Annotated in this window: 47 protein-coding genes and 1 pseudogene (1 of these 48 running past the window's edge); 10 read left to right on the plus strand and 38 right to left on the minus strand. The window is 60.2% G+C overall.

All coding sequences use genetic code 11. The features are described from left to right. From AC6FTP_RS00005 to AC6FTP_RS00030, 6 genes are all read right to left on the minus strand, one after another. Nucleotides 1-4,378, minus strand: a 4,378-nt coding sequence (locus tag AC6FTP_RS00005) for a LamG-like jellyroll fold domain-containing protein (RefSeq protein ID WP_497204842.1), incomplete at its 3' end; no start/stop codon positions are given. 6 nt (nt 4,379-4,384) lie between these two features. Next, nucleotides 4,385-6,358 carry a hypothetical protein gene (locus AC6FTP_RS00010; RefSeq protein WP_497204843.1) on the minus strand — a complete coding sequence of 658 codons (1,974 nt, stop codon included), beginning with the start codon at nt 6,356-6,358 and terminating at the stop codon, nt 4,385-4,387. Between the two features lie 169 nt (nt 6,359-6,527). Continuing rightward, entirely contained in the window at nt 6,528-7,340 is an 813-nt protein-coding gene (locus AC6FTP_RS00015; protein WP_497204844.1) for an ABC transporter ATP-binding protein, read from the minus strand. A 4-nt stretch (nt 7,341-7,344) separates the two neighbouring features. Beyond that, nucleotides 7,345-8,283 (minus strand): ABC transporter permease, encoded by a 939-nt coding sequence (locus AC6FTP_RS00020; RefSeq protein ID WP_497204845.1) that lies wholly within the window; start codon nt 8,281-8,283, stop codon nt 7,345-7,347. A 9-nt stretch (nt 8,284-8,292) separates the two neighbouring features. Then, nucleotides 8,293-9,564 carry an STAS domain-containing protein gene (locus AC6FTP_RS00025; protein WP_497204846.1) on the minus strand — a complete coding sequence of 424 codons (1,272 nt, stop codon included), beginning with the start codon at nt 9,562-9,564 and terminating at the stop codon, nt 8,293-8,295. 10 nt (nt 9,565-9,574) lie between these two features. After that, nucleotides 9,575-12,529, minus strand: a complete 2,955-nt coding sequence (locus AC6FTP_RS00030) for an ABC transporter substrate-binding protein (protein ID WP_497204847.1) — start codon at nt 12,527-12,529, stop codon at nt 9,575-9,577. 488 nt (nt 12,530-13,017) lie between these two features. Between AC6FTP_RS00030 and AC6FTP_RS00035 the strand changes: the two genes are divergently transcribed. Then, on the plus strand, nt 13,018-13,296 hold the full coding sequence (locus AC6FTP_RS00035) for a hypothetical protein (protein WP_497204848.1): 279 nt from the start codon (nt 13,018-13,020) through the stop codon (nt 13,294-13,296). 330 nt (nt 13,297-13,626) lie between these two features. On the opposite strand, the gene AC6FTP_RS00040 is transcribed toward AC6FTP_RS00035, so the two are convergent. After that, nucleotides 13,627-13,908 (minus strand): DUF1501 domain-containing protein, encoded by a 282-nt coding sequence (locus AC6FTP_RS00040; protein ID WP_497204960.1) that lies wholly within the window; start codon nt 13,906-13,908, stop codon nt 13,627-13,629. After that, nucleotides 13,905-14,527: pseudogene (locus AC6FTP_RS00045) on the minus strand (DUF1501 domain-containing protein). The gene AC6FTP_RS00040 and the pseudogene AC6FTP_RS00045 overlap by 4 nt, the downstream one beginning before the upstream one ends. A gap of 269 nt (nt 14,528-14,796) precedes the next feature. Here AC6FTP_RS00045 and AC6FTP_RS00050 point away from each other — a divergent pair. From AC6FTP_RS00050 to AC6FTP_RS00060, 3 genes are all read left to right on the plus strand, one after another. Next, on the plus strand, nt 14,797-15,120 hold the full coding sequence (locus AC6FTP_RS00050) for a hypothetical protein (RefSeq protein WP_497204849.1): 324 nt from the start codon (nt 14,797-14,799) through the stop codon (nt 15,118-15,120). Between the two features lie 324 nt (nt 15,121-15,444). After that, the gene (locus AC6FTP_RS00055) at nt 15,445-16,710 is read left to right on the plus strand and encodes a hypothetical protein (protein ID WP_497204850.1); all 1,266 of its coding nucleotides are present in this window, start codon (nt 15,445-15,447) and stop codon (nt 16,708-16,710) included. 31 nt (nt 16,711-16,741) lie between these two features. Next, nucleotides 16,742-18,361, plus strand: a complete 1,620-nt coding sequence (locus AC6FTP_RS00060) for an esterase/lipase family protein (RefSeq protein WP_497204851.1) — start codon at nt 16,742-16,744, stop codon at nt 18,359-18,361. Nucleotides 18,362-18,873: 512 nt separating this feature from the next. Here AC6FTP_RS00060 and AC6FTP_RS00065 read toward each other — a convergent pair. The 6 genes from AC6FTP_RS00065 to AC6FTP_RS00090 all read right to left on the minus strand — a co-directional run bounded on the left by AC6FTP_RS00065 (nt 18,874) and on the right by AC6FTP_RS00090 (nt 26,110). After that, entirely contained in the window at nt 18,874-20,316 is a 1,443-nt protein-coding gene (locus AC6FTP_RS00065; protein ID WP_497204852.1) for an efflux transporter outer membrane subunit, read from the minus strand. A gap of 20 nt (nt 20,317-20,336) precedes the next feature. Then, nucleotides 20,337-23,462, minus strand: coding sequence for an efflux RND transporter permease subunit (locus tag AC6FTP_RS00070; protein WP_497204853.1), 3,126 nt, complete (start codon nt 23,460-23,462; stop codon nt 20,337-20,339). Nucleotides 23,463-23,488: 26 nt separating this feature from the next. Further along, a complete protein-coding gene (locus AC6FTP_RS00075) occupies nt 23,489-24,649 on the minus strand; it encodes an efflux RND transporter periplasmic adaptor subunit (RefSeq protein WP_497204854.1) in 1,161 nt (386 codons plus the stop codon). A gap of 327 nt (nt 24,650-24,976) precedes the next feature. Next, the gene (locus AC6FTP_RS00080; protein ID WP_497204855.1) at nt 24,977-25,225 is read right to left on the minus strand and encodes a hypothetical protein; all 249 of its coding nucleotides are present in this window, start codon (nt 25,223-25,225) and stop codon (nt 24,977-24,979) included. 15 nt (nt 25,226-25,240) lie between these two features. After that, nucleotides 25,241-25,681: an ATP-binding protein gene (locus AC6FTP_RS00085; RefSeq protein ID WP_497204961.1), complete on the minus strand. Its 441-nt coding sequence runs from the start codon at nt 25,679-25,681 to the stop codon at nt 25,241-25,243. Nucleotides 25,682-25,819: 138 nt separating this feature from the next. Next, a complete protein-coding gene (locus AC6FTP_RS00090) occupies nt 25,820-26,110 on the minus strand; it encodes a SpoIIE family protein phosphatase (protein WP_497204962.1) in 291 nt (96 codons plus the stop codon). 625 nt (nt 26,111-26,735) lie between these two features. Between AC6FTP_RS00090 and AC6FTP_RS00095 the strand changes: the two genes are divergently transcribed. Beyond that, a complete protein-coding gene (locus AC6FTP_RS00095) occupies nt 26,736-28,670 on the plus strand; it encodes an AMP-binding protein (protein WP_497204856.1) in 1,935 nt (644 codons plus the stop codon). A gap of 63 nt (nt 28,671-28,733) precedes the next feature. Here the strand turns inward: AC6FTP_RS00095 and AC6FTP_RS00100 are convergent, their stop codons facing one another. The 16 genes from AC6FTP_RS00100 to AC6FTP_RS00175 form a co-directional block, all read right to left on the minus strand. Beyond that, nucleotides 28,734-29,975, minus strand: a complete 1,242-nt coding sequence (locus tag AC6FTP_RS00100; protein ID WP_497204857.1) for a PP2C family protein-serine/threonine phosphatase — start codon at nt 29,973-29,975, stop codon at nt 28,734-28,736. 37 nt (nt 29,976-30,012) lie between these two features. Beyond that, complete coding sequence (locus tag AC6FTP_RS00105; RefSeq protein WP_497204858.1) at nt 30,013-31,113, minus strand: adenylate/guanylate cyclase domain-containing protein; 1,101 nt, start codon at nt 31,111-31,113, stop codon at nt 30,013-30,015. A gap of 26 nt (nt 31,114-31,139) precedes the next feature. Next, nucleotides 31,140-31,577, minus strand: a complete 438-nt coding sequence (locus AC6FTP_RS00110; RefSeq protein ID WP_497204859.1) for a response regulator — start codon at nt 31,575-31,577, stop codon at nt 31,140-31,142. Further along, on the minus strand, nt 31,574-32,050 hold the full coding sequence (locus tag AC6FTP_RS00115; protein WP_497204860.1) for a chemotaxis protein CheX: 477 nt from the start codon (nt 32,048-32,050) through the stop codon (nt 31,574-31,576). The genes AC6FTP_RS00110 and AC6FTP_RS00115 overlap by 4 nt, the downstream gene beginning before the upstream one ends. Nucleotides 32,051-32,055: 5 nt before the next feature. Next, nucleotides 32,056-33,123, minus strand: coding sequence for a protein-glutamate methylesterase/protein-glutamine glutaminase (locus tag AC6FTP_RS00120; RefSeq protein WP_497204861.1), 1,068 nt, complete (start codon nt 33,121-33,123; stop codon nt 32,056-32,058). Continuing rightward, nucleotides 33,120-33,962, minus strand: coding sequence for a CheR family methyltransferase (locus tag AC6FTP_RS00125; RefSeq protein ID WP_497204862.1), 843 nt, complete (start codon nt 33,960-33,962; stop codon nt 33,120-33,122). The genes AC6FTP_RS00120 and AC6FTP_RS00125 overlap by 4 nt, the downstream gene beginning before the upstream one ends. A 26-nt stretch (nt 33,963-33,988) precedes the next feature. Beyond that, nucleotides 33,989-35,728 carry a methyl-accepting chemotaxis protein gene (locus tag AC6FTP_RS00130; protein WP_497204863.1) on the minus strand — a complete coding sequence of 580 codons (1,740 nt, stop codon included), beginning with the start codon at nt 35,726-35,728 and terminating at the stop codon, nt 33,989-33,991. Nucleotides 35,729-35,766: 38 nt separating this feature from the next. Next, a complete protein-coding gene (locus AC6FTP_RS00135; protein ID WP_497204864.1) occupies nt 35,767-37,377 on the minus strand; it encodes a methyl-accepting chemotaxis protein in 1,611 nt (536 codons plus the stop codon). Continuing rightward, nucleotides 37,374-37,904 carry a chemotaxis protein CheW gene (locus AC6FTP_RS00140; RefSeq protein WP_497204865.1) on the minus strand — a complete coding sequence of 177 codons (531 nt, stop codon included), beginning with the start codon at nt 37,902-37,904 and terminating at the stop codon, nt 37,374-37,376. Before AC6FTP_RS00140 ends, AC6FTP_RS00135 begins: the two co-directional genes overlap by 4 nt. Beyond that, a complete protein-coding gene (locus AC6FTP_RS00145; RefSeq protein WP_497204866.1) occupies nt 37,901-40,126 on the minus strand; it encodes a chemotaxis protein CheA in 2,226 nt (741 codons plus the stop codon). Before AC6FTP_RS00145 ends, AC6FTP_RS00140 begins: the two co-directional genes overlap by 4 nt. A gap of 229 nt (nt 40,127-40,355) precedes the next feature. Next, complete coding sequence (locus AC6FTP_RS00150) at nt 40,356-40,577, minus strand: integrase core domain-containing protein (protein WP_497204867.1); 222 nt, start codon at nt 40,575-40,577, stop codon at nt 40,356-40,358. Nucleotides 40,578-40,694: 117 nt separating this feature from the next. After that, nucleotides 40,695-41,435 carry an IS5 family transposase gene (locus AC6FTP_RS00155; RefSeq protein WP_497204868.1) on the minus strand — a complete coding sequence of 247 codons (741 nt, stop codon included), beginning with the start codon at nt 41,433-41,435 and terminating at the stop codon, nt 40,695-40,697. 80 nt (nt 41,436-41,515) lie between these two features. After that, the gene (locus AC6FTP_RS00160; protein WP_497204869.1) at nt 41,516-41,959 is read right to left on the minus strand and encodes a protein kinase domain-containing protein; all 444 of its coding nucleotides are present in this window, start codon (nt 41,957-41,959) and stop codon (nt 41,516-41,518) included. A gap of 72 nt (nt 41,960-42,031) precedes the next feature. Then, nucleotides 42,032-42,157 (minus strand): hypothetical protein, encoded by a 126-nt coding sequence (locus AC6FTP_RS00165; RefSeq protein WP_497204870.1) that lies wholly within the window; start codon nt 42,155-42,157, stop codon nt 42,032-42,034. 894 nt (nt 42,158-43,051) lie between these two features. Continuing rightward, nucleotides 43,052-43,405, minus strand: coding sequence for a hypothetical protein (locus tag AC6FTP_RS00170; RefSeq protein ID WP_497204871.1), 354 nt, complete (start codon nt 43,403-43,405; stop codon nt 43,052-43,054). A 44-nt stretch (nt 43,406-43,449) separates the two neighbouring features. After that, the gene (locus AC6FTP_RS00175; protein ID WP_497204872.1) at nt 43,450-43,848 is read right to left on the minus strand and encodes a DUF559 domain-containing protein; all 399 of its coding nucleotides are present in this window, start codon (nt 43,846-43,848) and stop codon (nt 43,450-43,452) included. A 239-nt stretch (nt 43,849-44,087) separates the two neighbouring features. Here AC6FTP_RS00175 and AC6FTP_RS00180 point away from each other — a divergent pair, with 239 nt between their 5' ends. Both AC6FTP_RS00180 and AC6FTP_RS00185 read left to right on the plus strand, forming a co-directional pair. Continuing rightward, entirely contained in the window at nt 44,088-46,424 is a 2,337-nt protein-coding gene (locus tag AC6FTP_RS00180) for a S8 family serine peptidase (RefSeq protein WP_497204873.1), read from the plus strand. A 33-nt stretch (nt 46,425-46,457) separates the two neighbouring features. Next, the gene (locus tag AC6FTP_RS00185; protein ID WP_497204874.1) at nt 46,458-47,198 is read left to right on the plus strand and encodes a HEAT repeat domain-containing protein; all 741 of its coding nucleotides are present in this window, start codon (nt 46,458-46,460) and stop codon (nt 47,196-47,198) included. A gap of 247 nt (nt 47,199-47,445) precedes the next feature. Here AC6FTP_RS00185 and AC6FTP_RS00190 read toward each other — a convergent pair whose 3' ends face one another. The 5 genes from AC6FTP_RS00190 to AC6FTP_RS00210 form a co-directional block, all read right to left on the minus strand. Continuing rightward, nucleotides 47,446-47,685 carry a hypothetical protein gene (locus AC6FTP_RS00190; RefSeq protein WP_497204875.1) on the minus strand — a complete coding sequence of 80 codons (240 nt, stop codon included), beginning with the start codon at nt 47,683-47,685 and terminating at the stop codon, nt 47,446-47,448. 17 nt (nt 47,686-47,702) lie between these two features. Continuing rightward, nucleotides 47,703-48,386 (minus strand): hypothetical protein, encoded by a 684-nt coding sequence (locus AC6FTP_RS00195; RefSeq protein WP_497204876.1) that lies wholly within the window; start codon nt 48,384-48,386, stop codon nt 47,703-47,705. After that, complete coding sequence (locus AC6FTP_RS00200) at nt 48,383-49,012, minus strand: HMG-box domain-containing protein (RefSeq protein WP_497204877.1); 630 nt, start codon at nt 49,010-49,012, stop codon at nt 48,383-48,385. Before AC6FTP_RS00200 ends, AC6FTP_RS00195 begins: the two co-directional genes overlap by 4 nt. Continuing rightward, nucleotides 49,009-53,472: a DNA polymerase gene (locus AC6FTP_RS00205; RefSeq protein ID WP_497204878.1), complete on the minus strand. Its 4,464-nt coding sequence runs from the start codon at nt 53,470-53,472 to the stop codon at nt 49,009-49,011. Before AC6FTP_RS00205 ends, AC6FTP_RS00200 begins: the two co-directional genes overlap by 4 nt. A 419-nt stretch (nt 53,473-53,891) precedes the next feature. Next, nucleotides 53,892-54,134: a helix-turn-helix domain-containing protein gene (locus AC6FTP_RS00210; RefSeq protein ID WP_497204879.1), complete on the minus strand. Its 243-nt coding sequence runs from the start codon at nt 54,132-54,134 to the stop codon at nt 53,892-53,894. A 98-nt stretch (nt 54,135-54,232) separates the two neighbouring features. Here AC6FTP_RS00210 and AC6FTP_RS00215 point away from each other — a divergent pair, with 98 nt between their 5' ends. From AC6FTP_RS00215 to AC6FTP_RS00225, 3 genes are read left to right on the plus strand one after another with little or no spacing between them, the layout of a single operon-like run. Beyond that, nucleotides 54,233-54,478, plus strand: a complete 246-nt coding sequence (locus AC6FTP_RS00215; protein ID WP_497204880.1) for a helix-turn-helix domain-containing protein — start codon at nt 54,233-54,235, stop codon at nt 54,476-54,478. After that, nucleotides 54,475-55,071, plus strand: coding sequence for a hypothetical protein (locus tag AC6FTP_RS00220; RefSeq protein ID WP_497204881.1), 597 nt, complete (start codon nt 54,475-54,477; stop codon nt 55,069-55,071). Before AC6FTP_RS00215 ends, AC6FTP_RS00220 begins: the two co-directional genes overlap by 4 nt. Beyond that, nucleotides 55,068-55,712 carry a hypothetical protein gene (locus tag AC6FTP_RS00225; RefSeq protein ID WP_497204882.1) on the plus strand — a complete coding sequence of 215 codons (645 nt, stop codon included), beginning with the start codon at nt 55,068-55,070 and terminating at the stop codon, nt 55,710-55,712. Before AC6FTP_RS00220 ends, AC6FTP_RS00225 begins: the two co-directional genes overlap by 4 nt. Nucleotides 55,713-55,722: 10 nt before the next feature. On the opposite strand, the gene AC6FTP_RS00230 is transcribed toward AC6FTP_RS00225, so the two are convergent. The 3 genes from AC6FTP_RS00230 to AC6FTP_RS00240 form a co-directional block, all read right to left on the minus strand. Beyond that, the gene (locus tag AC6FTP_RS00230; RefSeq protein WP_497204883.1) at nt 55,723-55,986 is read right to left on the minus strand and encodes a hypothetical protein; all 264 of its coding nucleotides are present in this window, start codon (nt 55,984-55,986) and stop codon (nt 55,723-55,725) included. Between the two features lie 77 nt (nt 55,987-56,063). Continuing rightward, nucleotides 56,064-56,744, minus strand: a complete 681-nt coding sequence (locus AC6FTP_RS00235; protein ID WP_497204884.1) for a hypothetical protein — start codon at nt 56,742-56,744, stop codon at nt 56,064-56,066. A gap of 672 nt (nt 56,745-57,416) precedes the next feature. Beyond that, nucleotides 57,417-57,671, minus strand: the 3' portion of a protein-coding gene (locus AC6FTP_RS00240) for a hypothetical protein (RefSeq protein ID WP_497204885.1). It continues 33 nt past the right edge of the window; 255 of the gene's 288 nt are visible here — the last part of the coding sequence; its start codon lies off the right edge, out of view — the gene reads right to left on this strand; the stop codon is at nt 57,417-57,419.

Here is a 57,671-nt window from a genome sequence, read left to right on the forward strand (position 1 = left end):
TCCAGCGGTCAGTGGCCGAGGGGTCGAGGTCGACCGGGAAGGGCGAATCCGTTCTGGGCGAGACGAGGTAACGGTAGTGGGCGCCGGGGGTGGCGGGGAACGCGGCGTTGGTGGCGTCGAAGGTGACGTTCGTCTTATAGCCGGGAGCGGTCCCGAGGTAGTTGCCGTCGTCGTCCTCACGGTAGGCAAGGGTCTCGGTGTCCGCGGGGAAGGCGGCTGTCACCTCCATGTGGTAGGTCTCGCCGGTGTTCCGGTCCGTCCATGCCAGGGTGTAGGTTCCCGGCTTTAGCGGATACCATTTTTCCCCGACGATGTCCCACTGCCAGGGATCGCCCTGTCCGCCGGTCCAGCCCGGTTCATCATTGACCACCTCGGGTGCGGTCACGGCGGGCTGGCTGTTGGCGGTGACGGAGACGAGTACGGCGTCGTCGGGAAGGTCGGGGGTCAACTGGGTGTCGATGGCATCTCGGCTGGAGAAATCCAGCCCCTCGCCGATGGCCAACTCGGTGCGGTAGGTGGTCCTGTCGACCTCCACGGTCATGCTGCCGGGGGCCGAGACCGCCGGGATGAGGTAGGACTTCGCCACCCTGCCGCCATAGGTCGTGTTGGCGAGGGATTCCCGGGTAATCGGGCTGAAGTTGTTGATGGCGTTCGAGATCTTCTTGAGCGTGTAGCGCCGGTCCGGGGTGCGGTAGATTGTGCCGACCTCGAGCAGCTCGCCCTCGGTGAGCCACAGTTCGAGCACCCGGCGGATCCCCGCGGCGATCTGGGTCTGCTTGACGCTGCCGTCGAGCACGCCATTGACCATCTTGAAAAACGGGTAGTTTTGGAAGGCGGTGAGGGCGGCCTCAGGCAGGCCGACGGCCATGACGTCGACGGTGAAGCGGAATTTCTTGTCCCACATCCAGAAGACACGGCGGTAATCGGCCATCACGCCTTTTTCACCCGGATCGATGTTGTGGGTGGTGCCCGTCGTGCTTTCGAGCGGGTTGAAATGGAAGCCAGGCAACACAGCCGCCGCGACCTGCGCACCGGTCGCGGTCTCGGGAAACACCGAGCCAAACCCGGCGGTGGCGAAGGAGACGTTGCCCCCCTCGGCGGAGGTGGTGGTGAAGGCCCCGAAAGCGAGTTGTTCGCGGGCGAGTGCATACAGCTTCGAGGGTGGGAGCGACTGCTGGGTGGTGCCCGACGGGGCATAGCTGAGGGCGGGACGCCGCCCGTCCACTTCGTAGGCATTGAGCTCGACGATGTGGTCTCCGGCGTCGAGGTGGAGAGACTGCTCGAAGTCGCTGGAGTCGTCCTGTTTTGCGTTAGGGTTCCAGATCCGGTTGCCGTCGATGAAGAGTTGTGCACCATCGCCACCGGTCACTCGGAAGGTATAGGTACCGGCGGTGTCGGTGCGGAGCCGGGAACGCAGGGTCCATCCGTAGTAACCCCCCGGACCGGCCGCAGGCACCGTCGCCAGGTCGGGAAGTGCGAAACCGGACTGGATCGAACTGGCCTGCACCGGGAAGGATTCCGTGTCGACGACGCTGGTGGGCAGGGTCGTTCCCTCGCGGCGCTCGATGTAAACGCCGGCCATGTCGGCGGTGGGCAGGGTGTCAAAGGGGAGTTCGAGGCCAAGGGAGGCGTTCCCTGGGCCCACGAGGAGGGTGGAGCGGCCGTTCCGGACTTGGTCGATGCCGAGGGCGGTTTTCCAGACGCGCAGGTTGTTGAGGCCGCCCGGGAAGAAGCCGTCCGCGGTGGCGGCACCGGTGGCGCGGGCTCCGATGGTGACCGTCTGGGTGCTGCCGGAGAAGTTCAGCGCCTGGTTGCCGGACGCCACCACCTTACCATCGCGATAGAGGGTGACGGTGTTGGCGGTCTTGTCGTTAACGGCCGCCCAGTGGTGCCAACTGTCGTCGGTCAGCGCGGCGGGGGCCGCGACGGTGCCGCCGTTGTTCGTCAGGAAGAAAGCGTTCCCGGAGGTGAAACCGGCGCGGAGCTGTGCGCCCGAGGCAGTGGAAGATCCGAGCGAGACCACATTCTGATCCGCGGTCATCGTGACGGGATCGCGCCGGGCCCAGAACTCGATGGTGAAGGATCCGTCGCCGCCGATCAGCCCGGTGCCCGCGGAACTGGCGCGCAGGTGGTCGCCGCCGCCGGAAAGTTGCAGGAAGCGCTCCGGGGAATTGGGGGCGTTTTCGATGACATAACCCCTCGGCTGGAATTGGATGTCCAGCCCGGTGCCGGTGCCCATGATCTGCGAATAGACCACCGAGTCGAAGTTGTAGTTCAGCGGGCGGAAGTTGCGGCCGAGCGTGGGTTGATTGGTCGAATCCGTCACGGAGGAGGCGGAGAGACCCTGGATGGTCTCGGTGCCGGTGTTGACCTCCGCGAGATACTCGAGTTCCCACTGCCAGTTCACCACAGTGGACTCGGTCAGCTTGATGGTGGACCCGCCCAACAGGGGCTGGCCACCGATGGAGCCGCCCATGAGCTTCGCCCGGTAGGCCGCCCGCAGCCGCATGTCATCCTCGGTGCCGCTGAGCGTTTTCCGGTAGCGGTCGAGATAGACGAATGGCGGGACGGTGAAAGTGACGGACTCGCCGGTGTGGTAGCTGAGGCGGCCAGCGGGAGGAGAAACCAGGCTGGAGCCGAACTGGCTGATGACGTCGAGCGTCACATACGTGTCCGCCGCGATGGAGAGGTCTCTGACCCGATGGGACTGGTGCAGGGAGCCGGTCTGGGCTCCGAATCCGATGCGCCAACCCTCCGACTGTGACACCAGATACGGCACGGCGATGTCCTTGAGGATCCGCAGCCCGTTCCAAGTGACGCTGACGAAGCCACCGCCCTTTTCCAGATCGCCAACGAGATCCACCTGCACCGGGACCCAGTTGTCCCCGGTTGTGAGCGACTGGGAATTGCCGGCGGCGTCCTCCACAACGGGGTAAGTGGGCACGCGTCCAACTTGGCGCGCGCCGTAGAAGGAAATGCCGCCCTTCACCACCGCATCGTAAACCACTTCCACGGCCGGCGCGGAGTCGGGATTCCCCCCGTCATAGGTGTCGAAGGTCACGGAGAGTCCGCTCGCGATTCCATCCACCCCGATGGGTTGGTTGGCAGCCAGGTCGGGGCCGAAGTTGAAGCTGAAACCGTCCGCAGGCGGGGTCGTGCCTCCGGTGGTTTGCACTTGGAACTTGACCACCATCCGGCTCACTTTCTGCCGCGCGGGGATGGACTTGACGACCATGGTGCCGGACTGGCCATTGGTCGCCGGAGTGAGCTCCACGTAGGAAGCGCCCGCGGGCACCGTCGCACTGCCTCCCAAGTCCACATCGCCCCCGGTGACATCGTTGGGGAACTGCAGGTCCTTGCTGAAATAGGCGTCCGGAAGGCTGAGCGGAGCGGAGGTGTCCGGCTGGAAGCTGTAGCGCTGCAGCGTGATGGACACGGCGCCGTTTCCGCTCTGCGCCCCGGTATTGCGGGCGAGCACCGAGGCCGCTGGCCGGTTGGCAGTGCTAGCGAACACAAAGGAGCCGCCACCACCGCCGCCGTCGCCTTCGTTTGGCCCACTACCGCCACCGCTGTAGCCGCCGCCACCGCCGCCGCTGCCGTCCTTGTTATTTTCGGCCCGGCCACCCTGGCCGCCGCCGCCCCAACCTCCGGCTCCGCCTTGGCCGGTGAAAGTGCTGATGAAACTACCGCCGCTGTTTCCTAAGAGATAGGCAATGCCACCAACAGAGATGGCTCCAGAGCCACTGGTACGATATCCCGCGCCGCCCGCACCGCGTTCATAAAAGTTAGTGTTGGGGGCTCCCGCGCCATTGCCGTTCTTGCCACCCCAGGCAAAATCGCCGTTCTGGCTGGTGGCGTTGCCCGGGCTGCCGTCGTTGTCCGCGGCCGCACCACCACCGCCGCCGACGAATAGCAGAGGGTCATCGTTTGACGAGGGGAGCGGGTCCGCCGTGTTTTTCACCCGGACGATGGAAGAACTGCCGCCGCCGCCGCCGCCGCTGGGGTTATTGCCGTCACTTCTCCCTTTTCCCCCTTGTCCGCCGACGGCGATGCGCAGCACTTCCCCTTTCGTCAACCGGACCGAGGCCTGTATCTGGGCACCCTTGCCGCCATGGTAGCGGTCGTTGCTGGCATCACCGCCCTGTCCGCCACTGACATCGAGCAGATACCAACCGGTGTCCGGCACCGTCCAGGTCTGGAAGGTGTTGTCTTGGAAAGGGAAGCCGACCGTTTGCTGGGCAAGCGCGCTTGCCGTCGCGAGGAGGCCCATCAGGAAGGCGATCAGCGGACGGTTCATCCGGCGGGCAACGCCGAAGCCGGGGGCGACTCGTTCGGCCGGGGTGATGGCAAATGATAGGTGCATGGCTGGGAAAAACATGGGAGCTTACTGGAGGGTGTCGGCGGTGGTGATGCGGCGCAGGGAGATGCTCCCCTTGGAGGCAATATCCTGCCGGGCGAGACCGCGGGTGGTTTCCTGGTAGGTGCCGGTGAGGATGGTGGGATCGGGCGCGGCATCGAAGGTGATGGAAAAACTGCGAGAGACCGTGTAGCCCGCCCCGTGCTGGGCATGGAAGGCATGCCGGAAGGGGTTGCTGCGGTGAAAGGCATCCAGAGTGAGGGGAGAGGAGCCGCCGGTTCCTAAAGTGCGGCCAACGCCAAGCTGCCCGTCAAGCGGCCAGGTCAGACAATAGGTCTCCGGCAGGTCTGGCGGGCGCGAACTGCGCGTGCCGAGAGAAAAATAGGCGCTCACATCAGCATCGGTCACGGAGGCGGAATTGGCGATGTTCCGGGAACCCGCCACCGTGTTGCGCAGGGAAGTCGAGAGGCTGGCCGCCCTGAGATCCCGGGGCAGGTCGAAGGAGATGGTTTCAAATCGAATCCCCACCCGTTTCCCGTCCGCCCGCTGCTGGATGCCTACGTAATAGGGGATGCGGGTCTCGTCCACGACCAGCACAGGGACGGGGGCGATGTCCGGCGAGGCGGTTTTCGTCTGCATCAGGATGGAGCGGGGCACCAGACTCGCCTGCCCAGTCGAGTTGACATGGATGTATATCTGCATCGGAAGTTGGCTCGCCGTGGCCTGCATAGGCGCGCCCGCAGCTGCGAGGCTGGTGACCGAGTCCAAAACGATCTGCCCAAACCAGAGGCCGGCGAATGGATTGCCTTGGGGAGCGCTGGAATCCGCTGGCAAGTTCGCCTGGGTAGCCGTCACCGGCAGGTAGCGATACACGGAGCCCCCGCTCAGGGAGGTTCTGATCCGGTATAGATGCTCGCGGAGGTTCGAGCCGGTGGACCAGTTTCGTGTGGCACCCACCATCACTGAAATGCTCACGCCGGGAGTGAGGGAGGCCGCTTGCCAGCCAGCGAATAAATCGACAGCTTGCCTCTGCCACTTAAAATTCAGCGGAACCGGTTCGAGCGCGAAAAACTGCAAGTCGTTGGCGCTGGCAGCCGAAGCCGCCGGAGCAAGCCGAGTAAGAGTGATTTGATTCTGAGCGGTGCCCGTTGTTTGAAGATTGGAAAAGGTCAATTCCATGCCGGACATCAGCAATGGGGCCGCGTCTGGATTCGCAGGATTGACCACCTCGAGAGAGCCCGGGCCTGCCCCGAAACCCAAGGAACCAGAAACCGCGCCGGAAAAATCCGTTTCCACCGGCCCCGTCCAACCTTGCCCAACCAGGGTGTAGGGAACATTGATCCAGTAGGCTTTTCCGCTTTCGACGGAATCCGTTCCCTTGACCGGTTCCCAAGCGCCGGTCTCTGGATTCAGCCTCTGCACGTTTGCCGCTGCGCCAAGCGGGCCATCGATCGCGATACCGGAACCTGCCACCAAGGAGGCAAAAGTGGGCGTTCCTTCGATTCCGAAGCCGACGAGGTTGAATTCGCCTTTCTTCCAGACAGGCCGGTAGAAAACCACTTCACCCTGAATATTCAAAACTCCGGCCGGTTCGCCGTCCTGAGCGGTGCCGGACTTGGGTGACACATGGACGAGATAAGCGTGGTTCGCCCGTATGGCGATCTTGGCCGTCTCCCCCGATTCTGGATTCGCCGCCCAAACATCCCATCCCCCTTGGTTGAAAAGGCTCTCTGGATCCGATGTAAACTCAGCGGTGCCGATCTCCCCGACAGGACTGGCCACCCGGTCCACCCAAAAGTCATTCGATTGAAACACCTGATCGCAAGTCAAAGCCTGCCCTTCGGCATCCACCGGGCCGACCTCCAGCCAGACCGCATTCCAGCCATACCGCAGTGGCAGGCTCTGGGTGGTTTCGACCGCGAGAAGGGAGGGAGCCAATACCGCGGTAATAACGACTGTAAGAAGGAGGCGCTTCGGCAGGAGCAGACGGGAGATTGTCATTGGAGCAGCGATTTGGGCTTGGAACATGTTGCAAACGACGCCGATTAAGAGTCAGCGCGTTCAGGAAAAATTGACCGGATAGAGCGGCCTGTTTGCACTGATTTTTTCATGAAAGTAACATTTTAAGGTAGCAATGTGGATTAGGAATAAATGGCCAGCGCCAAACCTATCAGATGTAGGTTTTACGCAGCATATCCGCGACCCCGGCGTCCAGTTGCTCGCGGCGGCGCACCGCTTCGAAGCGGTTCAACAAATCCTCCGGCCGCACGCGCGCCCGTTCCGCCCCGCGCAGGTCATGCAGGACCTGCCCACGGTGCATCATGATGATGCGGTCGCCGAGATGGACCGCCTGCTGCATCGAATGGGTGACCATCAGAGTGGTCAGTTTGTCGCGCTGGATGATTTCATGGGTGAGCCGAATGACTTGGTCAGCGCTCTTGGGATCAAGCGCTGCGGTATGCTCGTCCAGCAACAAGAGGTCGGGCTTGAGCCAGGAAGCCATGAGCAGCGTGAGCGCTTGGCGCTGGCCGCCGGAGAGGCTGCCGATGGCGTTGTCGATGCGGTCCTCCAGGCCCATGTTGAGGGATCGGATGCGATCGCGAATCTGCTGGCGCAGATTCGGATTGAGTGCCCAGCCTAGACCGCGGGGCTGGCCGCGTCGGGCGGCCATGGCAAGATTCTCCGCGATCGTCATTGCGGGAGCCGTACCGCTGAAGGGGTTCTGGAAAACGCGACCAATGAGGCGCGCCCGCCGATGTTCTGGGAGTCGAGTGATGTTCTGGTCCGCCAGCGTGATTCGACCGGAATCGACCAGGAAGGAGCCGGCCACGGCATTGAGCAGGGTCGATTTTCCGCTGCCATTGGTACCGATGATGATCAGGAAGGATCCACGTTCCAGCGTCAGCGTCACCCCGCGCAGAGCCCGCACCTCATTCGGAGTGCCCGGATTGAACGTCTTGATGAGATTTTGGAGTTCAAGCATGGCGTCAGATGGCGGAAGATTTGGCTGCGGGACGGAGTTTTCGCAGCAGGGCAGGCGTGACGAGGGCAGCGAAAACGAACAGCGCGGTGATCAGCTTGAGGTCGTTGGGATTGAGTCCCCAGCGGAGCGCGATGGCCACAAGCAAGCGGAAGAGAACCGATCCCATGACCGCGCCCGTGATGAGCAGGCCGATTTTCTTGCTTCCGACCAGCGCTTCACCGATGATCACGCTGGCGAGCCCCCAAACGACCATGCCGATGCCCATCTGCACGTCGGCGAAGCCCTGATACTGGGCCAGCAAAGCACCGGAGAGGGCGATGAGTCCGTTGGAGAGCGCAAGCCCGAGAATGATGATGAAGTCCACGCTGACCCCGAGCGCACAGATCATCTGGGGATTATCACCCGTAGCGCGCATCGCCGTGCCCAGGTTGGTGCGGAAAAAGAGGTAAAGGGCGAGACCGACGGCAATGACAATGAGAGAAACACCGCCCAGCATGGCAGCATCGCGGACCCCCACGGTCCATCCGGCCAGCAGGAATTCGGACTGGTTTCCGCCGAGAAAGCTCGAGACGAGGGATTCGGCCTGGTCTGCAAGGGTGGCTTCGTTCAGCAACGGGATATTGCTTTTGCCCATCACGTGCAGGTTCACGGAGTATAGAGCGGTCATGACGAGAATGCCGCTCAAGAGGCCGTTGATCTTGAACTTAGTATGCAAAACTCCGGTGAGTGCGCCCGCGACCACGCCCGCCAGAAAGCCTGCAAATGTGGCCGCCAGCGGCGACCATTCGTGGACAAGGAGAATGGACGCCACAGCCGCTCCGAGAGTGACGGAGCCATCGGCGGTGATGTCTGGAAAATTGAAAATGCGGAAACTGAGATAGACCCCAAGCGCCAGTAAGGCGAGGATCATTCCGATGGTGGCGGCCCCGATAAGAAGTGTCATGTCAGAAAGTCAGGATGGAGTTGCATTTGGAAGGGGGCGCAGCGGGCTGAACCAGCAGGCTCCGCGCATGAAATCGGTTTCGCCCAGCCCTTCGAACTCCCGCTCATCGGCGAGCAGGTGCATCACCGTCTCCGCCGCGGCACTGTTCAACAGAGGTGCTAGCATCTCCGCGAGATCCACCCGGCCCTTCGGCAGCGGGCGGTAGGGAAAAACGGCTGCGTGAAAATGCCCGAGCGCCGAAGTCCCTGGCCCGATCCGGCGTATAAAGGGAAGGCTCTCCAGTGTGGGAGATTTTTCGGCGAATCCGACGATCAGGACGACCTGCCGCTCGTTCGCGCGCTCGGTGGTGAAGGTCATCCAATCCCTCACTTCAGGAAATGCGAGGGGGGATTGACCTGCGGTCTGGTCGGGAGAGCGTAGCAAGGTGCCGCCCACTATGCCGGCGACCTCAGCCACCATGACAAAGGCAGCCGCCGAGACTGGAACGCTCTCAAAGATCGATCCGACAAGGGTGGAGAGCCCGACCACGCCACGCGGGCTGCGAGCGGCCTCGAACCGGAGCAAGTGCGAAAAAGCGCCCCGGGCGGAAATCCCGTAGAGCAACTGAACCTCGGGAACATGTTTTCCCTCGGTGACCTGATAATCCGGCAAACTGCTGCCATCGGTGGGCATGGAAACGGCCGCGCCTGCGACCACCAGCGTCTCTCCGTAGCGGCCCGAGGCCTCTTCCGCCGTCCGGCCGAACGAGCCCAAACCCACCGACACAAGGTCCGGTTCGCAGCGCAGGTGATGACTGCTTGAGTCCGCCATTTTACCTTCGGCAAACGCTTCTGGGTGACCGTGCAGGCGAACGGAGAGTTCGGCCGCCGATGCCAGCGTGTGCAGTTCGAACTCCAATCCGTCCTGCTCCCATTGGCGCGGCGGGAGGGTTGCGGGTGGGGTGGCGACAGTGGACACCCCAGGGGCCCAACCCGGTTCCGACGTGCCGACCAGCATTCCAGCGATCCCGGACAATTGGAGCACTTCGAGGACGCCAGCGGTGGGCCGGAGCACCCGCAGTGCCCCACCGACAGTCTTGAGCTGCTTGTGATACTTTAGCAGAACCCGGATGCCTGCGGAGCTGACGTAATCGACACGGGTAAACTCCATGTCCACCCGATGATAACCCGATTGAATCGCCATTTCGATCGCTTGACCGACCCGGTCGGCCCAGTTCGCATCGAGACGTCCATGGAGTTGCAGTTCCTGTCGGCCTTCGTCGTTGAGTGAGGTGATTTCCATGGTGCGGTTTTTAGTGGACGGATTCCTCGAGCTGCAAGAGGTCCTTTGGAATCGTGATGCCGAGGCTGCGGGCGCTGGCCTGATTGAATTCGTAATTGATTTTAGCGACCAACTGAAAGGGGATGACCGCCGGTGACTCCCCTCGCAGGATGCGCGCAGCCATGGCCGCTGACGCCAGACCACCGTCATAAAAGTCCCTCGAAACGGTCAGGAATGCGCCGGACTCGGCCTGGCCTGAGGCAAACCCCATCAGGGGCAGTCGAGCGCGGTTTGCCGCCTGGACGATGCTCGCGAAGCTGGCCCCGGTGAGGTTGTCAGAGATTTGGCAAACCGCATCGATGTTGCGGCTGCAAAGCGCCAGAGCGGCGTCGGCGATTTCGCCACTGGTGCTCACGCCCACCAATTCCACCTCAATGCCTAAAGCACTGGCGGCCTTGAGCAACTCGTCCTTGTAGTAAACCGAATTCACCTCGGACGGCACGAACAGTGTTCCCACTCGCTTGAGGTTGGGCAGGCAGCGTCGCAACGCCGTCAGCCCCTCCGAATGCGGCGAATTCACATAAGCGCCCGTGACGTTAGGCAGGTGGTCCTGATCGGTGCGCCCTGCCCCAGCCTCCATCGGGTTGCCAACGAGCGAGAAGATCACGGGTCGTTTCGCGGCACGTTGCAGTGCGACTTGCAGGGCTGGCGTGGTGGCGGTGATGAGCAATTCGGACCCGTCGGAGGCGGCCGCGTCCATGATGGTGTTGAGAGCCGCCATGTCGCCCTGAGCATTGCGGAGAACCAATTCGTAGTCGCGCCCCTCCACCAACCCGGCTTTGGCCAGTCCATCCTGGATGCCCTTGCGATTGATCTCCACATTGGGAGTCTCGAGGAACTCGATCAGGTTTAGCTTAGCAAGGCGCCCCAGCGGCGCGGGAGCGGCGGCATTTGGCGGAACAGCCGCCGAATCGGTTTTGCGGGTGGTTGACTGACGTGCGGCTTCAGCCTTGAGTTCAGGCGGGAAGGTCAGGCCGAACTGACGTGCGAGAGCTTCATCTAGAAAAACCTGCTTCTCGATAACGTTCTCGATCGGAATCGTGGCCGGGCTTTCGCCCAGCAAGACCCGGGCGACGGGCTTGGCGACGGCGTAACCGGGCTGGTAATACCCCAAGCCCACGCAGGCAATCGGGCCGCGCCCGGCCGTCGTGCCATCGCCCGCGAACAACGGTAGCTTGCTGTCGCGCGCCACGCGGATCACCGCGTCCATCGCCTGCGCTACGGTGTTGTCATCAAGGATGCACAAGGCCTTGATCCCGCGCGCCGAGAGGGCCTGTGCTGCCGGCAGGACATCAGCGGGGGAGGATACCGTGACCTCCTCCAGCGTAATCCCGGCTTTCGCGAACAGTTCCCGCTCCACGCTCACCACCTTCACCGAGTTGGCCTCAGAATTGTTGTAGATGGTGCCGACGGATTTGATCCCGGGCATTGTCTGCTGGATGGCATCCAGGATTGCCTGCACCGGCGGGAACGAACCGATGCCGGTCACATTGGGCAAATGATCGGTGAACGACACACCCGCACCAGCGGCGATGGGGTCGCTGCAATACGTGAACACGATCGGCTTGTGTTTCACGAAACCGACCGCCGCACTGATCACCGGCGTGCTCATGGGCAGCACCAGGTCCACTTCGGAGGAATCGAAGTTCTGCAGCATTCCCGGAATGTTGGCGATCTCCGCCTGCGCATGCGCCATGCGGATCTCCAGGTTCTTGCCTTCCAAGAAACCAAGCTCCTTGAGGCCATCGACAATTCCCTGACGGCACTCATCGCCGGCGGATTCGGGCGCAAAATAGGCCAGACCGATCTTGTAAACACGACCAGGCTGCGGACTAAGCGGGAGGGCGACCGCCTTTTTCTCCAGCATCGGCAGTTTGATCTCGGTGGCGGTGATGAAACCATCAGCTTTTTCCTTGAGATCGGCGGGGATCGTCCAGCGATCCTTGAGACCGGTCAGAGCAGTTTCATTGTAGAGGAAAACCACCGGAACGTAGTTATCGACGGGCATCTCTGCGGGATTTTTGCCATCCAGCACATCGGCAGCGATCTCCCCGGTGTGCTTACCGATATCGAAGTAATTGGCACCCAGGTCGAACAGCGCGCCGCTCTTGACCGCAGGCGGCAGCACCGTGAAGACAGGAATACGGGCCCGCCGACAGGCATTGATGACCTGGTCGGTAGCCGTGGAGACCGCGACATCACCGCTGATCCACAGGCACTCGGCGCCCCGGGCGATGACCGAGTTCACCGATTCGACGACAGCAGTGCTGTTCTCGGCGTTGCCCTCGATCAACTGGATGCCCAGTTCGGCACAGATTTCGCGGGCCAACTTGGTTTGAACCATCGAATTGACCTCGGCCGCGTTCCAGACGAGGCCGACCGACTTCAGCCCGGGATTCATGCGCTTGGCGATCCGGAACGTCTGCTCCACCGGTTGGATCGAGCCTGCGCCCGTCATGTAGGGGGGATGATTCAGGTGGTTCGAGGGATCAATGCCCACGCCCGCCGCGTAGGGGTCCGTGACAATGCCAAAGACGTGACGAGTGCGTGCGCCGTTCCGGTTGGCATTAGCGACCGTTTGCAGTGAAACGGTGCTGGCGGTCAGGATAAGATCAAAATCACCCGTAGTCACCTCGCGTGCTATGGTGTTCGCGGTTCCGATATCGCCCTCGGAGTTGTAGCGCCGGATTTTAATGTTTTTACCCTCTTCATATCCGCGCGCCGCCAACGCCGTGAGCATCCCGTCAACGCCCTCATCGAGGACAACCAGCGAGGCGTGCTGCACGAGCGCGACACTGATCTGTGACTTGGCAGCACCCTCTGCTTTTGCAGAGAGGCGTGATCCTTTGTCGCTGTGAAGCAACACACCCGCGGCCATTGCCAGAAGGCAGGTTCCCAGCGAAAGTCTCTTCAGGATTTCAAACATGAGCATCGATTTTTGGGGCTACTGAGAGTAACAATCAGATTACTGGCCAAACAAAAAATTGGGATTTAGCAGCCACACCCAATAATTTTCCGTTCATGCCTTATCTAAAGCTTGCAAAAAAGGGGTTAAATGAGTTACCTCTAAATTAATTTTATTATCGAAGCGAATTCCGCAGGGCACCGACGGGATTCAATTCCGAGCCGTGGACACCTTGTGAGGAGTTCGGATGCTTTGAGGACTTCACTCACGCTGCACTGGCCGAGCGAGACTGCTCTTGGCTTCTAGGGGGATTCGTTGCTGTGTTGGGCATACCATCCTGGGTCACTGCCCTCGGCTAAAACTACAATCTCATCGGCGGGGATTCATTGTTTGATGTCCCACCATAAGGGCTCGATTGGCTCGAAGGTCTTTTTCTTTTCGAGAACTATGACTCCGATCTGCTTCGTCGCATACAGCACCACATCAAATTCAGGCTTCCCGATGCCTCCATGCGCCAGGAGCTGTTCGCCCTTCATCTACCAAACCCTGATCGGGTGGATGCTGATTACGCGGTTCTCGCGGAGTTATCGAAGGGTCTCAGTGATGAGGACATCCTGAATGTGTGCGTGAATGCGATCTATGCTGGAAGCACGGATATTGATACGGCGAAGTGGAGGGTGATGCAGGCGATGCTACAGCGTGAGATTGCAAAGGCGAAGAAGGCCAAGGTTGAACACGCGGGGAAGGAAGCTGGGCCGAAGCGGAGGATTGGGTTTTGTGTGGGGTGATAGGCGGCGAGACACTTGCGGATGGGTTCGGCGTGCTCGTGGGCGTCGTGGTTGTCCGGCGCGGTGGGCATAGTTTATCCCCAGAGTTCTTTGAACATGAGTTGCTTCTCGATGGCGCTCAGTGATGAGCGAGCAACGGCGGTCTGGGCTGTGTTGATGCCCTACCTTAGCCAGCTTTAGGCAATGGGGATCGCGAGTGTGCGCCGTGCTTTATGGTAAGTAAAACATGACAGACTACTGAAAGAGATTTCGGGGTGGCGAGCTAGCTGAAGACGAATATGCTCGATATAGTCGTAGAACCATGGCTGTCCGGCGCGGGGGCATTGAGGTTCATGCAATGATGTTTCTCAGCACATGCCCATGCACATTAGTGAGGCGGCGATCGACGCCATTCGTGCGGGCGGTCAGCTTTTCGTGGTCGATGCCGAGGAGAAACACGATGGTGGCGTGCAGTTCGAGCAGATACACTTTGCCGGAGACAGGGCGGAAACCAAACTTGTCAGTCTCGCCGTGCATGAAGCTGCCGCGCACCCCGCCGCCAGCCATCCAGACGCAAAAGCTTTCGGGGTGGTGCTCGTGGCCGTGTTTTTCGATGGGCGCGGTGCGGCTTATGTCCTGGCTCTAGGGGGGCGGCCAAATTCGCCGCTCCAAACGACGAGCGTGTCCTCAAGGAGGCCGCGTGACTTCAGATCGCGGATCAAACCGGCACAGGGCAGGTCGCTCGCGGCGCGGCTCTTCGGCGGGGCGCCGCGGATGTCGCCGTGATGATCCCAACCATCCATGGTGACCTGCACAAAGCGCACGCCGGCCTCGCTCAGACTACGGGCCAGCAGGCAGGCGCGAACGTTTTGTCGGCCGTCTTTTCGCCGATGCTGTAGAGCTTATTCGTGGCCTCGGTTTTCTTCGAGATATCGACCATATCCGGCGTGGCCGTCTGCATGCGAAAGGCGGTTTCCATGCTGTGGATTATGCCTTCCATGCCCACATCCGTTTCATTCAGGACGAGCAGTCGGCGATTCATTCGCTGGATGAAGTCAAAGCGCCGCCACTGGGAGGCGGGATCGGTGAGAAAGGCGATGGCGGGATCGCTCACCTTGGCCGGGAGCGTTACCGGTGAGCATGGGCAGAAAGTCGCTAGATACGCCGCGGCGAGGGCCATCATTGGCGGACTGGCAAGCCCCGAGTGCGAGGGCGTGGTGAACTCCGGCCTGCTCAAGATGAGTGAGGGCATCGAATGCTTTGTCTTCTTGTCTTCATCACCGAGGATCACGGCAACGGTAAGCTCACCATAATTTTATCCCTGAAGCTCCGAACCCAGGCGCCGGCACGGTGCAGATCGTTTCCAATGCACTCGTCCGCCCACTCTACGTGCGTATCACGAACGTCGCCCACGCACTCGAAGCTTGGTGTGTGGGATCGTCCAAACTGTTCGTCAGGCATGACAACTACTGGGATGGCCGGGCAGAGGCCTGTAAAGCTCCAGTCCATGACACTTGATATATGCGTTCGTTCCCTCCGCTTCAAATACTGACGGCTTTCGCCTGTCTCGCAATAAGCTCGATGGCGCGTGCTGAGGCTAAAGTCATCGCGCATGATAAACGCAACGAAGACGGTATCTCGGCTGCCGTTGCCATCCGAGACAATCAGCATTTGCTGCATTCAAAAGAGCAAAGACAGGCACGTCGGACGAAGTGGATGGATGCCATGGGGCTCGATGTGGTCCTGACCTATGACTCCCTCGCGCTGGGCGCTCTTTTCTCCGATGATGACCGGGGTGCTACTTCCGGTGATGCCACGATGAACCTGCGCCGGCAGATCAACTGAAACACCAGCAAGGCGACGCTTTCGCTCAACCTTCGCGCTCAGCATCGCCCGTGATCTCCGCAAAACGGATCGCCTCGGCGTGTCCGTGGCAGGCGGGAAGTCAAGCAAGTAGAAGGATGCGTGGGAAGGCGTGGTCGAGCTGTTCAAACGCCGCCAGATCGGCAAATCAAGCTCATCGCACCGGCTGTTCAATTCTTCACTGGCAGTGATGCAGGAGCTCTCGTGATCGCGGGTGTTCACGTTGGAATGAGGTTTTAAACTCACCGCCTGTTGCACCAAGGGCCAATAGCGCGGACAGCTGCACCTCTACAATCTTGCACTGTCATGCAAAACTCCCGCGTCTTGATTTTTCTCACCTGCTTCCCTGGTCTGGCCATCTCCTTTGCCACAGCACAAACACTCCCGGTAGCCTACGATGCACCACCGGAGCTGAAGGCATCCGAGATCCTGCAAAGCTCCTATCTATCGAATCCAAGCTACCGGGTGCGTGAGGAGGTGAAGACCTATCTCGGCCTGAACCATTATGTGATCGACTCGCCATTCGGCACCTTCGTGGCTCACGGAAACCAGATGCTGCAGGAGCGCGTGCGCGAAATCCATGCGCTTGCGCAACTCCGTGAAATGACGAACTCCCGCGAGTATGCCGACGGCGTGAAGGCGGCTGCCAAAGTTCCCCTCGCAGTCGCAGACAATCTGCTTCACTCGCCGGTTGAAACCATCACTGGCGTGCCCAAAGGCGTCGGCAAGTTCCTCGGGCGTCTCGGTCGTGGGGCCAAGGAGGTCAGTTCCGGCCGCCAGCGCAATGAAGGTGAGGATGGAGTGGTCAAAAGTGCCGCCGGCCTCTCCAGCACGAAGCGCAAACTTTGCGCTGATCTTGGCGTGAACCCCTACAGCACCAACGAAGTCCTCCAGAGCGAGCTGGATCGCGTGGCCTGGGTGGTCTTTGCCGGGAAAATCACCGTGACACTGGCGACCATGCCCATCGGCGGTGCAGCAGGTGCCGCACTGACCGCAGTCTCGGTCACAGATCAGGCCAACAAACTGGTCTATGAGCAAAGCCCCCTCGATCTCCGCAAATCGAACCTGTCCCGGCTCACGGCGATGGGCATCTCCCCACAAGATGCCGAAGCATTCCTCGCGGCCAGCGCGTTCACGCCCTGGAATCAAAGTCAGATCGTCGGATCACTGGATCGAATGTCTGGAGTCAAAGGTCGTGATGTCCTGCTGCGCGATGCCACCAGCATGACCGACAGCGAGACGGATGCTGTGTTTTACGAGCAGACCGCGAAGCTCATCGCCCATGCGCACACCAACGGCATCACCATTGATCGCATTGTGCTTTTGAGCGGACTCCCCGTCTGCATCGGGGCGGATAGCTCGGTCATCGTGGCCCTGCACTGGGACTACGCCATGTGGTCGCCACGCTCGGAGAACTTCGCCATCGCGCTTGAGTCCCTTCAGGTCGATGGGGCCAAGCCTGCATCGCTCATCGTGATCCTTTCCGGTGCCATGTCGCCACGGCTTCGGCAGGAGCTGGAAACGCGTGGCTACCGTGTGCAGGACAAGCTGATCCAAGGGCCGCTGAAATAAGGCTTTCCATTCTCACCCCATCTGAACTGTCATGAAACCTAACGTGAAGCTGCTTTGCATCCCCCTCATAGCCTTGGTTCTGGGGGCGTGTTCCTCCATGCCGAAGAGCGTCACCTCACGCTCCACCGGAAGCGGCTACTCGCTTCGTGGTGCAACTTCGGAGGAGCTTGAGCAGGCTCTTGCCGACGTGGATCGTGTCAGCACGGCAGGACTCCAGACAAAAGAGGATCGCTTGGCCTATGCCACAGCCACGGAAAGAGCCGTCGCGCTCTGGCTTTCACTCAGCGATGAGAAATCCCGCAGCCAGCCCCTGGCGGCAGGAGACCTCTACCGCCTCGAATCATCATGGCCGAAGCACCTCAAGTTTGATGAACTTATTCCCGCCAACAGCATCAAGGGCAAGCACCTCAAGCGCCGCATCACACGCGAGGGCGTCGGGGTTCCCTTCGTGGCCCATTGGGACTTCACACCTGATCGAAAAGCCGCCGAGCCTTTCATGTCGGATGGCGGATATTTGACCTCCGTCACGGCCACCATCGACTTCCGCCGTGTTGGGAAAGGACCCCGCATCGCATCACTCAGGCTGCACGACTCACGAGTTATGGAAAAAGTTCGTCTGAATGGGCGCGAGCTGCCACTGGCAGCTGATCTCACTGCCTTTGGCGAGTATACTATGTCCAAAAAGAAAGTTCAGATGGCGGGTCTGAAAGCGCTGCTTCGAAGTTCTAAGTTCATGGACAAGCTAGGCCTGCTCGCGCTTGAGCATCCTGACGAAGATCGCATTCCGCTCGTGCTGGTTCATGGATTGATGTCACGTCCGGCCACCTGGGAAAACGTCATCAATGAATTGGGGGCTGATGCCGTCATCCAAAAACATTATCAGGTCTATTTGTTCCGCTATCCCTCCGGAGTGCCAATCATCTACAGTTCTGCCAGATTAAGGGAAGAACTTGCCAAACTTCACGCGATACTCGAGAAGCGAGACACCAACAGGTTAAGCCATCACACGGTGCTGATCGGCCACAGCATGGGCGGACTTGTCAGTAAAGCACAGGTGCAAGAAAGCGGTGACCGTCTTTGGGTCAATTTGCTGGGAGACACGCCTCAAAACCTGAGTCTCACCAAGGCTGAGCGCGACGCACTCAGCAGCTATATGGAGTTTGATCCCAATCCGAGCGTGAGCCGCGTGATCTTCGCTGCCACACCGCATCGTGGCAGCAAGGTCGCAGACACCCGGCTTGCTCACTTTGGTCGTCGCCTCGTCAGCCTTCCAGGGCGGACCTTTGGTGCCACCTTCGACATTCTTGAAGGTATCGCATCACGAGATCCAAAGCTCGGCCAACTGCTCGCCAACGGCATGCCCACCAGTGTGGATAACCTCTCGCCTGGTTCGCCCTACGTGAAAATTGCCACTAGTCTGCCCTTCCGCAAAGGCGTGCATCTGCACTCCATCATCGGCAACAAGGAAGGCAAGCCACTCACCGACCCTGAATGCTCGGACGGCTTCGTGCCCTACAGCAGTTCCCATCTCAACAACGTGGAGTCTGAATTTATCGTGCGCTCCGACCACAGTGTGCATGAGAAGCCAGAAGCCATCGAGGAAATGCGACGCATTCTCCATATGCATCTCAAGTCGCTGGGTTTGAATTGATCTTGGCCTATTGACGGGCTCATATGTTTTTTTGCGTTTAATTGGCCCAATGAATTGAGTGGTGAGAAAAATCATTTGCTTTGGATTAATAGCCCACCCGTGTTTCGCGAAGCACTCGTGCTGGCACGTCGCGGCGCAGGCTGTTTCGCCGCCGCCCTGGCTGATGCGAGCCTTGCATTCAACGAGTGGCACTTGGACGTGCAGGTCGATGCTGTTAAGAAGCAGGCGGCTGGAGCGCTAACAGTATGTTGGGATCACGGGCGGGCTGCAGTTGCATTCGCGTTTCAACTCGCCATTGAAGCCGCAAGAGTAGGGGGGGTAAACAAGACCGAATAGAAGAGCTAAAGCCCTTCCAGGCAGGAGAAAAGCCTCGTCACGCAGCCCGCGAGCATAACGCAAGCATCTTCACTCAACGATATCCGCGCAGCCGTCAGAGTCAGCCTTGCGCACTTCTCCGCCTACATCGAGCACGTCGAGGATCCCTATGAAGACATCGATGAGGCGTTGACGGGTTAGTGAAAGTGATTGGCAGCCAAGGGCAGTGGCAGGCTAGTGCGGTCCCAGCCGCCGCCGAGCGAACGATAAAGTTCGATGCTTGAAGTGACTTCCTGGAGTTGGGCGCGGGCGAGTGAAAGTTCGGCACCGAAGAGTTGCTGATCGTTGTAGAGGACCTCGAGATAGCTCGTGGCGCCGTTTTCATAGCTCTGACGAATCAAGTTCAGGGCCTCCTGCCGTGCGGTGACGACGTTGCGTTGCGCGGTGGCGAGGCCTGCGCTTTTTTGGCGAGAGATGAGGGCGTCGGAGACCTCACGCAGAGCTTGCAGCACGGTTTTGCGGTATTCGGCCTCCGCACCTTCACGGGCGGCTTGGCTGCTGCGCAGCCCAGCCATCAGACGACCAGCGGTGAAAGCTGGGACGCTCACGCCGGGACCGATTTGCCAGAGGCGGGTGGGATTGTTGAAGAGATCGTCGAATTGCTTGCTGCGCAGCCCGGCACCGGCGGTGAGGGTAAAGCTGGGGAGCAGTTGGGCTTTCGCCACGCCGATCTGCGCGGTGGCGGCGATCAGAGACTGCTCAGCCGCGCGGATGTCAGGCCTGCGATTGAGCAAATCGGACGGCAATCCGGCCGGGGCAGGGACGACGATGCCAGAGGCCAGTCCGCCACTGCGGCGGATGCTGCCGGGTGCCCGGCCTGCGAGGTAGCTGAGCTGGTTTTCGAGCTGGGCGATCTGTTTTTCGATCACACGCATGGCGGCTTCGGTTTCGGCGACGAGGACCTCGGCCTGTTTGACATCCGTGAGGGAGCTTTGGCCGCCTTTTTGCCGGGTGGTGATGAGGTTGAGGGATTGCCTGCGGGCTGCGAGCGTGCGGCGGGCGATGGAGAACTCCAGATCCTGCTCGCGCAGCGTGACAAAGGCGGTGGCGACTCCGGCGATGAGGCCACTTTGCACCTGACGCTGACCTTCCTGCGTGGCGACGAGCTTGGCGCGGGCTGCTTCGTTCGAGCGGCGGATTTTGCCCCAAAAGTCGGCTTCGTATTGTAGCAGGCTGATGCCCACGCTGTGCTGTTCGCTGTCAAAAACTGAGGGAATGTTCACATTGCCCAACTGCAGGTTTTTGGACACCTGCGTGTGGGTGAAATCATAGCCGGCACCGATCATCGGGAAAAACTGCGAACGAGCCGAAACCACACCGGCCTGAGCTTGGAGCACGCGTGTGGCGGCAACGCGGAGATCGAGGTTATTGGCCAGCGTTTCCTCGATGAGGCTGCGAAGGGCGGTGTCCTTGAAGACGCTGCGCCAATCGAGGTCGCCGAGGCTGCGCGTGCTTTTACTGCTGCCAAAGCGAAAAATGGATGGGGTGCCGACTTCCGGCCGCGCGTAGTTCGGACCGACTTTGCAGCTGGCGAGCAGAGCGGTCGTGGAGAGGAGGCAAAAGAGGCGTGGGGCGTGCATGGTGATCGTTTTCGTGAAAATCAATGAGCGGGCTGGCTAGGCTTCTTCCCTGCGCCGCTGAGCCACATGACGAATCCGTAGCAGGCCGGGATGATGAAGACGCCTATGAGCGTGGCCACCGACATGCCGAAGACGACGGCGGTGCCCATGACTTTGCGTGACTCGGCACCGGAACCCATGGCAATCGCAAGCGGCACAGCACCGAGGATGAAGGCAAACGAGGTCATCAAAATGGGCCGCAGACGCAGACGTGCGCCCTCGATGGCGGCCTCGAGCCAGGGTTTGCCTTTCTCGAACTCCATTTTGGCGAATTCGACGATGAGAATGGCATTTTTGGCCGCCAAACCGATCAGCATGATGATGCCGATCTGCGCATAGACATTGTTTTCGTAGCCGCGCATATACAGGCCGAGGTAGGTGCCCAGGACGACGAGCGGTGTGGCCAGCAGGACGCTGAATGGCAGTGACCAGCTCTCATACTGCGCCGCGAGCAGCAGAAAGACGAAAACGATGGCCAGTCCAAAGATGAAGATGGCCTGCCCTTCTGCCTTTTTCTCCTGGAAGGTCAGTCCGGTCCACTCGTAGCCGAATCCGTCGGTCAGCACCTCGTTGGCGACCTCCTCCATCGCCGCGACGGCCTGCGCGGAACTGTAGCCGGGAGCGGGTGCCCCGACGATTTCGACTGCGCGGTAGAGATTGTAGCGGGTGGTGAAGGCTGGGCCGCTAGTTTGCGAAACGCGCACCAAAGTGTCCAGCGGGATCATTTTGCCGTCCTTGCTGCGGACGTAGAATTTGGCGATGTCCTCCGGTTTGCTGGTGAATTCGGGCTTTGCCTGCAAATACACGCGGTAGATGCGGCCAAAGCGGTTAAAGTCATTCACGTAAGCACCGCCGAGGTAGGCCTGCAGCGTGTTGAAGACGTCGGTGATGTTCACGCCGAGGGCGCGGCATTTTTCGCGATCGAGATCCACTTTCACCTGCGGCACAGCCGGACGAAAACTGGAGAAAAGCCTCGACAGCTCCGGGCGCTTGCCTGCGGCGGCCAGAACCTTCTGCGACATGGCGGCGAGCTGTTCGATGCTCCCACCCGTGCGGTCCTGGAGCATGAAATTGAAGCCAGAGGCATTTCCATAGCCGGGCAGTGAAGGCGGGCCAAAGGCGAGCACACGTGCATCGGGGATTTTTTGGAACTTCGCCATGAGCTGGAACATGATGCCGCGCACATGGGTCTTCCGCGTCTGCCGCTCCTTCCAGTCCTTGAGGCTGACGAAGAACGTGACTGAGTTCGGCGACGAGACGTTCGACATGACGCTGAAGCCCGTGACGTTCAAATAGCTGTCGATGCCCTCCAGCTCACCCAGAATGGCCTCGATCTTTTTCCCCACAGCTTGCGAGCGTTGGAGCGAGGCCGCGTCGGGCAGCTCGGCGGCGATGAAGAAGTAGCCTTTGTCCTCATCCGGGATGAAGCCCCCGGGCACTTTTTCACCGAGGAAAACGATCCCAGCGACTGCGGCGACCAGGATCAGCATCGCACGGGCCGAGCGGCGCACCAGAAAGCTGACGACGCCTGTGTAGCGTGCGGTGATGGCATCAAAGATCTTGTTAAAGAGCCGAAAGAAGGCCCCGAGCGGCCCACGCTGCGGCGTGGGTGGGCGCAGCAGGATGGCGGCGAGTGCGGGACTGAGTGTGAGAGCATTGATCGCCGAAAAAATCACCGAAGCGGCAATGGTGATTGCAAACTGCTGATAAAGCGTGCCGGTGAGGCCGGGCATGAATGCCACTGGCACGAACACCGCGCACAAGATGAGCGCAATGGCGACCACCGGACCGGAAACCTCCTTCATGGCTTTTTTCGTCGCCTCGACCGGTGTGGAGCCGTGCTCGAGGTGGTGCATCACCGCCTCGACCACCACGATGGCGTCATCCACCACGATGCCGATGGCGAGCACCAGACCAAAGAGCGTCAGTGTGTTCACCGTGAAGCCGAGCAGAGGGAAAACCATGAAGGTGCCCAGCAGTGCCACCGGCACTGTCAGCATCGGGATGAGCGTAGCGCGGAAACTTTGAAGGAAGATGTAAACGACCAGCAGCACTAGCACCATCGCCTCGAAGAGCGTGTGCACGATGGACTCCATGGAGGCCTTGATCGGCCGGGTGGAGTCGAGTGTGACCTGCACCTTCATGTCAGGCGGAAAGCGCTGCTCCATCTCCGCGATTTGTTTCCGAATCGCCTCGGCTGTGGCCAGAGCATTCGCCCCAGGGGCCAAATAGATGCCCAGTGCCGCTGCGGGTGCGCCGCCCACACTGGCGATGCTCTTGTAAGTCTGTGCGCCCATTTCGATGCGGGCCACGTCTTTGACCTTTACCTGTGATCCATCCGGATTCGAGCGAATGATGATCTGCTCAAACTCCTCCGGCTCCTGCAGCAGGCCGCTGGCGACGACGTTGTATTGAAACTCCTGCCCTTTTTTCGCTGGCTCCGCACCGACGACACCTGCTGCAGCCTGCACGTTCTGCTCACGCACCGCAGCGATCACATCCGAGGGCGTGAGGTTCAGTGAGGCGAGGCGATCGGGATCGATCCAAAGACGCATCGAATAATCCTGCGCGGTGAAGTTCCTCACATCGCCCACGCCTTTCACACGGGCGATGGCGTCGATCATGTTGATCGTGGCATAATTGGAGAGAAAGATCGCGTCGTAGGTGCCCTTGGGCGAAAGCAGGCCGATGATCATGAGGATGTCCGGGCTGGACCGCTTCACGCTCACGCCCTCACGCGAAACGGACTCTGGCAGACGTGGGGCTGCCAGGGCGACACGATTCTGCACATTTACCTGGTTCATGTTTGGGCTGGTGCCCAGGTCAAAGGTCGAACTCAGCGTCATCGAGCCATCCGCTGCATTCACCGACTTCATGTACAGCATGTCCTCCACGCCATTAACCTGCGCCTCGATGGGGGTGGCGACGGATGCCTCCACAGCAGGCGCAGCGGCACCGCGGTAATTGGAGGTGACGCTGATGACCGGCGGACTCACCTCCGGGTATTCTGAGATGGGCAATCCTGTCAGAGTGAATGCACCTACGATCACCATCAGGATGGAAAGCACCATCGCGACGATGGGGCGGCGAATGAAAAAGTCAGCCATGGGAGGAGTGGTGAGTGGAGTTGGACTTACTTTTTCTCCGTTGGAGCCGCCCTGGGCACGTTGGACAAAAGTTCCAATAGCGGCGCGTCATCGATCTGCACCTCCTTCACCTCTACAGGCTCGCCATCCTTGGCTTTTTGCAAACCTTCAATGATGACCTGCTCGCCATCCGTCAGTCCGGACTCCACGACCCAAAGAGAGCCGATTCGACGGCTCATCTTCACTCGACGATAGGAAGCTTTTCCGTCCGCGGCGACCACATAGACATTGTGCAGGCCCTGGATTTCCTGCACCGCCCGCTGCGGGATGAGCAGTGCTCCTTGCAGCGTGCGGGTCAGCACGCGCACGCGGCAAAATTGCCCTGGGCGCAGGATTTTTTCAGGGTTGGGGAATTCGACGCGAATTTTGAGTGTGCTGGTCGTGGCATCCACCATGCGGTCCACAAAGACCAGTTTGCCGAGGTGCGGGTGCACTTGGCCATTCGCCAGCACCAGAGCAAAGGTGGGCGAATTGTTTGGGTCCTTCATTTTCCCCGCACTATTCAGATAGGCGACCTCACTGACCTCCACATTCGCCCAAATCGGGTCCACCGGAGAAATCGTGGCCAGCACCGTCGGCTGCCCTTTGCCGACCAGTGCACCCACGTCAACCTGCTTTGCCCCAATGATCCCTGCGACAGGCGCACTCACATCCGCGTAGCTCAGATCCAGCTCTGCAGCACTCAATTGGGCTTTCCCCGTATCCAGCGCGGCCTCCGCCTGCTTTTGCAGGGCCTGTGCCGTGTCCAAATCCTTCTGCGGCACCGCGCCTGACTTTGCCAGTGGTGTGAGCCTTGCCACATCCTGGTTGGCACGGCCCAGTGATGCTTCAAGCTGGCCCAGATTGCCCTTCACGGCCGCCAATCGCTGCTCGATGGGCTCCTTCTCCAAAAGGAAGAGCGGATCGCTTGCTTTCACTTCCGATCCTTCGACAAATAAAATCTTTTCCACCGTCGCCTCGACTCGAGCGCGCACTTCCACATTCGCTGTCGCCTCCGTCTGAGCAATTCCCTCGGCCACGATTGGCACATCACGCTTCAAGGGCTTGGCCGCTTCGACCAAGGGCGGCCCGCTTGGCAGAGCAGGGCGTGTAGGCTTACAAGAGGCTAACGTGAGGGCCAACAACAGGAGCGTATATTTTCTGTGCATTAGGTTGGTTCATAATTGTGAACTATCATATATGTCAACCATACGATTCGATTTAGATGCCTCGGGAACGGACCATTCGAATGACGTTACACTAAAGCATGATCTTGTTATAAGGGCACCTCTGTAAACTCATTGTCCCAGGCAACGCTTTTACTGACCACACACGCGCGCCACAAAGGGGCCATGAAGCGTTACCGCAAGACAGAACGAGGCGGCGGATTGTTCTCCGCCATTGAGCACGAGCAGGCCGTTGCCGCCAAAACCGCCGGCATCCTCAAGCTGCGCGACGTCAGTGCTTAGGAGGGCTTCCGCCGCTGGTCGAAGACCTCACCGTGCGGCTCTCAGCTCGGCTTTCTTCCACGCGCTTACGGCACCGCTGCTAAGCAGCCGATCGCAGGGCGTCATGGGCCGGTCGTGCCGCCTTTTGACCTTCGCTCCATGCCGGTCCTTGCTCACCAGCTTGGCCGAGGCGCAGAAGTGGTTGTGCAGCGGTTCCCACAGCTCGCGGTAGAGCGTGTTGACCTCCAGTTCAAGCAGCCGTATACCTCCACCCAATTCAACAAAGGACCCTTTCATGATGAAAAGCGGAGGCTAGAAAGGGGTCTTCTTGTGCAGCGTGACCCGGTTTCGGCCGTTTTTCCAAGCATAGTTCATTCGGTCAGAGAGTTTCCTCAGCAGGTGGAGGCCGAGGCCACCGATCGGTCGCTCTTCGATCGGAAGATTCATGTCCGGCTCTACCTGCTCCAGGGGGTTGAAAGGATGACCATCGTCCTCCACCATCATGGTCATGCCATCCGGCGAAAGCTCGACTTGGACCTGGATGACGTGTTCGGCCTGGTCGTCGTAACCATATTTGATGCAGTTGGTGACGAGCTCCTCAAGTGCCAACGTGGACAGGTAAGCCGCTGAAGGAGCCGCCTGCCGTTCCTCCAGCCAGCACGACAATTGGTCCATTGCCGCCGGTAGCGCCTCAAAATTGGCAACGACCTCGAGTTGGTATTTCGCGCTTATGGCAACATGGGGTTCAGCCAGTCATGGCTTTTCAAAACTCGCAGAATAAACCGTGTCGGCAACAGGATTTTTAAGGGCGAATCGAGGACCAATGCCAGGGGTTAAAACAACCCCCAAGAAGCGAAGCCTGCAGGGTTCGGTTTCAAAGATTCCCATCAATCAAGAAAGCCTCCTGATTGGAGCGAATAACCGACTGGGAGCATTTCTACGTAGCCCATCGGCGACATGCTGGCGCATGAACTGCTCGAAGGTCTCGAATTCCATGAAGTTCCCCTGCGCATCCTTGATCTCGCAACACCCATCGCACAGCACCAGCAGAGTCTCACCCAGGGCAAAAGAACAGTAGAGCGTCTCATACACCTTGTCTTCCATCGCGCCGATGATGAGACCGAGTGGCCGACGCTGGCATGCTTGAGCGCTCGGCTCGGGACATGAGAGCCCCCATGCCAGATGGTGAGTTACATGTTATTTTGCTTCTCCATCAGGCACGCGTTGTTCAGTCCAGAAAGCACCGCACTCGAATCTCGGAAGTCGTTTCCTAGCAGTGCGCCGCTGCGAATGACATTGATGGCCGCGACGGAAAGCAGCGAAGCCCCCACGCCGTGGCCGCAAACACCGAGCAGATAAATCGCGAAATGATCTGAATCGATCCAATGATATCCGAAACCACCCCTCCCAGTTCGGTAGAAGGCTAGTCAGCAAGGCCGTACGGCCAGAAGCCTCTGGGTTTTCATCCGGCGGCGCGGGCGAGCCACTGCGTCACTTTGGTACGGTGGGCATCGTGGCTGCAGGGGCGATCATCTCCAGCCTCTGGCTCGCCGCTCGTATCCGACCCACGACCTGACTCGGCGGAATTGCCGCCCCGCGCCCCACGACGCCCCCTCCAGGTCGGGGCCAAAAACCGTCAAACGAGCCCGAATCGGTCCCCGGAGACTCAAATGCATTGACCGACCCTCCAACAACAGTAGAAGCTGCTCCCCAATGATGGGTGAATTCTGATTCCCCTCCATCTGTCGTCTTCCGTGCGCTCCGGACAGCAACTTGTGGACGGAATGGAGGCAACCGCCTTTTCCCGGTGGATCAGAAAATCCGCAGCACTTCCAACGACCTTTCCCACATGCTTCACGACCTATTGCGACGCCCCCTCGAGATCGACCCAGCGCGCCGGATCCTCGAATCTGGCGAATCGTGGACCACCGCCGCAGAACTTGAGCGATTGACATCGCGGCTCTCCTCGGGTCTGGCGGCCATGGGCCTCGAAGAAGGCGATCGAGTCGCCCTGTTGCTGCCGAACAGCCTCGAGTCGGTCGTCTGCTACCTCGCCTGCTTCCGGATGCGACTGGTTGCAGTGCCGCTGGATTACCAGTACCACCCATTTCAGATTGGCTACGCGCTCGGCCATAGCGGCGCATCGATCCTGATTTCGCATCACGATCGGATTGCTGGGCTCGACGAAGCCGGCGCCCTTAAAGTGGTGCCCCGGGTGTTCGTCGTCGGAGGCGGGACAACAATCCGCAACCAACGCTCGTTCGAATCGTTGCTCGGGTCCGAACGAGCGATCGGCGCGGAGGCTGCTGACGACGACACGCCGGCCGTAATGATTTACACCTCGGGGACCACGTCACGGCCCAAGGGGGTTGTCCTGACCCATGGCGCCCTCTCGATCGGCATTCAGAAATACCTCGCGCGGGTCACGCTCACGCCGGATGACGTCGCGCTGATTGCGACATCCGCTTCTCGTCCCCTAGCACTCCGCTCCCAGATCCTACCCACGCTCTGGACCGGTGGACGAGTCAGCCTGTTGCCGAGTTTCACCGTCGAGAACTTCGTCGCCGCCCTTCGGAGGTCGCCTGCCAAGACGTTCCTGACGCTCACTCCCGCGTCTCTTGGCCAACTACTGACGAACCCAGACTTCCAGAGCTGCGACTTCAGCCATCTGCGGCTCTGCTTGTCCGGTGGCGATCGTGTCCCGACCAGGCTTCTCGAGGCCTTCGAGCGGTTGACGGGCGTGGCGATTACCGAACAGTGTGGATCCACAGAGACGGGGCCATATGCCATGAATCCCCCCTTTGGCCGCAAGAAGCGGGGTTCCGTTGGCCCACCCGTGTATGGAGTCCAGGTAGCGGTGATGGACGAGCACGGTGCCGACGTGCCCACCGGAGTGGTCGGCGACCTGCGGGTGAGTGGACCGGGGATCATGGACGGGTACTGGAATGAGTCAGCCCAGACCCGGAAGACCCTGCAAAAAGGCTGGGTCCTGACTGGCGATCTGGGCCGCTACGACGAAGACGGCTACCTGTGGTTTGTTGGCCGACGGAAGGATGTCATCGTCCGCTCTGGCAACAAGGTCGCGCCGCTTGAGGTAGAGGCGGCGCTGCTTGAGCATCCGGCAGTTCGCGAAGCCTGCGTAATTGGCGTTCCCGACGCAGCCTGCGGCGAAGCACCTCACGCCTATGTCATCCCCCTACCGGACGCCAACGCCAGCCCGGAGGAACTTCGTGACTTCGCCCGCAGCCACTTGGCCGAGTTCATGGTGCCTGCCGAGGTCCACCTGATCTCCGAGATGCCTTACAAGGGGCCCGGCAAGATCGACCGCGAACTTTTGCGGATGCGTGCCATCACTGCTGCGTTGATCGAACAGGTTCCGTTTTTCAAGAACGCCAGCAGCGACTTCCTTCGGGACATCATCCCGCGACTGGATGCACGGGAGTTTGCGCCGGGCGAGATCCTGGTACACGAGGGAGACGTAGGAGACGAAATGTATTTTCTTACGAGAGGACAAGTCGAGGTGCTCCGCGGTGACCCGACATGCCAGCTTACGATCCTGCGGGAGGGATCGTTCTTCGGCGAAGTGGCCATCCTCAGGGATGCGCCTAGAGCGGCCACGATCCGGGCCTTGGCCGATGTCGAGGTCTATACCCTTAAGCGGGACGGGGTTCTTCAACTCGCCCGGGCCGACGCCAACTTTGATCGGTATCTCAAGAATGCCGCCCTGAGTTATTCAGGATAACCGACCGGGAGGCAAGGGCGGACATGGTCAGGCTGACGCGTCGCGGCCGGAGGCGGGCAGCGGTCAGAATTTGATGCGCACGATGGAAAAATCGTCATCAAGCGGCCCTTCGCCATGGCGTTCGCACACCCAGTTATAGAGTCGGTCAAGTGCATCGGGCTTAGCGACATGCTGACGCATGAACTGCTCGAAGGTCTCGAATTCCATGAAGTTCCCCTGCGCGTCCTTGATCTCGTAACACCCGTCGCACAGAACCAGCAGAGTCTCACCCGGTGCCACAGGACAGGATCGAGTCTCATAAACCGTGTCTTCCATCGCTCCGATGATGAGACCTGGGGATCGCAGTTGCGCGCTCCCGGCTTCCGTCCCGTCCGAGGGCGTCATGAGCAGGGAGGCTGGGTGGCCGCCGCTGGAATGCTTCAGCGTCCGACTCGGGACATGATAGACCCCATACCACATGGTAAAATACAGGTTGTTTTGCTTCTCCATAAGGAACGCATTGTTCAGCCCAGAGAGCACCGCACCCGGATCTCGGAAGTCGGTTCCCGGCAGCGCGCCGCCACGAATGACGTTGATGGCCGTGACGGAAAGCAGTGAAGCACCCACGCCGTGGCCGCAAACATCAAGCAGATAAACCGCAAAATGATCGGGATCGATCCAATGATATCCGAAAGCATCCCCTCCCAGCTCGGTGGAAGGCTGGTATTTCCAATCGATCCTTAGCGGGGTGTCGATGGGGTCGGGGAGGATCGAGCGCACGTAGTTGGCGGCCTCAGCCAACTCGCCGTCGAGCCGCCGCTGAATCTCCTCAAGGCGGTCCTTCTCGAGCTGCAGCTGAGCAAGGCGGATGCGGTCGAGGTCGCGTAGGCGCTTCTTTTCCAGGGAGGTCGTGACACGGGCGCGCAGCAACGTGGGGTTAAAGGGTTTGGGCAGGTAGTCCTCCGCCCCGGCCTCAATGCACCGAACCGCGGCGTCCACCTGTTCCGCGCCAGAGATCACAATCACCGGCAGGCCCCGCAATTCCGGGTCGTTGCGGATTTCGAGGAGCACGCCCATGCCGTCCAACTCGGGCATTTCCATATCAAGAAGCACAAGATCGAAGTTTTCCCGGCGAATCTTCTCGATGGCCTCACGGCCGTCGGCCGCCTCGGTGACACGGGTGAACCCAAGCTTGTTGAGTTCGCGTGTCAGGGCGAGGCGCATCGTGCGGCTGTCATCGACCACCAGGACCAGAGCCTCCTCAATGGCGGGCATCAAGGCCGTGTCGGTTTGCGATGGTGCGTGTTCGAGAAAGACGGCGTTCATAAGTTAGGCGGCTGGAAACAAGAGGGTATCGAAAGCATCAAATCGTCCGTTCGATCCGGAAGATCTCCATGCCACCTTTGCCTTTCACCTCGATTATGCCGAGGGAGACTCCGGTGTGGCTTTCTTTGACCCGATTCCAGCTCGAGGCGCTTAGAGTCAAGCCACCGGGCAGGCCCGACTGCTCCATCCGTGCAGCGGTATTCACGGTATCGCCCCAGACATCGAACTGGAACTTCCGTTTGCCGACGACTCCCCCGACAACCGGTCCGACGTGCACTCCGATGCGCAATTTCCAATAGGGCGGCTGCGACGCGGCGGCGGCGATCATGTCGAGGCCGCAAGCCACACAATTCATCGCTGGGTTTTCCATGGGGCTAGACATCCCTGCTGTCGCCATGAAGGCATCACCGATCGTCTTGATTTTTTCGAGGCCGTGACGTGCGGCGATTTCCTCAAACGCTTCTACGAGGGACTGTAGATAGCCATGCACCTGTTCCGGCGAGTGGTCATGGCAGAACGAGGTGAAACCCACAATATCGGAAAACAAAACCCCCACTTCACTGATGAGGCGCGGACGCACCGTGTTGGTGGACTTGAGCTCGTCCGCCACGTCCTCAGGCAGGATGATGTGCAAGAGGTCGTCGGAGCGTTGCTTCTCGATCTGTAGCTGGGCAAGGCGGATGCGGTCGAGGTCGCGGAGGCGCTTCTTTTCCAGGGAGGTCGTGACACGGGCACGCAGCAAGGTAGGGTTAAAGGGTTTGGGCAGGTAGTCCTCCGCGCCGGCCTCGATGCACTTCACTGCGGCATCCACCTGTTCAGCGCCAGAGATCACAATCACCGGCAGGCCCCGCAATTCCGGGTCGTTGCGGATTTCGAGGAGCACGCCCATGCCGTCCAACTCGGGCATTTCCATATCGAGAAGCACAAGATCGAAGTTTTCCCGGCGAATCTTCTCGATGGCCTCACGGCCGTCGGCCGCCTCGGTGATGCGGGTGAACCCAAGCTTGTTGAGCTCCCGCGTAAGGGCGAGACGCATGGTGCGGCTGTCATCGACCACCAAGACCGGGGCCTCCTCAATGGCGGACATTAAGGGCGTGATGGTTTGCGATGGTGGGTTTTCGGGAGTGGCGGCATTCATTTCCATGGAATTGTCAGCATCAGATTTCACTGTGTGGGAAGCGGTCCTTCGGACGCCTCGAGTTGTTCGTTTGCAGTTGAACGGGGTCCGAGAGTGATGATCCGTGCTACTTTCGCCAGCAGCACTTCATCTTGGAAGGGTTTGACGACGTAATCGCGCGCACCCAGACGGGCAGCGGCGGCGATGTTTTTCAACCCGGTTTCGGCGGTGAGCAGGATCACAGGCGTGTGACGCAGCGCGGCGTCCTCGCGCAACCGCTTCAGCATGGTGAGTCCGTCCATGACGGGCATGTTGTAGTCGAGAAGAATGAGGTCGGGTTTCTCGAGGGCTGCCACGGCCAACCCTTGCTCACCATTGGCCGCCTCGCAGATCAAACAACCCAACGGTGCAAAAAGCCCAGCCAGAATTCGGCGGACCGTTTTGCTGTCGTCAACAGTCAGTATCTTGGGGAGGGCTGCGGTCATTGAATCCGAATTTTTAGCGTTAGCGTCCCGCCAACACATGTCCAGCCAGTGTCTGAACTCCACTTGTCCGCGTCGCTCCCCTTCCCCAGAGAGGGCCCCCGGTGCACGGTCGGCGTACTCAGGGTGAAGAGATGCCCTGCTGTGGCGAGGGCCGCTCCAATCCGCCCAGCGACCATGTTGCAGAGTTCCCCCGCCAGGTCCACAAGCTCTATCTCCCGCTCGGACGGGTCATTGCTGCAATCGCCGAGAGACTTGTTGAGAAGATCCATCAAGGATTCGGAAACTTGGAGATGAACGATCCCGCGAGCTTGGCTTCCCTCCAGGTGCACCGTGCTGATCAGCCAGGGCGCATCTCCGGGCACCTCCGGAATGTCATCCAGAGACACAGAGACCAGTTGCCGTTCGAAACGGCTTGCGAAAACATCACGGAGAGCGTCCGCGGCAATGGGTTCCAAGTCCAGGCTGGAGTTCATCGAAGTCATTTGCGAATCGGTTGCGAGAGCATCTTGAGGATGGCTTGAGGGATTTGCGGCAACGGCACAATTTGCTCGGCGGCTCCCAGCTTGATCGCGGCCTGAGGCATGCCGAAAACCACACAGCTCTCCTCGGCCTCGGCTAGGGTGTGGGCGCCGGCCGCATGTAGCAACTGGAGACCATGGGCACCATCCACCCCCATGCCGGTAAGCAGCGCCGCCACAACATGTTCGCCGGCCTGCTCCGCAGCCGATCGAAACAGGATGTCCACGGAAGGGCGACAGTGATGAATCGGCGGCGACTGGGTCAGCCGGACGCGGTAGCCGAGGCCCGAGCGAGCAAGAGCTAGATGGAAATCTCCAGGTGCCACGAGACACAGACCCGGGCGCAACTCGTCACCGTCCTGCGCCTCGCGAACCGTAAAGTCGCACAAGGCGTCGAGATGCTCGGCCATGGTGCGGGAAAAATTGGCCGGGATGTGCTGGACAACCAGGATCGGAGGAAGACCATCAGGCAAACGGGGTAACAGATAACGCAGTGCCTCGACGCCGCCGGTGGAGGCGCCGATGACGATGAGACGGCGCGGCGAAAACCGGTCCGTTGCAAACGCGGGCGCAAGGGGTTTGGCCGTTTCGACAAAGGGTTGCGCTGACCCACGGGCCCGTCGGCTTCGTCCGGCGGCCTTGACGTGGAAGGCCAACTCCCGGGCGATTTCACCCAGGCTCCGACCGCCGCCAGGCTTTCCGATCACATCGAGCGCGCCCGCTTTGAGCGCTTCCATTGCCTTGGCCGAGCCAGCTGGGGTCAGTGAACTCACGACCACCACCGGCACGGGGTGATGTTCTCGGAGAATCTTGAGGAAGGTCAATCCGTCCATGCGAGGCATCTCAAGGTCCAGAGTGATAACATCCGGCTGAAGGGCGAGGACCTGGTCGCGCGCCACATAGGCATCGCGGGCATCCCCCACGACCTCGATCTCGGGATCTCCGGCGAGGGCGGCACGAATGGCACGACGAGCCAATGCCGAATCGTCCACGATCAGCACCCGAACTGGTTGTAACACCGACTTCATGTCTTTTGAAAAACCCCCTGCTGCACGGGATATAACCCATGGTTGATGCCCATAAGACTCTCGGAGTGTCCCACCATCAGGTAACCGCCGGGTGCCAGATGTTGAGCCAACCGCTTCACCGCCAGCGCACGGGAGGGTAGGTCAAAATAGATCATGACATTGCGGCAAAAAATCACGTGTTGATTGGCGGGCACAGGCAGATGCGGTTGGAACAGGTTGACGCGTTCGAAGTGCAGATGTTTGCGAAGCTCCAGCTTGACCTGACAGACACCGGTCCGCACGCCCACGCCTTTTTTGAAATAGCGCTTCAACTGTTCGAGCGGCACTGGTCTGACGGAATCCATGGAGTAAATACCCTCGTGGGCCACCGTCAGCATCCGTCGGGAAATATCGGTCGCCACGATCTCCCACTCCAAGCCAGGATGACTGCGCAGGAAATCCGCCACAGCGATCGCCATGGTGTAAGGCTCCTCACCAGAGGAGGCCGCAGCGGACCACAGCCTCAGCGGCGTGCAAGCGGCGCGCAAGGGTTGCACCAGCGCCGGCAGAGCCTGTTGCGTGAGGAAGGAAAAGTGCTCGGGCTCTCGATAGAAACGGGTGTGATTGGTGGAAATCAGATCCACCATTTCCTCGACCTCATCTGAGCCGTGCGGGGAATGAAGCACGTCACAGTAGTCCTCGTAGGACTCGAGGTGGAGGATGCTCAGGCGCTTACGCAGTCGATTGGCCATTAGGGACTGTTTGTCGGGCCCTAGCCGAATGCGGCTGTGCTGGTAGACCAGATCGCTCAGGATCTGAAAGGTTTTGCCCGAAAGCAGTTTTTCAAACGGTTCCCTCATGCGTGTGAACGTGGCAAAACGACTCCTCAAAAGTCACGGAAATTCCCTTCATCAGACGAGCTGACCGGGGGAAGTTCGAGGCGGGAGCTGCCCCCGATCCGCAGCGGTCCCGCTGGCCGGTTCGATCGCCTTTCAGCCGTCTGTTCTACCCAGGCTCTCACTGGCGTACGCGAAAAGTGGCTCGGAGGAGGTCCTGGCGGGAGCTGGTGGTTGGCTCCGACTCCCGCGAGCACCCGCAGGTGCCCCACCAGCTCATTGAGCACCTCGCCCTCAGCCTCGACCTGCTCCGCCGACGCTGCGGTCTCCTCGGCGTTTGCGGCATTGCCCTGCGACACCTTCTCCATCTGACCAATGGCTTGGTTGATCTGTTTGACCCCCTGGGCCTGCTCACGGGCAGCGGTGGCGATCTCCCCCACCAGCGAATCTGTCGCCACCACTTTCTTCGTGATTTGCTCGAGCGAATCCCCGACTCGGGTCGTGCATTGGGAGCCTTTGCGGGTGCTGTTGATCGCCACCTCGATTTTGTGCGCAGTCGCCTTAGCCGCAGCGGCACTGCGTTGCGCGAGCGAGCGCACCTCGTCGGCCACCACCGCGAAACCCTCGCCTGCCTTTCCAGCCCGTGCGGCCTCCACGGCTGCATTGAGCGCCAGGATGTTGGTCTGGAATGCGATTTCATCGATATCCTTGACGATCTTAGCGACCTGCGCGGTCGATGAATCAATTTCCGCCATGGCCTCGACCATCTCGCCCATCATGCCGGAGCCGCCCTCCGCAAAGAGGCGGGTTTCGGAGGCCAGCGCCTTGGCTCTCAGACAGTTCTCGGCCGTCGCCTGGATCATGCTCGACATTTCCTCAAGCGAGGCACTCGTCTCTTCGACCGAGGCCGCCAGCTCGCTGGCACCTGAGGAGAGCGTCTGGTTCGACAGCGCCATCTGCGCGGACGCTGCGTCGAGTTGAAGACTGGTGTTTTGCAACTCGCCCATCACCTGCCGGATCGGCCGGACGACGGTGGCAAAAATAGAAATGCAGAGAGCGACAAGCGTCAGCACGGCGAGGATGACGAGGGCAAGCAGCGTGTAGAAGAGACGATAGGCCTGCTGCACAAGCAGCTGCACGTCCCCGCTGGTTCGACGTTCCAGCTTCTCGAGAAACTCGTCGATCGGTCTCATGATCCTGGCTTTTTCCGCATGATACTCCCTGCTGTGCATGAGCTGACGAGCCATCTCCAAGTTCGGCTCCCCTTTCACAGAAAATTGGCCAAAGCCGTCGTCAAAAAGGCCCTTGACCGCATTCATGGCGACGGTTTCCATCCGGACGAGATTGTCGGAGTTGGTTTGCGCCTCCTTGAGCTTAGCAAATTCCTCCGCCGAAAAACCGAGCTCCTCCATCAGTTGCTGAAGTGGGATGACTCGACCGTCCGGCCTCGGTTTGACCTCGTCCGCAGCCATGAAATCCCAATAGATCCGATCGTAATTCTCCGGCCGTGGTGCCTTTCCATTGCGGATGTCGAGGACCGCCCAGTATTGCTCTTCGTAGCGCTTGTCCGCCGTGACCACATAGGTTCGAGCGAGGCGCGTTAGGTCGTCCGAGCTCTGGCGCAATTCGTCCGCGAGCAGTCGGGACTGATAGCGGCGCTCCTCGGCGGCGGTGACTTTCTTCTGATTCGTCAGCATCCGCTGCGTCACGCCACCGATGACGAGAAGAAACATGATGATGGTGACCGACGCGAAGAGCGCCCGGTTGGCGAGTTTTCCATTAGCTTTCATAAGTCATTTCACGGGGACCACGGGTCGTTGAAGAAGGGTTAGGAACTGGGCAGCCGAGGCGTTTCGGGTGGGCGGTCGCCAGGCATCGGGATAGACTGGGAAGGATTCAAGGCGTGCGACGACCGCGCAGAACGACGGTATGGTGCCGCGTGTGCACGCGCACGCTGTGGCGGGTTATCGGAAAAAGTTTGGAAACCGGCAGCGTCACCCGTGCCGACCGACGAACGACCGATGAGCTCGCGCAACCCGGCGACTTGAACCTTAAGGTTGCTGGCTTGGGCATCCATTTGCTCTGCGGCGGCGGCCGTTTGCTCGGCCCCAGCCGCGTTGCTCTGCGTCACCTGATCCATCTGGTTGATAGCCCCGTTTATTTGTTCGATGCCGTGGGCCTGCTCGCGCGCAGCCATGGCGATCTCGCCAACGAGCGAGTCGGTCGAGGACACCTTGGCGGCGATTTCGGTAAGGGAGGTTTGGACCTTCGCACAACTCGCCGAGCCGCTGCGACTGCTCATGATCGATGCCTCGATCTTTTCTGCAGTCTCCTTCGCGGCTGCGGCACTGCGCCGCGCGAGTGAGCGTACCTCGTCCGCGACCACGGCGAAGCCCGCGCCCGCCTCACCGGCACGGGCAGCCTCAACCGCGGCATTCAACGCGAGAATGTTGGTCTGGAAGGCAATCTCGTCGATGTTCTTGAGAATCTTGGCGACGTCGGCACTCGCGGCGTCGATCGCAGACATGGCCTGCGTCATTTCTACCATGGTCCGGAAACCGGCCTGGGCGAGTGTATGGGCTTCGCCGGCCTGTAGGCTGGCTTTTTCCGCGTTATCGGCCGTGGATCGGATCATGCCGGCTATCTGCTCGAGCGACGCGCTGGTCTCCACGACAGAGGCGGCCTGCTCACTGGCCCCGGAAGAAAGCATCTGACTTGCAGACGAAACCTGACGCGCGGCGGCGGCGGTTTGGGTGGCGGCTAGATCGAGATTCGTGGCAAGGCTTCCGAGAGCGCGGGTGGTGGAGCGGGCGATCAGCCACGCCAAGACCACGGCCGCCACCAGCGTGAGAACGACGGCGATGCGCAGGAGGAGGATGCTAGATTGGGCGGCCGCCTTGCTCTCCTCGCTCACGGCGAACCCATACGTCTTTTTGTATTGCACGCCCGCATCCACGGCCTTGACCGAGGCTTCATAGGCAGGAATGACCCCTCCCGTGAGCATCTTCTTTTGCTCTTCGGTCCGGCCTTGGCGCACCAGCTCGAGGTAGTCGCCGCGGACCTTCACAAAGGTTTCGCGGGTCCGCCTGATCTCATCGAACAACCTGCGGTCTTCGTCGTCCACGATCATTTGTGGGTCATAGTTGCGGAACAGTTCATCCATGCGGGACCGGTTCGAGGCGACGTGGTCCTCAAGGGCCTTGCGTGCTTCGACGGTCTCCGCGTCGGCGTAGCGGAGGCAGGAAAATAGGTTGTCGCGCGCGAGGCTGGCACACTCATCGAGAGTGAGCACGCTCGGGAGAACGTCGTCAGTGACCACCGCAAGGGCGCGGCTGGCGACCCCGAGCCGTGACATGCCAAGGAAGCCCAGGGCGGCGGAAATCAGCACCATGGCAACAAAGCCTGCACCGATACGCCGGGAGATGGTCCACGAATTCATGAGTGCGTTGTTTGGGGTTCGGGGACTTGAGCGGGAGAGAGAGTCAGCAAGCCCTCGGCGAGGAAAACCTTTTCGGGATCCAGCAGCGTCTTGACACTGCCACTCACTGTCGCGAGGCCTAGGATAAACTGGGTTTCGGGCGAGCCCCCGAAATCGGGAGCTGGCTCAAGCTGGGATTCATTGAACTGGACCACCTCCTCCACCGTGTCAACGATCGCACCTATCAGTGTGCTGCCGCCAGAGGGGCTGCGGAGCTGCACCACGATGATGCAGGCCCGCTCGCTAAAGACAGCCTCAGCCATCTGAAATTTGGCGCGCAAATCGAGAACTGGAATGACCGTGCCGCGGAGGTTGATCACACCTTTGATGAAGTCCGGCATCCGCGGAACGGGCGTGATCGGACAAAGCCGGATGATCTCCCGCACATTCAGGACGGGCAGTCCGTAGGTTTCCAGACCCAGGCTAAAGGTCAAATAGCGCCCAGCCTGGGCTTGAGCAGCGTTCGAGTTGAGGGGCGGGGTGGTCATAGGTGGGGGGCGGCGGCGGTTACAGCTGCGATTGCGTTTGAGTGGGTGGGCGTTTTGACAAGCGTGTCCACATCGAGGATGAGGCCCACAGAACCGTCCCCAAGCACGGCCGAACCAGCGAGCAGATTTTGATGCCTAAAGGTTTGGCCGAGGCTCTTGATGACGACCTCCTGCTTACCCAGCAATTCGTCCACGACCAGACCGCGGGCGGCATCACCTGATTCCACCACCACGATGATGGCATCCTCAAGATTCGTGGCTCTTGCTGGGCGTCCAAGGTATCGTCCAAGGCGCAGGAGCGGCGTCTGGCGGCCTCGTACACTCACTACTTCGCCCCGCCCCTGAATCGTCGAAACCATCCCGGGCTGGGGACGGAAGGACTCACGAATGGATAGCGTGGGGATGATGTAGCGGTCGTCGCCCACGCCGACGAGCATGCCATCAATGATGGCGAGCGTGAGCGGCAACAGAAGGGTGAAGGTGGTGCCCTCACCCAGCACGGACTGGACTTCGATCTTGCCACTGAGGCCCTCGATGTTGCTGCGCACGACATCCATGCCCACGCCACGACCGGAGAGATCGGTCACCGCATCTGCCGTGGAAAAACCAGGAAGAAAGATCAGGGAAACGATTTCAGAAGCGTCCATTTCAACATCGCCCCGAATCAGCCCGCGCTCGATGGCCTTGGCCCGGATGCGGGCGGGGTCGAGCCCCTTGCCATCGTCGGAAAGCCGAATGACGATGCCGCCGCGCTGATGGGCCGCGCTGAGACGAATCGTGCCCTGCGCCGGTTTGCCCCGGGCCATCCGCTCGTCTTGCGACTCGATGCCATGATCGACCGAGTTGCGGATCATGTGAACGAGGGGGTCGCCCAGCTTTTCGACCATATTCCGATCCAACTCGGTCTCCTCCCCCTCAAGGAGGAACTGAATTTGCTTACCTCCGCTTGTCGCGAGATCGCGCACCAGACGGGTCATCTTCTGGAAGGCACCCCGGACCGGCACCATCCGCATCGACATGGCTGTGCTCTGCAAATCGCTGGTGATCCGCCTGAGCTGACGCAGTTGCCGAACGAACTGCGAGCTCTGGATCGCTTGGACCTCCGAATTTTCCACGACCATCGACTGCGCGACGACCAGTTCGCCCACGAGATCGACAAGGCTGTCCAACTTCGCCGTGTCGATTTTGACAAAACCTCCCCCTGGATCCCCACCCACCGGTTCGCGGACTGGGGGAACAGGGGGAGGAGGTGCCGCAGAGGCGGCCGCAGTTTGCAAAACGGGCGCGGTGAGCGCCTGCTCCGGCGGGGGCATCTGAGAGGCGGGCGCGTCAGTGCCCAACCGCTCCTGCGGAGCCACAGCAGGTGGCTCGGCTTCCCCACGGGCAGCGGCTTTCGCACGACGGATGATGTCGGATGTGGGCACGACGATGGGTGAACCCGGATCAATCCCTTGGAGCTGGGCCCCGATCGCACGGGTGAATTGCTCGAGGGCATCCCCACCTGCAAGGATCAGGTTGATGATGCCGGAATCGATGTGCAGCTCAGAGCGCCGCACTAAATCCAACACGGTCTCCAATTCGTGCGCAAGATCGCGCAGTGCATTGAGATGCAAAAAACCTGCGCCACCTTTAAAAGTGTGGAAGGCTCGGAAGATGGAATTAATGGTGGTGGCGTCGTCCGGATTGGCCTCAAGCACAAGAACACCCTGTTCGACACTCTGAAGGAGTTCCACGGACTCGCTGTGAAATTCCCTCAGTAGTTCCAGATCCTCGGCTAGGTTGAGGCGAATGGCGGATTCGTCCGCGGCCGGCGCGGCGGAAGCTTCAGGAGGCGAGGCGGTTGACGTTCCAGCGGCCGCGGTATTATTATCCCAGGTCGCCGGCCAGGCTGGCATGCCCTCGCCACTCGGCCCTGCCTCCAGGGCGGAAGACATATAGGCATGCCACTCATTGAAATGGCGGATGTTCTCCGCGGTAAACTTGCCCTTGCCATCCAAAACCTCGTCCAGCCATCCGCGCGCGGCCTTCAATCCCCCCGCCCAAGCGTTGGAAACATTCCCCTCCGCCAGTTCTTCTAGGTCCATTACAAAGCTGTTGATGGGAAGCAGTCCGGCGTCCTGCTCTGGCACCACAAATGCCAACTCCTCGCCGATATGGGCCAGGAGCTTGGCCGCCATCAGCAAATCGGCGGGTACGGATGGTTTTTTGTTGTTTGAATTCACAGGCTAAAACCAATAATCAATCCGAGCTTTGCTTATCATTCCCAGTTTGTCTGATAGGAAATTTGCTTCGGAAGTGGCCGGGACATGCAGGTTCTAGGCGCGGCACAAACATGAAGGATAAATATTCCTTCACTCATTCCACAAATCAGCTGGTGCTCTAAAGTCTAGTTTGGGTTACCTCATTATTCGGCGAAATGAGATGCCACCGATATTTGGACCGAAAGGATAGTTATTTGGCGAGAGCTAAGTCGGCCTCGAAAGAGTCGGGGGATTGATATGAGAGCGAGGAGTGCAGGCGCTGCGAGTTGTGGTAGGAGTCGATGTATGCAAAGAGTTCGCGGCGAGCATCGGTAGCATTGATGAAGCGTCTATTTTGCAGTATCTCGGTCTTGAGCGTGCCCATGAACGACTTTGTCCAGGCGTTGTGAGACGGGTTTGCCCGAGCGGACATGCTCTAACGCATACCAGCTTGCATCAAAAGCTGACGCTAGGAGTGGCTGCCATACTGGCTGCCACGGTCATTGTGAAGCCGAGCGCAGCGAGACAGCTAGGCCGTGTTTGAAAACCCTCAACAGCCGTATCTGAGCCAGTCGATGATGGAGGCGAACTGGATGAGGGAAAGAAAGTGCAACGCAAGCTTGTCGCGCCGGGTGCTGGCGCAGGCCCAGCGTTTGAGACGGCAGAAGAAGTTCTCCACACGGTAGCGCTGCCGGTAGAGCTTCTTGTTGAGCCTACTCTTCTTTTTGCGGTTGGATTTGCTCGGGAAGCAGTGCCCGGCCCCAACTTCTCCGAGCTGCTTGCGCAGCTTGTCATCGTCGAAGCCTTTGTCCCCCACCACCATCAAACCGCGCGGGTCATCGAGCAGTTCGATGACGTGGTGGCCCTCGTAAGCCTGCCCTTCGATCAAGGAGAGCTTCACCGGCAGCCCGCGCACGTCGGTCAATGCCATGATCTTGGAGTTGCGCCCGCCGCGTGTTTTGCCCATGGCCTGGGCGGCAGCTCCGCCCTTGGGGTTGGCCGCGCACTGATGCACCCGCACATGCGTGCCATCGACCAGTCGGATTCTGTTTCGGACCTTGCGGGCCATCCGGGCGAGCATTCGTGCCCATAGACCCTCACGCGCCCAGAGCCTATGCCAGCCGTAGATCGTGCGCCAGGGGCCGAAGCCCTCGGGCAGGTCTCGCCAAGGACCTGCATTGCGCAGGCGGTAGAACAACGCATCAAGCACCATGTCCAACCCTGCCCTGGGTCTGCCGCCCGCTTTCAGCGCACCATTTTTTTGAGCCGCTGCTTGAGCGGCCCCCACCATGCAAAGCGTTGTGTTTTCATCGGCACTCCCTTCTACTTCAACTCTCCAAATCCGCCAATCGACAGGTTTTCAAACACGGCCTAGCCCGAAGGGCGAGCGTAGCGAAGCAACATAAGGCCGCCGGAGGTTTCTCCGAAGTCATACACCGCTACGATGCCCGGGTGGTTGAGCTTGGCCATGGCCCGCGCCTCGTTCTTGAAGCGCTGTGCATAGGTGGCGTCATGCTCGCCCATCTCCAAGGGCAGGATCTTAATGGCAACTGGGCGGTCGAGACTGGTCTGGCGGCCCTTGTATACGGCCCCCATGCCACCTCGGCCCAGCAGGGCTTCAATCTGGTATTGCGGCAATTGCGCGGAAAGCTCCTCAATGGAGGGAGGCTCCCAGCCTTTGGCGGATGCGGAGGAATGGCGGAGAACGGCAGATGCGGTGCGCTCGTCTGTAGTGAGCGTGAACTGATCATTCACATGGAAACCTGCCTTGGCCAGAAACTGCCCTTTGAGTTCAATCGTCTTGGTGCTGCCCAACCATGAATGGGTGTAAGCATAAGTGTGTTCAAAGTTCTTGGAGGCCGTGGCCAGTTCCCGAATCTTGGCATCCTATTGAAGCACGGTTTTCTCACCGACGATGACCTTGGGCGTGAACTGCAGCGCCTCGGCCAGATCGGTGAGAGCTTGCTTGGTCAACTCGTAGGATGTAGAGCGCTGCGCGTGGAAGCACGCCATAGACCAAAGCTTAGCATTCCCAACGCACTCGCCGTCTATGTGGAGCCGATCAACGTTTTCGGTTATTGGATTGTGTGTATTGGACTCACGTTGATTCTCTCACTTATCGGCTTCTGGGTACTATTCGCCAATACTTCAGCTTCGAACATGCCCCGGCCTCCTACTTTGGCCCGCAGCTTTCTACTCGGATGTTTGAAGCCTGTGCTCAAGAGAATTGCCAATGGAGTCTCCGACGGCTTGGGGCCCGAGCGCCGCTTGAAGGTTAGCGCAATTTACGGTGCAATAAGCCAGCGACTTAACCTTCGGAGAGATGCGGTCTGCGATAGACCACGATTCGTTATGGCGTGCTTTAGGGTCGAACATTGAACGAAATGTCTGGGCTAGTTTCCTGCGTTGAATGGATTCAGCCTGATGCACATCTTTGTGCAAGAAGTTTATGCGTCTTAACGCAGATGTAAAGCGGCCTCCAAGACGCCAAACTCAAACACTCGAATGGAACGGAGGCTTATGGCGAGGACTACAAGCCGCCGACTCTCTCCCAGTTGCTTGATGCGGTGGGCGGTGATTTGACGGCCTTTGGATTCCTGGAATGACGAGAAGAGTTAGACTGGAGTTTAGAACGTTGCTTGTGATCTGAGTCCTTACAGTAGAGTGCCGATGTGTGCCGCTCCGAGCCAGGAAATCTCTTTCCGAGATCGTTTGTGACCCTGGGTTGGGACACCACCACGCAAATTCCATGCAAACGCGAATTTGTGCTTTCCACTTTTTTCGAGGTGTCTTTACAGATTTGCCACTGTGTCGTTTTTACAATGCGTTGATAACCAGTTGATTGGCGAGTTGCTATCAGTGTGCGACTGACCCATATCTGTAAAGCACGCATGTGGGAATGACGTCTCACTGCCCGTACCGTGCGATGGACTGGTGCGGCTCAAAGAACACTGGGATGACTGGCAGAGCGAACTGGAGAAAGCGTCCCAACTGCTCCCGCCGGACTTGCGGTGGGAGGCGTGAACGGATCGCCGCAGCTACCTCATTGGCGACATCGCTGGCTGACAGCACGCCAGCCTGATTGAGTTTGTGGTGCCGCATGTAGTCCTGCCAGGCGGGCACGTTCCAGCCATCCGTCTGCTTTTGCGGCGCATCGATTCTGCGCCGCCAATGGTTGATTGACTGCCTCGACACGCCCAACCGATGCGCGAGATCCGTTGTGAATCTGACCCGTTCAGAGTTTGGATCGTTCGCCTTCATGGGGTGTGGGGGGCGCTGGACGCCGCACGCTCTTTTGCTTTGCGCTATTTGTCGGCGGCAATTTCCATCGGTCCGGGTCTCAACTGCAACCACTCATCGAGTTCTTCAGTGATGAGGTCCAAGAGCCGCCGCACATTCTCCATCGTGATTTGATCCGGCCCGAATCGGAACACGCGCCAGCCAGCGAGACTCGCCTCCAGATATTTCTCCAGATCGGCATTGAACCCTGCGGCGCGGTTGTGGCGGCCATTCACCCAGATGCCGCCCTCGATCTCGATCAGCACGCGACCGGGTAAATAAGCGAAGTCTGCCCTCCACTTGCGTTTTTCATGGAATCGGAACTCGCGTTGTAGCGGCGGTCCTTCGACGGCTTTCCAGAGCATCAGGAAGCGTTCTTCGAGTCGAGAGGGAGATTTGGGAGCACGGTAGCGCAGGCGGGGCATGGCCTGCAAAGGCTGTCAACGGCACTGCAGCTGAGGGTCCGGATCGAGTTTGGCCTGAACGTGGAGCTGAGACGGGGTGGGGGGCTGACCTCTCTTCACTACACGCCAGCAGGGCCCGCTCGTAAAAAGCTGCGACAGGCTTCCGCATTTCAAAGTGCTTCCTGCTCGTACTGCGCTCCCAAAAAAATCTACAATCTGCGCAAGTTCTCCCTCCTCGGGCATCCGGTCTGCGTTGCCCTATGAATACAACACTTATTATCTCACTCACACTCGCTCTGGCACTGCCAGCGATCTCAACCGCTCAAGACCTCTTCACCTACCACGCTGGCCGCAAGCTCGCGCTGACTCCGAAGCCTGATCATGTGATGATCAAGCTCACGGATGCCAGCCAAGTCCTGGCCAAGCCGGATTTGGGAGAGGCTCAAGTCGAACACTCCTCCGGCTGGGCGAAGCTCACTGAGCCTTCCAAGGTTCGTAGCATGACCGCCTCCACCGCAGTTCGGCTCCGCGTCACTGAAGTGCTTCAGCGAGCAGATGTAGCATTTGTCTCGCCAGTCTTCGACACTGGCGATGGCACAGAGATGACACCCAGCCAGTCAATAGTCGTCAAAGTGAAGCCAGGGGTGGATCTGACCGTTCTGCTGCAGAGGCTGAACAACTCCGCCATCACCAGCGCGCGGGCCCTTGGTAGCAACGGAACCTTTGTCCTAAACACGAACCTGCGTGACGGAGCTCGGGTCTTGGACTTGGCCAACCAACTGGCGCTTCATCCTGGGCTGGCCATTGCCCAGCCAGACTTTCGTCGGGTGCAGTGGTGCGACATGGTGCCAATGGATCCCGGTTTCACTGATCAAGGTAGCTGGGGATTGCGCCAGCTAGCCAGCTTTGGCGGTATCAGTGGCTTCGACATGGATGCAGACTGGGCCTGGGATGTAACCGCTGGGCACTCGTCAGTGATTGTGGCAGTCTTCGATGGCGGCGTGCAGCAGAATCATCCTGAGATCAATCAGATACCCGGTCGAGACTTCACGGATGAGCCGGTTAGAAATGGAGGCACGCGTCGCAACATGGACGGGCAGTGGCACGGCACAGCAGTTGCCAGCTGTATTAGCGGCAAGATGAACAATGCCTTCGCCGCTTGCGGCGTAGCTCCGAACGTGAAGGTCGTGTCGGTGCGCTGGTCTATTCCCAGGCTGTTGGATGGCCGTGTTGCGCTGGAGTCACAGGACAGCTGGCTCATTGAGGGACTGGACTGGGCGCAGTCGATAGGTGCCCGCATCACCGTGCACTCCTACGGCGGAGGTTGGCCCAGCTGGGGAGCGGACGACAAGTTCGCCGAGACTCGCAGACAAGGCATGATCCACTTCGCTTCCACCGGCAATGATGCCGATGTGTCAGACTTCGAACGTAACGCCCGCATCCACTGGCCAGCGGCGAGTCCTTCAGTGCTGGGCGTTGGCGCAGCGAATAAGGACGGCGGTCGGGCCAGCTTCTCCCAGTGGAAGAACAGCAGAGCTCGTGCCGCAGACAGCGTCGACTTCTTGGCACCAGGCCATTTCGTGATGTGCGCGGTGGACACGGATGTCTCTGACGAGCCAGCCATCCTCAGTGGCACTTCGTTTGCTGCACCTTATGCAGCAGGAGTAGCAGCACTGATGCTGTCCCAAGATCCTTTTTTGACACCGGATCAAATCGAGTCCCGCATGATCATCGGCTGCCGTGACATGGACGTGACCGGCTATGACAAGAAGACTGGCTTCGGCATGGTGAACGCCCTGCGTAGCCTCAAGGATGATCATGGCGACACCACGAGCACTGCGACGAGCATGGGCTTCTGGACCAGCAGGTCAGGTTTTTTCAGCTCCGCTTCGGACAAGGACATCTTCAAGGTGGTGGTGCTGGAGTTCAGCGTGGTGCGTGCACAAGTCACCGGCCCAACGGCTGCCGCAGTGGCCTTGCTCAATGCCAGCGGCACCGTGATCGCAAGCGCGAATGGACAGGCAACTCATTTGCTAAACTTCAACACGGTGACCAACCCATTGCTTGAGGCTCATTTGGCCCCCGGCACCTACTTCATCCGCGTAAGCCGTAATGAAGAAGAGGGCGTGATCTACACTCTAAACACCGAGCGCCTGAATGAGTATCCTGAGATCGAAGTGTTTGGGAATGGAGTGGAAATCTTCTCTGGAGATACCACGCCCTCCTCCACGGACGGCACTATCTTAGGCAGCGGCAGCCGCACCTTCACAATTAAGAACACTGGCCGTAATGTGCTACGCATCTCCAATCGTTCGAACATCGACAACTTTAGCCTGCCCAACATCACGCCTCCAACTCCTGGCGCAGGGCCCGGCCCGATCGTCAATCCAGATGACTTCGTGAACCACTTCAGCCTCACTACTCTTCCTGCCGCCGACGTGCAGCCTGGCATGAGCACCACATTCACTATCAAATATGGAGCCAACGACTTCAACAACCGCACCCGAGTGCTGAAGATCCGCACCAACGACGAGAATGAGCGTGAGTTCACGTTCACCGTCTCAGGCGTCAATGTCCCAACTCCCCGCCGTCCCTGATCCCTTGAATCCACCCTCAGCCAATCTTTGCTCATGAAGACCAAGCGCCTGTTCTATCTCATCCTTACCGCCTGCCTATGCTTCGCCACAAAGTCGCTGCACCATGCTGATGGCCAAGAAGCAAAGGTGGCCGAGGTGGTGCAAGCCAAATCCACTCAGCCGCTCCGAGCTACAGCTCCAGCGACCTCACACACTAGCGAGTCTTTGATCCGCCAAGGCACAGATGCCTCCCTGCAAGCTTGGAGCGACGCTCTGCATCACCATCCAGAAGAGACGGTCCGCCAACGCATGGCGGCAGAGCTTGACGCCCTCAGCTTAGACGGTGCGCTGGAGCCGGTGACCTCGATCTTGAGCTGGAGCCAAGACGAGATCGTGATCGCTGCCGTGTGTCGCACCATCAATCGCATGGCCAAGGCAGACACCGTGGCCTTCCTCACCGAGCTGGCGCACGAGGCAGATCGCCCGCAGCAGCGAGCCCGGGCTCTCGAAGTCCTGGCAGACATCGAGAATCCCGCTGCGGTCAGCGGCTTGGCTCGAGCCCTAGTCGCTGAGCCAGACGAAGAGGTCCGTCTGGCTGCGGGCAAAAGCTTGGCGAAGATCCATAACCTGGAGTCAGCGCAGGCACTCATCGCAGCTTTCGAAGCACTGCCGCCAGTGCAGCTCATCGAGCGTTCAGCCTTGCTGCATCACCTGGGCCAGATGCCACGTGAGGTGAGGAACTTGGCGCTGCGTGATAAAAAAGCTCCTGCTTTGAGAGCCCTGACGGAAGGGTGATGCGAGCTGACGAGACAGCCTCCCGACTAACTTGAGACTGGTTTCGATGTGCAGATTTCCAGAAATAAAGCTAACGCGAAGCGCGGCAGCTTTTGGAGTGCGTGTGACAAGCGTTAGCAAGGTACCGCTTTCGAGCGCCTGAGCGACTGCCAATGCACCCAGATGGGTACAGAATATACATGCCCTTTCCCATCCTTTTCGGTTCAGCCACGTTCTAGCTGCATCAAGAACGAGTATTCAGTCTCACTCACAGCAGTTTCATCTGCTCCGGGTCGTCCACCTGGCTCTCGATCTCGTCAGTGATCGTTTTGCTGATACTGCATTTCACTTTGAGCTTGGCAGGTGCGCCGTTGAGAACGGAGATGCGCAGGCCGATGGCGAACTTGCCGTCTTCGTCGGCGGAGTCTTTGGCATCGCGCCAGTGGGTGGCGAGTAGTTCGCGGACGTGTTCGAGAGCTTGATCTTGGAGGGGTTGGTCGGTGTCCATAATGGTGTGGGGTGGGGTTATTTTTCGAGTTCCTGAATGATGCGAGTGACCACGTTGAGATCACGCACGAGGGTTTCCTTCTGCTCGCGGGTCGCCCGCTTGAGCCAGCCGTTCTCCTTCATCTGCACCCACCAGGCGTTGAGGCGATTGAGGAACGGAATGTGGTTGAGGCGGCCACGGTCGGCGGGATCGAGCGTCATCTCCTCGATGGTGAGAAGCCTGCCGGCGGTGATGCTCTTGCGCAGGCGTCGGGTGGGCACCGCAGCGAAATGCTCATCCGCCTCGTCGAGGGCAATCTGCAGCCAGCGTTGTTGCTGCTCCCCGTCGAGTTTGGCTACCGCCTTGTGATGTTCCCAGGAGAGTTGTTCGTTGCGCAACGAAGCGGGCACACGCCGCGCCACGTAGGCGTAGGTGATGAGAGTGCTGCGGTCCAGACCGGTGAGCCGCAGGGCCTCATTGTAGATTTCGGCGGCCACGCGGCGAGTGCCGATGGATTCGCTTTCAAAGCCGGGGAAGCGTTGCTGGCCACGGAAGTGGTCCTCGCCATAGACGAGCCAGTCGCCGATGACGAAGGCGGCACTGGACATGGCTGCACCGAAGCGGGAGGCCATGGACTGCCATTCCTCAAAGCTCAGCTCGTCGGAGATTTGCAGGCCAGTGCGGGTGAGGGTGATTTTCGAGTCAATGCGGGTGGGTTTCATGGATTGATGCGGAGATGGTTCATGCGGGCTTTGTGGTAGCTCTCGCGGGCAAGCAGTGAGCGCATGGCGCGGCTGGGTTTTAGATTGAGGGACTGCGTCAACTCGACGCAGCGTTTGGAGACGGCCGCGCGGGTCACGTCGTGGCGCTTGGCGATCTCGGTCATCGTATCGCCGAAGTAGGCAAGGCCGGTGACCGGGGCGAGACAGTCGAGCGAGAGGCTAGCGTTGCTCTGCATGAGCATTTCGCCAACGAGGCGGCGGAGGGCCTCGTGGAGGCTCTCAGCATCCGCAGACTGCGGATGGCGTGAACATGGCTCGATGAGCGAAGTCTCCTGGTGGGGAGGTGCCTCGGAGGCAAGTTCCTCAGGCTCTTCGTAGCTATCCTCGCAGCGGGCGCGGGAGGATTCGGCGGCGTCCTTGGTGGCACCACCAGAGCCGGAGGGCAGATAGGCTTTGTCCAAACCCATCTCCTTGAACTTGCGGCGCTCCTCGGGCGGCAGGGAGTTGATCCACTCGGCGTATTCGCGTTGGTAGCGCTCGTCGCGCTCGCGCTGCCTAGCGACATAGGATTCGCTGATGGGCGGTTCATCATCGTAGTGGTCGTGCATGGGGGTGGCTGCTTTCATTTTTCGCCCCAGTTGGAACATGACCCCGCCTCGACCTCGATGGGCACCTGCGGGAACAGGGCGGCCATCGCTTCGATCATGGTGGCTTGGACCAGATCGCAGACTGCATTCGCCATCGCCTCGGGAGCTTCCACGAGCACTTCATCATGCACGGTGGAGATGAGGCGAGCTTCAATGGGCAGACGTTGGGCCAGGAGCACGAGCGCCTGCTTCATGCCATCGGCGCAGCCGCCTTGAACGGGCGTGTTCACCAGCGCGGTGAAGCGCTCCCATTCGGAAGCGGTTTCCGGGATCAAGCGGCGGCGGCCCAGCACGGTTCTGACCTCGCGGGCACCAGCGTCCGCCTGGTTGTGGCTGACACCATGCCACTGGCGCAGACGGTCGTAGGTGCGGAAGAACTGCCGGCGGATTTGCTCGGCCTGGTCCAGCTCCATCTGCACGCCATAGCTCGATGCGGCATAGCGCACGAGGCCCGGAGCGCTCTGGCCGTAGAGCAATCCAAAATTGGTCGCCTTCGAGAGCTGACGATCCTGTTTGGTCACTTCGTCCAAAGGCTTGTTCAGCACCTCGGAAGCGGTCTGCTTGTGCAGGTCCACACCGTTCTTGTAGGCCTCGATCATCTTCTTCTCGCCAGCGATCACCGCAGCCGCACGCAGCTCGATCTGCGAGTAGTCGGCGACGATGAGCTTGTTACCAGCCTCAGGCACGAAGCAGGTGCGCAGTTCACCACGCCGCACGTTTTGCAGGTTCGGGTCCTTCGACGAGAACCGTCCCGTGGCTGTGCCCGTCGGATCGAAGCGGCCATGGATGCGTCCGTCCTGCTTCACGCACTCCAGCAACGAAGCCGCCTGTTGGGCGAGCTTTTCAGCGCTTCGGTAGTCGATGATCAGCGGGATGATCTCGCCATCGTCCGCCGCCTTGAGGGTTTCCTCGTTGGTGTTCTCCAGCTCGATGCCTGCGGCCTTGAGCGCTTCAAGCAATTGCTGAGGACTGCCAGGGTTGAGCTTGGGCAGGTTGAGCTTCTGACGCAGCATCCCGGCATGGTCGGAGGCGGAGGAGCGCGCCCTCGTTTCGATTTCGCGCAGCTTGGCTTTGTCCACGGCAATGCCGGCGGCTTCCATCTCGACGATGACGGGCACGAGATCGAATTCGAGCCGGCCCACCACATCGAGTTGATCGCCTTCGAGAAGGCCCCAGAGCTTGTTTGAGAGCGCCTGGAGATGGAGCACATCACGCGCGGCATAGGCGAGCTGATCTTCGGTGAGGAACATCGAACCCCAGTCGGAGCGGCTGTGATCAGGGGCTGGAGCAATGCCGAGGTAACGCTCCAGGCACTTGTCGAGGTCGTTGCCGGGCTTGGTGCCAGCAGTGAGCAGGCGGGCGGCGGTGAGTGTGCAGAACACGCGGGAGGCTCGGAGTCCGCACTTTTGCCGCAGCCAGAGGAGGTCGAAGGTCGCCTTGTGGGCGATCAGCGTTGCCGCCTGGAGGATGGGCACCAGAGGACCGAGGTCGTAGCCGATGGCGCGCAGATCCAGGCACCAGAGGGGACCGTCCTTGCGCGCAAGGGTGAGCAGGCGGATTTCACCCTTCCAGGGATCCAGAGCATCGCCCCTGCCTGGCCCATAGGTTTCCAGGTCCAGCGCAATGTCCATGGCCCCTTCCAGGTCAGCGCAGATCCGCGCCAGGTCGCTCCGCGCACTGCAAAACACCGCCGACAGTGAGGTGTGAGGTGAAGTGAGGTTTTGCAGGCCCTTTTGTAGAGACTCTTTAAAATGCTTTTTATTCTCTTCATCCGTTCCGTTTTTTTCCTCGCACACGGAACGACTGGAAAAACCTCCCTCGACCTCACACCTCACTGTTGTGGAAGACCCCGAGGATGCGGGAGTGAGGTCCAGAGCGGCCTCCGTGGAAGGGCGGAAGAACCGGTATTTGCAGCAATTTGCCGAGGTCCGCTGGGCGCTAAAGACGATGCCTCCGAGTTCTCGCCCGTCGAACTTGGCGAGCAGCTTGGCAAACGAGACCATGCCGCGCTTCTGGGTGAAGTCGATCCAGTCGAAGAGCTCCTGCACCTCCTCCACCTCACGCACCCAGTCATAGACCGTGTTCTTGGGCGTCCATTCGCTGCCGAAGCGTTCATGCCCCAGGCCGAAGAACTGCCGCATGGCGCGGGTGTCCTGATCGCCCGAGGACTGGCTCTCGGCGTGCGGCTGGCAAGGATCAGGAAGCCCGCAGGAGGCCATGATCCCTCCGACAACCCTCCCCCATTCCGGAAACGAGGTGAACGGGCTGGGCCCCGGCGGACACCCGTTGCCGACCCAGTGGGCGACCAGTGCGGCAATGGCTGACAGCAGCTCGGAGCGGTTCTGCCGCACCCAGTCCAGCAGGTTCGGCTGGCGGTAGCGGTGCCCGTTGATGTCCTCCGGCGTGAACCTCAGCCGGATGCGGCGGCAGCGGCGCTCGATGTCCGGCTCCCAGGTGGCGTTGTTGGCCGAAAAGCTGAACTCCGTCTCGTTGGGTAGGACCAGGGTTTCGCTCACGCCGAGGCGGCGGTCCTCCCAGATGCCCGAGTTGTCGGTGGCAGCCTCAAGGGCGGCGTAGCGGACGTGGCCCTTCATGTTGGCGAGGTGGAAGAACCGGCTGCCCGCCATCAGGGCGGAGGTGATCCGCTTCCTCATTTCCTCGTCGCCGTCCTTGTTGAGCGGCGCGCAGATGATCGAGCGCCCGGTGTAAAGCACGTGGGTGACATCGGCGCAGGTGTCCTTGCCACAGCCCTCACGATTGCCGTCATAGATCCAGAGCGGCGTGCGCTTCCAATGCATCAGCCCCCGGCAGAACGGCGTGATGAGGCGGGCCAAGGCATGCACCCTCGCCTGTTCGTCCTGCCACCAGAACCCGCCCTGTTCCGGCGGGCAATAAAGCTCGCCCAGCAGAAGGCGGAGAGCTTCCTCAAAGCCCATCGAGCGCAGTTTCGGAGCGTCGGGGCTCAGCCAGGTGCCAAATCGTTCGTCGTAACCAGCCCCGGGATAGACCACCTTTCCCTCGTGAAGAATCGGCACCGGGACGTCCAGCAGGCGGACGATCCGGGGCAGCCTGGAGAGGAACTGCCGGGCTGAGAGCACCACACGTGCGTCAGATTCGGCCATGCTCTTGGACATGAACACGCTGTCGCCTGCCTCATCCTGCCTGAGCACACCGGTTTCCACAGAGCGCTCGGCGGCGGTCACCAGGTCCGCAGGCTTCAGCGTGTGCAGCATGGCCCCCGGGATCGCCCCCCGGGCATCAGCCTCCTTCACCACCGTGATTTCGACGACGTTTCGGGAGAACTGGAACAAGTCGAGCTTCGGCCCAATCACCGCCCCCAGTTCGGCGGCGAACTCACTGTGGCTCCTGCCAGTGCCGGGAAGCTCCAACTTCGGACGGCCGTCGCTGCCTTGTGCGCCGGGCTGCCAGACGCGCAGCCCGGTGCAATGAGCGGCAATGACCCCGGGGCGCTGTCCCTCGCACCAGCCGATGAACTCCCGGATGCCGCGCCCATCGCAGTGGGAGTGAAGGCAGCGGAAGGCCGGCAGCGTGCCCGGGGCGTTGAAGAGCACCGTGTCAGAACCAGGCTCGCCTTTCGGCTTTTCGCTGTGCTGGTCATGCCAGGGGCAGCGCACGGCCCACTTGGCGGTGTCAGGATCCAGGCATTCCCCCAGGATGCCCAGCTCCCCAGCCACCTTCACCAGATCCAGCGTGCGGAGGTCTTCCTGCCATTTTGACCACCAGGGAGCATCCTTCGCAGGACGACCGCGCTTGGGTGCCTCCGGAGCCTCAAAGCCGAACCATTGGCGCAGCTGTTCCCAGCTCACCTCGGGGATTGGCCCGGTCACCTCCCAGGTGTAGCGGTGACCGCTTTTGTGAACGGAGGGGCTGAGCACCAGGTTAAGACCATCGAAGTAGAGCTCGGCACTGACCTTCTCATGGATCTGGCAGGTGACCGCCTTCTTGGACTTGAGCACGCCCTCGGGCAGATCGCGGCAGATGAAATGCAGGTGGGCACCGCCTCCGGTGCGTTCCCTGGGCACGGCGGCGAATTCAGGACGAGACGCGAGCCAGGCCCTGACCGAGGCACCGCTGTCAGGCTTGCTGTCGAGGTCCACGGCGACAAAGGGCGGCCGCACGACAACCCCGAGGTTATAGGGGGTGCGGGAGGAAAACACCTCCTGAATGTCCTCAGGGGTCACATCGGCTGCCTTATGGTCACGCCAGCCTTTGGAGCAGGGCTTTTTGCCCCGCTCTTTTTCATCGCCCCGGTGCGGAGGCTGGAGGTGATGCACGGCCCAGCCGAGGTGTTTGAGATAGAAGCTGGCGGCACCCAGGCGGTCCCAGGCATTGATGCTTTCGGGAATGCTCCAGGCACGGCCGGGAGTGGAATCAAACTCGTCTGGCCCGGGTGGGTTGATGCCATCCGTTGATTCCATTTTGGAATCAAAACCAGGCTCGTTGATTCCTCTGATTCCATTCTGAACCCCGGAAATGGAATCAAACTCGCCTGGCCCGGGAGGGTTGATTCCACCCGCTGATTCCATTTTGGAATCAAACCTAGGCTCGTTGATTCCTCTGATTCCATACTGAACCTCGGAAATGGAATCAAACTCGCCTGGTCCGGGTGGGGTGATTCCACCCGCTGATTCCATTTTGAAATCAAGCCCAGGCTCGTTGATTCCTCTGATTCCATTCTGAGCCCCGGAAACGGAATCAGCAGGCCGGTGTGGTTTCCACTGCTCGCGCGCCGCACGCTTCAGCAGCGTGGACACTGACACGCCAAACTGCTCGGCCACACGCCTCAGGGACTTGCCGCTGCCCTCGTAGCTGCGGCGGATCAGGGGCCAGTCCGCACTCATTGTGCCGCCTCCTCTCTTTGGGTGGACGCATTCTTGGTCCGTTCCGAAGGAAGCTTCCGATGGAGCTTGAGGTAACCGATCACCTCCACGATGTCGTAGCGCACCACGGATCCCAGCTGGAAGTAGGGCAATCCCACCTTGCGCAGGTTGATGAGGTGCCGCACGCTGACCTTCAGCAGGTCGGCAAGTTCCGGTTCAGTGAGCCACGGGTGTGGGCGGGGGGAGGCAGGTTGGTTCATGCTTCCGGGGTTCATGTCAACCGATGCTGATTCGGCTGGCTCTAGGCATCTTCGTTGCGCAACGAAGATGGCCGGTTGGTTGACATCGCCCCCCGTGCATGAGCAATAACATGCAATCAGGGGCAGGCACGCCCGACAAAGCGCAGCCAGGGCAACACCTCTGGACAGCACGCGACGTGGCACATTACGCCCGCTGCAGCCTCCGGCAGGTCAGCTATCTGCGGAGGGAGGGGCTGCCCTTTGTGCACATCGGCCGCCTTGTCCGCTTTGATCCGGCCCAGGTGGTAGGCTGGCTGCTGAGTCAGGATCAACCCACTCCTCGCTCCAAGGAGGTGCTTCCGTGAGACCCTCTGCAACCCATCCAGGCAGCTGCGGCGAGGAGGATCCTGAGACGAACTACACCCGCAGGCAGCGCAGCAGTGATGCCGACTACCAGCAGGCCTACCGGGAATGGGTGGAGTCCCTCCCTCCCGAGGAACGCCAGCAGCTGGCAGCCATGGGACTGGAAAAGCCCCTCATGGCCGACACTGCCGGAAGCGGTTATCATGACGCGGCAGACTCCAGCCGGTGCTCCGTCCTGCCCGAGGACTTCGAACAGGGCCTTGAAGAGGAATCGGATCCTGAGACGGCAGGCCCAGGAAGGGAGGACGTGCTGCACCTGGTCCGCCGGCTCGTGGGCGAGCTGCTGAGCAAGGATAACGTCCGCCTCTCCGTGGAGTGCCTCGCCCTGGCCACCGGCATCTCCTACCTCGGGGATTCGATGACGGAAATCGCCCGTCGTTACGGCGTCACCCGCGCGGCCGTCAGCAAACGCTGCGTGGAATTTACCGACGCCCTCAATCTCAACCCCAGCCGCGCGATGCGCTCCCCGGAAGCCCGCCAAAGCTATCGCCGCCGCCGCATCCACGAACTCAACCAGCAAAACCTCCTTCCATGAGCCTCACCCTCCCTGACTGTTCCAAGTTCACTGTCTCCCGCACCGGTCTCTCGGTGCATTCCACACTCACCTTTGCTGAATGGGCCTCGCTCGCCCCCAAACTCAATGAGGCCTCCCGCTGCATCGGCTTTCTCATCGGGGACTGGCTGGTGTATGGAGAGAAGCAGTTTACCTCCCCCAGCATGAAATCAAAGGCACGCGTGTCCGCCAGAGATTACGCCACAGCGGTTGAGGCGACTGGGTTGGACCGAACGACGCTGGCGACCTATGCGCATGTGGCCAGGCGTGTGCCGCAGGCGATGCGTCATGAGGGGCTTTCCTGGGAACACCACAAGGTGGTGGCGAAGCTGGAGGAGGGGCAGCAGGCACGCTGGCTGAAAGTCGCCGCTGACAGCGGGGAAAGAATTTCCACCCGGCGTCTGCGCAAAAGCATCCTGGCTGGAAGGCTCTTGAAGATTGAGGAGCTGAAGCTCGACCCCGCCGATCGTGGTATTCCCAACCACATTCCCCAGGTGAACCGACTCTGCGCCTGGTGGAGCCACCTTCAGCAGGGGAGGTGGCTGGAGAAGGCATCCCCTCGACAACGTGCACAGCTCAAACGCGACCTGCTGCCAATCGTCCAAATTTATCAGGCCCTCTAGGCGAAGAAGTTCATGGCATGGGCAACGGACTCGGCAGGCGGGGATTGACCTGATGCCAGAAGATGGAGGCAAGCATGCCATCGAGATTCTCCTCGTGCTTGGTGGACCAGGAGCCATTCGCGAGCATGAAAGCCGCCTCCTGAAACCAGGCCGTCAGGGCAGGGTCAACCACGATGGACACGGTGAAGCTGTCGTTGGCAGTCATGGGGGCCGTTGGGCCGCAGCATTGACGACGGGCCTGATAATCATCCCAGACGATCTGGCTGGAGGACATGACCCGAATCAAAAACTCCCTGCCGCCTACAGGAAGGCTGTAGCTGAAGAGAATTACAGGATTTTGGGGAACGGCCATCAGGGTTTTCTGCCGCGTTTGACCTCAGCAATCAGGTTGATCTCGTGCCGAATCCTCAGCACCCAATTGAAGTCCCGCAAAAGGGCTTCCACCTGCTCAACCGTGGCGCGCTGCGGCCACTTGTTCGCCTTCATGTCGTCCCACCAGGCCAAGAGCCTGTTGATCTGTGGCATGTGATTCTTCTGCCCCCGGTCCGCAGGGTCCTGAATCATTTCATCAGGCGTGAGCACCCGCCCGGCGATGATGCTCTTGCGCAGGCGCAGGGTGCTCAGGGCACGCTGGTTTTTCTTGGGCGCGGCGAGCGCCAGCCAGCGGCGTTGTTCGCTGGCAGCAAGCTTGGCAACCACCTTGTGATGCTCCCAGGCAAGGGCTTCGTGGCGGCGGTTCCTGGCGACTCGCCTGGCCACGTAGGCGTAATTTTGCAGGGTGGTGCGATCCAGTCCCGTGGCCAGAATGGCGGCATGGTAAGCCTCGGTGGCGACACGGCTTGAGGCGGGGCCGTTGCGGAAGTTGGCATCGCCATAGACCAGCCAGTCACCGATCACAAAAGCGATGCCGCGCGCAGCGTTGCCCAACGAGGAAGCGACCTGGCTCCACTCCTTGAAGGTGAGGGGTGAAAGAACGTCGAGGCCCGTGGGGGTGATCTGAATCTTGGAATGGCTGGGCAGGGCGAGGCTCATGCGGGATGAAGTTCAGAAAATCATGGCAGCAGGGAATGAACAAGCGATTGGGTGGGAGATTTCGTGAGTCCCAAAATGACCTATCGGTCTAATCAGGACTGCCAAACTCAGCTGTTTCAATCCAGAATTGGCTTGCACCCACATGGTGGACTCCTACGGATTGAACAACCCTGCGAAATCATTCGTTTGGGCTGATGGGTTGCATGACAAAACATGACAACTGAAGCTCACGACACTGCGAAAACGTGCACATGCACCCGCGATAAGGCTTGAGGGAATCCCCGGAAACACGAAGGTTCGCGCATGGACGACACTCCAAACCAAGACCAACGGGCTTGCGTCACATAGCCCAGGGGTGCCGAGCCTTGGCGAGTGCTCCCCTGGGTTGACCCGCACGAAGATGTCCCTGAGCCCGAACCCCAAGGTGGGTTCCGTCTCTTTAAACCGTCTCGCAATCACCCACGACCCCGCAGATTCGGAACCCACGTTGGGGTTCCCGCCTGATAGGAGACCGGTGCTTCAAGTGACCAGGGTAGCCCGCTGCGCGGGCAACCCTTCGCTGTGATACGAAAGGCACGTTGGCCTTTGATACAGCACCGCATCGACATGACGGATCGGCGTTGGGCTTGGAACCGGAGGATGCTTATCACAACATCCCTGCTCATTTCGAGCTTACCCGAGCACAAAGACCAGAATCGCGAGCGAATACAGCACGCCAAAGGCCTCCCAGGCACGCGTCAGCCACTTTGTCCGGCACTCACCCGACTGCACGGAGTTCTGCGGTCGCGTCCGGTAAGCTGAACTGACCCAAAACGGGAAGAAAACAGCGACCACAGTCATCGAGAAGGCGTGGAAACTGACCGCATCAGGATCGGGAATAACGGTCATCGAAGACAACGCCATCGCGCCCACCAAGCTCAACAATGA

This window comes from Prosthecobacter sp., assembly GCF_044378005.1.
Lineage (GTDB): Bacteria > Verrucomicrobiota > Verrucomicrobiia > Verrucomicrobiales > Verrucomicrobiaceae > Prosthecobacter.

What these genes read in the sequence shown, in the direction of transcription:
- AC6FTP_RS00115 (WP_497204860.1), bottom strand. Translation starts at nt 32,050, where the DNA reads ATGAACTCCAGCCTGGACTTGGAACCCATTGCCGCGGACGCTCTCCGT.
- AC6FTP_RS00060 (WP_497204851.1), top strand. Translation starts at nt 16,742, where the DNA reads ATGAAACCTAACGTGAAGCTGCTTTGCATCCCCCTCATAGCCTTGGTT.
- AC6FTP_RS00055 (WP_497204850.1), top strand. Translation starts at nt 15,445, where the DNA reads ATGCAAAACTCCCGCGTCTTGATTTTTCTCACCTGCTTCCCTGGTCTG.
- AC6FTP_RS00035 (WP_497204848.1), top strand. Translation starts at nt 13,018, where the DNA reads ATGCGCCAGGAGCTGTTCGCCCTTCATCTACCAAACCCTGATCGGGTG.
- AC6FTP_RS00190 (WP_497204875.1), bottom strand. Translation starts at nt 47,685, where the DNA reads ATGGACACCGACCAACCCCTCCAAGATCAAGCTCTCGAACACGTCCGC.
- AC6FTP_RS00210 (WP_497204879.1), bottom strand. Translation starts at nt 54,134, where the DNA reads ATGAACCAACCTGCCTCCCCCCGCCCACACCCGTGGCTCACTGAACCG.
- AC6FTP_RS00105 (WP_497204858.1), bottom strand. Translation starts at nt 31,113, where the DNA reads ATGAATGCCGCCACTCCCGAAAACCCACCATCGCAAACCATCACGCCC.
- AC6FTP_RS00125 (WP_497204862.1), bottom strand. Translation starts at nt 33,962, where the DNA reads ATGAGGGAACCGTTTGAAAAACTGCTTTCGGGCAAAACCTTTCAGATC.
- AC6FTP_RS00050 (WP_497204849.1), top strand. Translation starts at nt 14,797, where the DNA reads ATGCGTTCGTTCCCTCCGCTTCAAATACTGACGGCTTTCGCCTGTCTC.
- AC6FTP_RS00140 (WP_497204865.1), bottom strand. Translation starts at nt 37,904, where the DNA reads ATGACCACCCCGCCCCTCAACTCGAACGCTGCTCAAGCCCAGGCTGGG.
- AC6FTP_RS00185 (WP_497204874.1), top strand. Translation starts at nt 46,458, where the DNA reads ATGAAGACCAAGCGCCTGTTCTATCTCATCCTTACCGCCTGCCTATGC.
- AC6FTP_RS00205 (WP_497204878.1), bottom strand. Translation starts at nt 53,472, where the DNA reads ATGGAATCAACGGATGGCATCAACCCACCCGGGCCAGACGAGTTTGAT.
- AC6FTP_RS00025 (WP_497204846.1), bottom strand. Translation starts at nt 9,564, where the DNA reads ATGGAAATCACCTCACTCAACGACGAAGGCCGACAGGAACTGCAACTC.
- AC6FTP_RS00100 (WP_497204857.1), bottom strand. Translation starts at nt 29,975, where the DNA reads ATGAACGCCGTCTTTCTCGAACACGCACCATCGCAAACCGACACGGCC.
- AC6FTP_RS00135 (WP_497204864.1), bottom strand. Translation starts at nt 37,377, where the DNA reads ATGAATTCGTGGACCATCTCCCGGCGTATCGGTGCAGGCTTTGTTGCC.
- AC6FTP_RS00235 (WP_497204884.1), bottom strand. Translation starts at nt 56,744, where the DNA reads ATGAGCCTCGCCCTGCCCAGCCATTCCAAGATTCAGATCACCCCCACG.
- AC6FTP_RS00030 (WP_497204847.1), bottom strand. Translation starts at nt 12,529, where the DNA reads ATGTTTGAAATCCTGAAGAGACTTTCGCTGGGAACCTGCCTTCTGGCA.
- AC6FTP_RS00070 (WP_497204853.1), bottom strand. Translation starts at nt 23,462, where the DNA reads ATGGCTGACTTTTTCATTCGCCGCCCCATCGTCGCGATGGTGCTTTCC.
- AC6FTP_RS00175 (WP_497204872.1), bottom strand. Translation starts at nt 43,848, where the DNA reads ATGCCCCGCCTGCGCTACCGTGCTCCCAAATCTCCCTCTCGACTCGAA.
- AC6FTP_RS00165 (WP_497204870.1), bottom strand. Translation starts at nt 42,157, where the DNA reads ATGGCGTGCTTCCACGCGCAGCGCTCTACATCCTACGAGTTGACCAAG.
- AC6FTP_RS00010 (WP_497204843.1), bottom strand. Translation starts at nt 6,358, where the DNA reads ATGACAATCTCCCGTCTGCTCCTGCCGAAGCGCCTCCTTCTTACAGTC.
- AC6FTP_RS00080 (WP_497204855.1), bottom strand. Translation starts at nt 25,225, where the DNA reads ATGAAAGGGTCCTTTGTTGAATTGGGTGGAGGTATACGGCTGCTTGAA.
- AC6FTP_RS00020 (WP_497204845.1), bottom strand. Translation starts at nt 8,283, where the DNA reads ATGACACTTCTTATCGGGGCCGCCACCATCGGAATGATCCTCGCCTTA.
- AC6FTP_RS00230 (WP_497204883.1), bottom strand. Translation starts at nt 55,986, where the DNA reads ATGTCCTCCAGCCAGATCGTCTGGGATGATTATCAGGCCCGTCGTCAA.
- AC6FTP_RS00155 (WP_497204868.1), bottom strand. Translation starts at nt 41,435, where the DNA reads ATGGTGGGGGCCGCTCAAGCAGCGGCTCAAAAAAATGGTGCGCTGAAA.
- AC6FTP_RS00015 (WP_497204844.1), bottom strand. Translation starts at nt 7,340, where the DNA reads ATGCTTGAACTCCAAAATCTCATCAAGACGTTCAATCCGGGCACTCCG.
- AC6FTP_RS00150 (WP_497204867.1), bottom strand. Translation starts at nt 40,577, where the DNA reads ATGTCCGCTCGGGCAAACCCGTCTCACAACGCCTGGACAAAGTCGTTC.
- AC6FTP_RS00075 (WP_497204854.1), bottom strand. Translation starts at nt 24,649, where the DNA reads ATGCACAGAAAATATACGCTCCTGTTGTTGGCCCTCACGTTAGCCTCT.
- AC6FTP_RS00200 (WP_497204877.1), bottom strand. Translation starts at nt 49,012, where the DNA reads ATGAAAGCAGCCACCCCCATGCACGACCACTACGATGATGAACCGCCC.
- AC6FTP_RS00120 (WP_497204861.1), bottom strand. Translation starts at nt 33,123, where the DNA reads ATGAAGTCGGTGTTACAACCAGTTCGGGTGCTGATCGTGGACGATTCG.
- AC6FTP_RS00215 (WP_497204880.1), top strand. Translation starts at nt 54,233, where the DNA reads ATGAGCAATAACATGCAATCAGGGGCAGGCACGCCCGACAAAGCGCAG.
- AC6FTP_RS00180 (WP_497204873.1), top strand. Translation starts at nt 44,088, where the DNA reads ATGAATACAACACTTATTATCTCACTCACACTCGCTCTGGCACTGCCA.
- AC6FTP_RS00170 (WP_497204871.1), bottom strand. Translation starts at nt 43,405, where the DNA reads ATGAAGGCGAACGATCCAAACTCTGAACGGGTCAGATTCACAACGGAT.
- AC6FTP_RS00195 (WP_497204876.1), bottom strand. Translation starts at nt 48,386, where the DNA reads ATGAAACCCACCCGCATTGACTCGAAAATCACCCTCACCCGCACTGGC.
- AC6FTP_RS00130 (WP_497204863.1), bottom strand. Translation starts at nt 35,728, where the DNA reads ATGAAAGCTAATGGAAAACTCGCCAACCGGGCGCTCTTCGCGTCGGTC.
- AC6FTP_RS00225 (WP_497204882.1), top strand. Translation starts at nt 55,068, where the DNA reads ATGAGCCTCACCCTCCCTGACTGTTCCAAGTTCACTGTCTCCCGCACC.
- AC6FTP_RS00065 (WP_497204852.1), bottom strand. Translation starts at nt 20,316, where the DNA reads ATGCACGCCCCACGCCTCTTTTGCCTCCTCTCCACGACCGCTCTGCTC.
- AC6FTP_RS00110 (WP_497204859.1), bottom strand. Translation starts at nt 31,577, where the DNA reads ATGACCGCAGCCCTCCCCAAGATACTGACTGTTGACGACAGCAAAACG.